This window comes from Pararhizobium sp. DWP3-4 (genome assembly GCF_049898205.1).
Lineage (GTDB): Bacteria > Pseudomonadota > Alphaproteobacteria > Rhizobiales > Rhizobiaceae > Pararhizobium.
On the sequence record NZ_JAFCXF010000003.1, the window covers coordinates 56,624 to 111,859 of the forward strand.

The following is a 55,236-nucleotide window of genomic DNA, read 5'->3' on the forward strand; positions in this document are numbered from 1 at the left end:
TGTCGGCCTTGCTCGGCTGGGCGCAGGGCACGTTCGCCTCGAAGATCGAGCTTGGCGATGGCAAGGCGCAAGTGACGCGCGAAGTCGATGGCGGTCTGCAGACCATCGAGATCAAGCTGCCGGCCGTTGTTACCACCGACCTGCGTTTGAACGAGCCGCGTTATGCTTCGCTGCCGAACATCATGAAGGCCAAGAAGAAGCCGCTCGACAAGAAGTCGCCAGCCGATTTCGGCGTCGATACGAGCCCGCGCCTCAAGGTTCTGAAGACCGAGGAGCCCTCGGGCCGCAAGGCCGGCATCAAGGTCAAGACCGTCGCCGAACTCGTCGACAAGCTGAAAAACGAAGCCGGCGTCCTCTAACACGTCCAGAAAAGAAAAGGAGACTAACACCATGGCCATTCTTCTTCTGGCTGACCACGACAACGCAACGCTTTCCGACCAGACCGCCAAGACGCTGACGGCAGCATCGAAAATCGGCGGCGACGTGCATGTGCTGGTGGCAGGCAACGGCGCCAAGGCTGCAGCCGATGCTGCCGCGAAACTCACCGGCGTGTCCAAGGTCTTGCTCGCCGAAAGCGACGACCTTGCCAACAACCTGGCTGAGCCCTTGGCAGCCCTGATCGTATCGCTCGCCGGATCCTACGACACCATCATCTCGGCCGCCACCTCGACCGGCAAGAACGTGATGCCGCGCGTCGCGGCCTTGCTCGACATCGCCCAGATCTCCGAAATCACCGAAGTCGTCTCGGCCGATACGTTCAAGCGGCCGATCTATGCCGGCAACGCCATCCAGACGGTGCAGTCGGGCGAGGCCAAAAAAGTCATCACCGTGCGGACGGCCTCCTTCGCCTCGGCTGCCGACGGCGGCTCGGCTTCGGTCGAGACCATTTCGGCAGCGGCCAATCCGGGCCTTTCGACCTTCGTCAAGGACGCGCTATCCTCGTCGGACCGTCCGGAGCTGACATCGGCGAAGATCATCATTTCCGGCGGCCGTGCACTCGGGTCTGCGGAAAAGTTCCAGGAAGTCATCCTGCCGGTGGCCGACAAGCTCGGTGCTGCCGTCGGTGCAAGCCGTGCTGCGGTCGATGCGGGCTATGCCCCGAACGACTGGCAGGTCGGCCAGACCGGCAAGGTGGTTGCGCCGCAGCTCTATATCGCCGTCGGCATTTCCGGTGCCATCCAGCATCTGGCCGGCATGAAGGATTCGAAAGTCATCGTCGCCATCAACAAGGACGAGGAAGCCCCGATCTTCCAGGTCGCCGACTACGGCCTCGTCGGCGATCTCTTCACGATCCTGCCGGAGCTTGAAAAAGCACTCTGAGCCTTAAAGAAAGACATATGCGGCCGCGCACCTCTGCGCGGCCGTTTTCGTTTTAGAAGCAATGTGTTTCCTTAACCGACAATGGCTTGCGCCGTGAATAAAGGCTGGAAAAGTGGGCGCGATGCCTTTATCACTGACATGACAATACCCAGCCTTTCTGGGCGCTTTGCTTTTTGCACGAACGGAAGCGCGATCGCCCTTTCGTATGGATGATGGAAAATCGGTTCGATGATCAAGAATGTCGGAATTGTTGGCGCTGGACAAATGGGCTGCGGCATCGCCCAGGTATCGGCTTCGGCCGGCTACAAGGTGCATATCTACGACATTTCGGCCGACCGCGTTGAAGCCGGCCTTGCAACCATCAACGGCAACATGGCACGTCAGGTTTCCTCCGGCAAATTGACCGACGAGGAGCGCAAGAAGGCGCTGTCGCTGATCAAGGGCTCCGCCGACGTCAATGATCTGTCGCCGATGGACCTGGTGATCGAGGCCGCCACGGAAGACGAAAGCGTCAAGCGCAAGATCTACGGCCAGATCTGTCCAGTTCTGAAGACCGACGCCATTCTCGCCACCAACACCTCTTCCTTGTCGATCACGCGGCTGGCATCGGCGACCGACCGGCCGGAACGCTTCATGGGCATCCATTTCATGAACCCCGTGCCGGTGATGAAGCTGGTCGAGCTGGTGCGTGGCATTGCCACCGAGGAAGGCACGTTCGCCACTGCCAAGCAATTCGTCGCCACGCTCGACAAGACGATCACCGTTGCCGAAGATTTTCCGGCCTTCATCGTCAACCGCATCCTGTTGCCGATGATCAACGAGGCGATCTATACGCTGTACGAAGGCGTCGGCAGCGTCGATGCCATCGATACGGCGATGAAGCTCGGCGCCAACCACCCGATGGGTCCGCTGCAGCTCGCCGATTTCATCGGGCTCGACACGTGCCTGTCGATCATGCAGGTGCTGCATGATGGCCTGGCGGATTCGAAATACCGCCCCTGCCCGCTGCTGGTGAAATACGTCGAAGCCGGCTGGCTCGGCCGCAAATCCGGCCGTGGTTTCTATGACTATCGTGGCGAAGTACCTGTTCCGACACGGTAAGATACCCGTTCCACTTTTGATAGCTGAGGAGAATGCTCTTGAGCGATCGCGCCAGTTTGGAAGAAATTCGCAGCTTTTATCCCAAACTGATGGCAGCAGCGAGCAAAAACCGGCGCGGAGGCGCGGTCCGTGCAATCGATCTGGCTCGCCACTGACAAGGCGCCCGACGAAACCGCAGTTGCCATCTACCCCGAAGTCTGGCTGTCGTCGAAGCCCTTGTCATAGACCACTCCCGACCGCTCTGCGCTCCATCAGCCCGAGGTAGCGGCCTTCACCAATGCCTTGGCATCGTCGCTGTCCCAGGCGGCAGGCCCGTTCATCGACGAGATCAGGCAGCCCTTGTCATCCATCAGCAGCGTTACGGGAAGGCCGAACGCAAGGCCTTCCTTTTTCAAAGCGTTGAAAACGCCCATCGACGCATCGCGGTAGTAGCCAAGCTCGTGCACACCGGCCTCGTTCAGGAATGCCGTCGGCTTTTCATCATCGCCGATGTCGATGTTGACGGCGACGACTTCGAATTTGTCGCTGCCCGCCGCTTTCTGCAGCGCGTTCAATGCCGGCATCTCTTCGCGGCAGGGTACGCACCATGTCGCCCAGAGATTGAGGAGGACGGTCTTGCCGCCGAAATCGGCGAGCGTCAGATCCTGGCCGTCCTTGCCCTTGAAGTTGAGGCCCGACAGTTGCCGGGGTTCGCTGACCGGGGCCATGGCGGCGACCTGGCCTTTGAGGAACGGCGTGATGGCCGCGACCTTGTCTTTTGCCGCTTCGCAGGTCTTGGCACCGGCGGTTTCCACCGCCACACCATTGCCAGACCCGCTTTCCCTGACGTATACCGCAGCCGCACCGGCGATCAGCCCTCCGAGGGCAGCGATCATCACCAGTCTGGCAGGCGGAAAGCGTTTTTGTCTGTCGTTTACTTCATTTTCCAAAACGGGTCATTCTCCAGGGCGGGCGTTCTTCATGGCTGACGGCACTTCTGAAACCAAAAGCTCCAACCAGATGTGGGGCGGTCGCTTTGCTCAGGGACCGGCGGCGATCATGGAGGAGATAAATGCCTCGATCGGCTTCGACAAGAAGCTTTTCGCCCAGGACATCCGCGGCTCAATGGCGCATGCCACCATGCTGGCCCATCAAGGCATCATTTCGGCGGACGATAAAAACAAGATCGTTCACGGCCTTGACACGATCCTGTCAGAGATCGAAAGCGGACAGTTCGAATTTTCCCGCCAGCTCGAAGACATCCACATGAACGTCGAGGCACGGCTTGCGGCCCTGATCGGCCCGGCGGCCGGACGCCTGCACACCGCCCGCTCGCGCAACGACCAAGTGGCGCTCGATTTCCGCCTGTGGGTGAAGGAAGAGCTACAGAAGTGCGAAAGCATGCTGACGGGCCTGATCGCCGCCTTCCTCGACCGCGCCGAAGAGCATGCAGAAACCGTCATGCCCGGCTTTACCCATCTCCAGACGGCCCAGCCCGTCACCTTCGGCCATCATTGCATGGCCTATGTCGAAATGTTCGGCCGCGACCGGCAGCGGGTGCGTCACGCCATTGAGCATATGGACGAGAGCCCGATCGGGGCTGCCGCCCTTGCCGGTACCGGCTTTCCGATCGATCGTCATATGACCGCCAAGGCGCTCGGTTTCCGCGAACCGACCCGCAATTCGATCGATACCGTGTCGGATCGTGACTTCGCGCTGGAATTCCTGTCGATCGCCTCGATCTGCGCCGTGCACCTGTCGCGGCTGGCCGAAGAGATCGTCATCTGGTCGACGCCGCAATTCGGCTTCGTGCGCCTGTCGGATGCCTTTTCCACCGGCTCCTCGATCATGCCGCAGAAGAAGAACCCGGACGCTGCCGAACTGGTGCGCGCCAAGACCGGCCGTATCAACGGCTCGCTGATCGCGCTTCTAACCGTCATGAAGGGCCTGCCGCTCGCCTATTCCAAGGACATGCAGGAAGACAAGGAACAGGTGTTCGATTCGGCCGAAAGCCTGGAACTGGCGATTGCCGCAATGACCGGCATGGTTCGCGACATGACGATCCGGGTGGACCGGATGAAGGCCGCAGCCGGTTCCGGTTACTCTACCGCGACCGACCTTGCCGACTGGCTGGTGCGCGAGGCAGGCCTGCCCTTCCGCGACGCCCACCACGTCACCGGACGCGCCGTGGCACTGGCCGAGCAAAAGGCTTGCGAACTGGCGGAGCTTTCATTGGAAGACCTGCAGGCGATACACCCTGATATTACCGACAAGGTCTTTGGCGTGCTGACCGTGGAAGCGTCGGTTGCCAGCCGCACATCCTTCGGCGGCACCGCGCCGAGCGAAGTGCGCAAGCAGATCGCCTGGTGGCGGACCCGCAACTGAGCATAAGATTCAGGGTGCACAATGCCCTGAAAAGCCGATATGAGTTTTGACGAATTTGCGCAGAAGGGCTGATTGCCCGGACCGGGAACCATCGATGCTGTCACGAAACACCACCATTTTGCTTGCAGCCCTTGCCATTACAGGCCTGACGCTGACCGGTTGCGGCCGCAAGGGCGACCTCGATCGTCCGGGCTCAAGCGCGCCGATCAATACAAAAGCGGCACCCGGCAGCCCCGAAAAACAGGACGAAGCGCAGGGCAAGCCCTTCCTCCTTGATCCCCTCCTGTAACAGAGCACACTCGTGAACCATTTCGAATATCGTGACGGCATTCTGTTTGCGGAAGACGTCTCCGTCATCGACATCGCCAAGGCGGTAGGCACACCATTCTACTGCTATTCCACTGCAACGCTGGAACGGCACTATTCGGTCTTTTCCAAAGCGTTTTCCGACATCGACGCGATGGTCTGCTATGCGATGAAGGCCAATTCCAACCAGGCCGTGCTGAAGACGCTCGGACGTCTGGGCGCCGGTGTCGACGTAGTGTCGGGCGGCGAACTGCGCCGGGCCCTGGCGGCCGGCATTCCCGCCAACCGCATCATGTTTTCCGGCGTCGGCAAGACCGCCGCCGAAATGGACCTGGCGCTGGACGCCGGCATCTACTGCTTCAACGTCGAATCCGAGCCGGAACTGGAAGTGCTCAATGCGCGGGCCGTGCGCGAAGGCAAGAAGGCGCATGTCTCCTTCCGCATCAACCCGGATGTCGACGCCAAGACCCATGCGAAGATTTCGACCGGCAAAAAAGAAAACAAGTTCGGCATCGCCTATGAACGCGCCCGCGCTGTTTATGCCCATGCCGCGACCTTGCCCGGCATTCAGGTCACTGGCATCGACATGCATATCGGCAGCCAGATCACCGAGCTGCAGCCCTTCGCCGATGCCTTCAAGCTGCTGCGCGAACTGGTCGACACGCTGCGTGCCGACGGCCACAACATCGCTCATGTCGATGTCGGCGGCGGCCTTGGCGTTCCCTACAAGACGGACAATAACCCGCCACCACTGCCCGATGCCTATGCCACGATCGTCAAGGACCAGCTGCGCGAACTCGGCTGCAAGATCATCATGGAGCCAGGCCGGCTGATCGTCGGCAATGCCGGCATCATGGTGACGGAAGTCATCTATGTGAAGGACGGCGGCTCGAAAACCTTCGTCATCGTCGATGGCGCCATGAACGACCTGCTCCGCCCGACGCTCTATGAGGCCTATCACGAGATCCAGCCGGTACGCATATCGGCCGCCAACGCGCCGCGCATCAAGGCCGATATCGTCGGCCCGGTCTGCGAGACCGGCGACTACCTGGCGCTCGACCGCGAAATGGCCATGCCAAAACCCGGAGACCTGATTTCGATCGGCACCGCCGGCGCCTATGGTGCGGTGCAGGCAGGCACCTATAATAGCCGCCTGCTGGTGCCTGAAGTGCTGGTCAAGGGCGATCGCTTCCATGTGATTCGGCCGCGCACGACCTATGAAGACCTGATCGGCCTCGACTCGGTTCCCGACTGGCTCGATTGATTGGAGGCCAGCGGCCGATCTGCCGCTGTTGATAGAACCTCTGCAGGCGGCGAAATCGATCACGATTGCGTTGCCGCCCTCGTCTTCGCCACAAAGAGTGTTATCCTTCACGGCACGTTTCAAACGTTGAAAGGGAACGGATGACGGAAATCCGGCGGGATAGCTCGACGGCGACGGCAGGCTTTATGAGAAGTCTCGCCGTCAAGCGGACGCTTGCGCGCATCGTTCTTATCGCCGAACAGGCAGCACACCGCGCCCTGCCGCTCATTGCCATCGTACTGCTGTTTCTCTCCGCCGCATGGTTCGGCTTCTTCCGTGTGGTGCCCGGCTGGCTGCATGTGGCCACCCTTGTTGCCTTTGCCGCTGCCTTCATCGTCTTTCTGATCCCGCCGCTGCGCATCCGCATTCCTGGCAATACCGAAGCAGACCGGATGCTGGAGGAACGCAACAACCTGCCGCATCAGGCCATCCGCGTTCAGGACGACCAACCCGCCACCAGCGGCGCGTTCGGCCAGGCGCTGTGGCAGGAACACCAGACGCGCATGGCGCGGATGATCGGCGCGCTGGAAGCCGGCCTGCCGAAGCCCGACATTGCCCGCACCGACAGCTACGGCCTGCGCGCCGTTCCGGTGCTGCTGGCCTGCGTTGCCTTTGCCTATTCCTATTCCAACCGCGCCGGCCTGATTTCCGATGCCTTCCACCCGCCGCAGCAGATCGCCGCCACTCCGGATGTCCGCATCGACGCCTGGGTGACCCCACCGGCCTATACCGGCCGCGCGCCGGTTTTCCTGACCGGCCGGCAGGGCACGGAACAGCCCACCGATAGCAGCGAACCGTTGCGCATCCCGCAGTTCAGCGAACTGACCGTGCGCATCACCAGCGGCGGTGAGGACACGGCGGTCACCTATCTGGAAAACGGCGTGGCCCAGCCGCTGGTTATCGCGGCACAAGCTGCAAAGCCCGGCAAGGACGGGAAAGCGCCGGCGGAAGCAGCTTCTGCCGATCCGGCAACGCCCGGCAGTGACACGCATGTGCTGAAAATCACCAAGGACGGTTCGCTCTCCGTTGGTGGTGAACAATGGGCCTTCACGGTGATCCCGGACAGCGTTCCGGATATCGCCTTCGACGGAATACCGCGTACCACGGTCAACGCTGCGCTCGAAATCGGTTTTGCAGCCAAGGACGACTACGGCATTCAAGATGCCTGGGCCGAGATCGTCCCTCTGGACAAGCAGGCCACCGACGCGCGGCCGCTTTATCCGCTCCCCGAATACCGCCTCGACCTGCCCAAGCGCAATGCACGCGAGGCCAAGGGGCTGACCAGCCGCAATCTCAGCGAACATCCGCTGTCGGGAAAGCGCGTGCGCGTGACGCTGGTTGCAAAGGATGCGGCCGGTCAGGAAGGCCGCAGCGTGCCGCAGGACATGATCATGCCTGCCCGCCCCTTCTTCGAGCCGCTGGCCGGTGCCGTCGCCGAACAGCGCCAGGTTTTTGCGCTCAATGCCAACGATCTGCCGCGCGCGATTGAACTCAACGACGCACTGTCGGTGCGGCCGGATGAGACGATCCCGAACCTGACACATTTCCTCTTGCTGCAATCGGCCCGCACCCGCATGGCGCTTTCGCGCAACGACGACATGCTGCGCGATGCGGCGGGCTATCTCTGGGACATCGCGCTCGGCATCGAAGGTGGCGACATGGCGCTGGCCGACAAGCGGCTGCGCGATGCGCAGCAGAAGCTGTCCGAGGCATTGGAAAAAGGTGCTTCCGACGAGGAAATCACCAAGCTGATGCAGGAATTGCGCGATGCCATGAAGGATTACATGGAGGCGCTGGCCAAGCAGGCGGCAAAGAACCCGCAGGTGGCGGCCAATCCGAACCAGAACAACGTTCTGCGTCAGCAGGATCTGAAGAAGATGATGAACCAGATCGAGAACCTCGCCAAATCCGGCGCCAAGGATCAGGCGCGCCAGATGCTGTCGGAAATGCAGCGCATGATGAACAATCTCCAGGCCGGCCGGCCGCAACAGCAGCAGCAGGGCCAGGAGAACAGCGAGATGCGCAAGCAGATGGATAAGCTCGGCCAGCTGATGCAAGAGCAGCAGCAGCTGATGGATGAAACGTTCAAGTTCGACCAGGCCATGCGCGACCGCATGCAGCGTGGCGATCCGCTGCAGGGCGAGGATCAGGAACTGTTTGGTCAGGACATGCCGCCTCAGCCCGGCCAGCCGCAAAATGAAGAGGCCCAGCAGCCCGGCCCGCTCGACAACATGACGGCGGAGGAGCTGAAGCAGGCGCTGAAGGACATGCAGGCCCAGCAGGACCAGCTCGGCAAGCAGCTCGGCGAATTGCAGAAGGGCCTTGAAGGCATGGGCATCAAGCCTGGCAAGGGTTTTGGCGAGGCCGGGCGCGAGATGAAAGGCGCTTCAGGCGCCCTTGGCAACGGTCAGGGCGAACAGGCCGTCGGCAACCAGGGCCGGGCGCTACAGGCGCTGCGTGATGGCGCACAGGACATGATGCAGCAGATGCAAAGCCAGGGTCAGGGCCCAGGGCATGGTCAGGGGGTGCCGCAATACGGCCAGAACGGCCGCGACCCGCTTGGCCGCCGCCAACAGAATGCCGGCCCGGACTTCGGCGATCAGGTGAAGGTTCCGGACGAGATCGACACCCAGCGCGCCCGAGAAATCCTCGACGAAATCCGCCGGCGTCTTGGTACGAACGCATCGCCGGAGACCGAGCGGCAGTATCTGGAACGGTTGTTGGATATAAGGTGAGGCATTATCAGGATCGACGGCTTGTAGCGTAAAGGCATTGACGGCATATGCCGTTGCCTGCCCCCCGCTTTCACTCCGTGACAGAGGGGGTGAATTTTACCGCAGGCACATAGCCTGCGAAAATTGCTCAAGCATCACGCAGCCAAGGCCACCGCGACTGCCTTGCGGATATCCGGCAGTGTGAACGGCTTCGACACGACATCGATGACCTTGCCGGTCAGGTTGTCGGCGCGTTCGCGCTGTTCGGCATAGCCGGTCATCAACAGGATTTTCAGGGCCGGAAAAGCGGCCGATGCCTGATGGGCAAGCTCGATGCCGTCCATCACCGGCATGCGGATATCGGACAGCAGCAGATCGAAACTTTCGCCCTGAAGGCAGGCCAGTCCCTCGGCGCCATCGGCTGCCTCGACGGTCTCATGACCATCCAGCTGCAGGGCACGGGCAACGAAACGGCGCAGGCCGTCCTCATCTTCGGTAATCAGGATTTTCGCCATCATGGCCTCCGTTTCGGCAACAGCTCTGCCGGGACGTTTGCTTGAAGGCATCCAGTCCCTGACCCGCAGCACAGGCTGCGGGCTCAACACCACCAGAGTTTTGTTTGTTTTCCGTAAACGCGGATGGCCAGATCAAAGGCTTTCCACAGCCGGATGACTATTCGGCGTCACCGGTGACGATGCCGACGAAGGGCAGTTCGCGGAAGGCATAGGCGACATCCATGCCGTAGCCGACGACGAAATAATCGGGACATTCGAAGCCGACATAATCCGCTTCGAGATCGGTCTGGCGCTTGACCTTCTTGTCGAGCAGAACGGCGATCGTCACCGACTTTGCGCCCCGCTCCAGCATCAGTTCCTTGGCAAAGCGCAGGGTCCGGCCGGATTCCAGGATGTCGTCGATCAAGAGAACGTCGCGGCCGTGCACGTCGCTGTCAATGTCCTTGATGATCTTGACGCCCTGCGACACGGTGCCGGTGCCGTAGCTCGACAGCGTGATGAACTCGACTTCCGGCGCAAGACCGACCGTGTGCATCGCACGGATCAGGTCGGCAGCGAAGATGAAGGAGCCTTTGAGCACGGCAATGACCAAAAGGTCGTTGATCGGTCCCTTGACGATTTGCTCGGCCATTTCGACGTTGCGCGCCGCAATCACCTCGGCGGTATAGAGCGGATCGATATTTTTTCCACGGACGACGGGCATGGGATAGTCTCCAGAACGATAATGGAGACTGCGTTTCATGCCTCCGGAAGCTAGCCGCTTAGCACAGTCAGGGCGCCGAATCACCCGGCTGACCGAAGGAAACGCCGACACTGGGCAGTTTTCCACCTGTGTGTAAGAGACGCGTGGAGAATGGACGGCTCTCTCCGGGGCCAAGAGCCGGCTGGCCCTGCTCGATCCGGGTGGCTGTGCGCCGGTGACCGTTGGCAATCACATCAACCAGGATCACCGGAACGACCTTGGGCACCTCGGAGTGATTTTGCACCGCGCCGTAGACCGAAAGGATCTTCATGCCATTGGCATCATTCAGCGACGTGGTGACGTCGCTGATCGACAAGGCCGGTACAGTGGCAACGGCAGGCTGATACTGGGGCATGCTGGCAAACAACACGAAGACCGGAGCGCATAGGCACGTCACCAGGACCGCAAACGCCTTGGGGGACGCGGTCTGGAGCAGGCACTCGAAATGGTTTACCGCCCATCCGAACACCGATGCAACACGGCCTGGGCTCAGCACAGGCGGAACAGCCGTGCGCGCCCGATTGTCGTTGAAGACCGGATAGACGGTGCGCCGGACGTTCGCTGCGATAGTCTCGAATTCGGCATCGACGATATCGGCCCGATGCGGCATGCCCCCTGCGGCCCTGGCTCGCCCCCGCCGTTCAGGCGGCAGGAAATCCATGCGGCTGGACGTACCGTTGGAACGGAAAGCGGTCATCGTCTCTCCTTCGCAGCCACACTGGCCGCACCAGGATGCAAAGGCATCGGCAGGCCAGATTCTGGCATTGAAACAAACCTTTCCGAGACGTAAACCTAAATGGTTAACGCTTTGAAAACGGCAGCACTGAGCCGCCTGTTTTCACGCAAATTTAACCACTGTTTAACCATGTTGGCGCTGTAACAGCGAACGCTGCGCTATATGCTGCAACAAAGGCCATCAACCCGCCGCGAAGACGTGGCATGCTGGATTGAAGAGAAGCTGGACACTGACCCGTTGATTCATTTTGAAAATGTCGGATTGCGCTATGGAATGGGCCCGGAAATTCTCCGTGACCTGACCTTCGACATTCCCAAAAAATCGTTCCAGTTCCTGACCGGCCCTTCGGGTGCCGGCAAGACCACGCTGTTGCGGCTGCTGTTCTTGTCGCTGCAGCCGACGCGTGGCCTGATCCGCATGTTCGACCGCAACATCTCGACCATTCCGCGCGACGAGTTTCCGATGCTGCGCCGCCGTGTCGGCATCGTCTTCCAGGACTTCCGGCTGCTCGATCACCTGACAACCTACGAGAATGTCGCGCTGCCCCTGCGGGTGCGCGGCAAGGACGAGTCCTCCTATCGTTCCGATGTTCTTGAACTGCTTGGCTGGGTCGGGCTCGGCGAGCGCATCAACGTTTTGCCACCGGTTCTTTCAGGGGGCGAAAAGCAGCGTGCGGCAATCGCCCGCGCCCTGATCGACCGGCCGGAAATCCTACTGGCCGACGAGCCGACCGGCAATGTCGATCCGCCGATGGCGCGGCGCCTGCTCAACCTGTTCCTCGAACTCAACCGGCTCGGCACCGCCGTCGTTATCGCAACGCACGATCTCTCGCTGATGGACCAGGTGGAAGCGCGCCGCATGATCCTGTCCCAGGGACGGCTCGACATCTATGAGTGACGCCTCCGCCACCGGTCGTTCCCAACCTGCTGCGCCCAAGGAGCGCAAGGCGGCCCTGCGCGTGCGCCCGACAGCACCGATCGTGCCGCCGGGAAACGTCTCCGGCAATGCGCTGGTGCTGGTCATCGCCATCATGGCCTTCCTCGCCTGCCTGACGCTCGGCGCCGTCAGCATGGTGCGCTCGACGGCGCAAAGCTGGGAAAGTCAGATTTCCCGCGAGATCACCATCCAAATCAAGCCCGAAGAAAACCTCGACATGGAAAAGGCGCTGGCCGATGCGCGCGATCTGGCGCTCACCTTTGAGGGCACCACCAACGGCACCATCGTCGATAAGGCCGCGACCGCCCGGCTGCTGGAGCCATGGCTGGGAGCGGGCCTTGATCTCGATGACCTGCCGGTGCCGCGCCTCGTGATCATCACCATCGACGAGCAGAACCCGCCCGACTTCGCCGCCATGCGAACGATGTTGACCGAAACCATCCCCCAGGCCTATCTCGACGATCACCGCACCTGGGTCGACCGGCTGGTGGCGATGGCGCATACCACAGCGCTGATCGGCACCGGCGTGCTGGTGCTGGTGTTTTCCGCCATGGTGCTGACCGTGGTTTTTGCCACCCGCGGAACGCTTTCCGGCAACCGTCACATCGTCGAGGTGCTGCATTTCGTCGGCGCCGAAGCTGGCTTCGTCGCTTCGGAATTCCAGAAACATTTTTTGAAGATCAGCCTGAAAGGTGCAGGTGCCGGCGGGCTTCTGGCTGCCGCGTGTTTTGCGGTCGCGAGCTTCTGGCAATCGCGCTCGCTGGCCACGCCGCAAAGCGACCAGACGACCGCCATGTTCGGCAGTTTCTCCATCGGATATTCCGGCTATCTCGGCATTGCCGCCATCATGATCGTCATCGCGCTCCTGACGACGCTGACGGCCCGCTTCACGGTGATGCGGACGATCTACGAGATCGATCTGATCCGGTCGGATCCGGCCCGCATCGACGGAAACCAGACCTGATTGTCATGATTGCGTTGCCTTGCATCCATCCGTTGCCGCAATCTGCCTCTATTGAGGAGTTCGAATCACTCCTGCGCCTGATGGAGCAGCCGGAACGGCAATGAGCGAAAGCGGCGAAACACGGCAGAGGGGAACGCTGGTGCGGCGGCACGTAAGCCTGCGCCGCCGGATCGTGCGGCTGACATTTTACGTGCTTCTGCTGATTGCCGCCGCCGCCGCTGCCGGCTTTCTTTATTTTGCCGATTCCGTTGCCTCTCTTCAGCCGCCTGCCAATCCCAAGGCGGACGCCATCGTTGTGTTGACCGGCGGTTTCCAGCGGATCGACCAGGCTGTCGATCTGTTGAAAAACGGCGCGGGAAAACGGCTGCTGATCTCCGGCGTCCACCCTTCAACCACCGGCGGCCAGATTCGCCGCAACACCCAGAGTTCGGCTGATCTGTTCAAATGCTGCGTCGACATCGGTCATGATGCGATCGACACGATCGGCAATGCCAACGAAACCGCGAACTGGATCCGCGACAACGGTTACCGCAGCATTCTGGTCGTCACCAACAATTACCACATGCCGCGCAGCCTGCTCGAATTGCGCCGGGCCAATCCGGAAATCGAATTCATCGCCTATCCCGTCGTCAATTCCGATCTGAAGAGCACCAACTGGCTGGCCAATCCGATCGTGCTGAAGACGATCCTGCTGGAATATCTCAAGCTGACGATCGCTTCTGCGCGCGACGCGCTCGGCGCGCATCCGGCGAGCGGATTGCGCACCGAAACGAAGGTTGGCGGCAGCAGCGGGTAGACATCCGGCTTGATCAGGCCATCCAGCTGTTTTCCTTGCGGGAATATTGGTGTAGGCAGCGGGCTAACCTTTTCGCTGCGAAAGCCTGCCCGATGATCATCCTGCGTTCAGTCCTGTTCAACATCGTGTTCTACATCAACCTGATCCTTCAGATGGTCGTGATGACGCCGTTCTACTTCCTGGCGCCGCGCAAGACCTCGTGGTTCGTTCCGAAGAACTGGGCGCGCAGCAATCATTGGCTGCTCCGGGTGATGGTCGGCACGACGTTCGAGATCGAGGGCCTGGAGAACATCCCCAAGGGCGGCTACATCTTCGCGCCCAAGCACCAGTCGTTCTGGGATGTCTACGCCTTGCTGCCGTGGCTGGCGGACCCCTTCTTCATCCTCAAGCGCGAACTCGTCTGGATCCCGCTGTTTGGCTGGTACGTACAGAAACAGCGCATGGTTCCGGTCGATCGTGGTGCACGTGGCAAGGTGATGGCGGCAGTGATGCAGCGTGCCAAGGATGAACTGGCAACCGGCCGGCAGTTGATCATCTACCCGGAAGGCACGCGCCGTCCGCCCGGTGCGCCCCCCGAATACAAATACGGTATTGCAAGGCTCTACCGCGATCTCAATATGCCGGTGATCCCCGTCGTCATGCATCCGGGCCTGTTCTGGCCGCGCCGGAAGTTCCTGCGCTATCCCGGCCATTTCAAGGTACAGATCCTGCCGCCGATCGAGGCCGGGCTCGACCCGGACGTCTTCCTGAAAAAGCTGGTCGATGTCATGGAAAGCGCCAGCGATGCGCTGCTGGTCGAGACGGTGAGGAACAATCCGCATGTGCCGCTGCCGCCGACGGCCGTCCAGCGTTTGAAAGAGCTCAAGGAGCTCGGGGCTCAAGCCTAAAATTTCGTTCTTTCGACGATGGCAGCCACGTCTTCCAGCCAATCATCGCGAATGCCCATCTCTTTCAGGTGGGCGAGCGTATTCATGACATACTCGGTATTCGGCCCTGATTTTCCATGGGACACGGCGACGGTGGCAGCGGCCTCCTCGGCGCTCAGCGCTCCGGCATATTGCGCGTGGGCTCGATCGATCGTGTAGGTGAGCGCAGCGACGCGGCGGCCGTCGGCAAGCAGGATGGGCATCGTACGCTCGATATAGACATGGGTGACCAGTTCGCGTTCACGCAGGTAGCCGACAACGTCGTCCTTGTCCCTCAAGGCCACCTTGAACGCCATGCCGCGACAGGAGCCGCCATGGTCGAGACCAAGCACGAGGCCGGGACGTTCCGGCGTTCCCCGATGGACGAAGGATCGGACGCAGAGCGAGCGCCGGTAGCCGAAAGCCCGCGCCGTCATCTTGTCTTCGAAGGCAAAGCCTGGGTTCCACATCAGCGAACCGTAGCCAAACACCCAAAAATCGTCCATATCCACTGCCATTCACATCCATGCCATCCCGGCGCCACAAAACGGGGCCAGGAGCGGCGGACAGACCACTCTGGTGCTTTCCTAGCGCATCTGCCCGGCAATCGGAATCGATTTCCTGCACGATTTTTGGAGCGCATGCGACCGTGGACTGCCCGATCGACTGACCCCGGAGTAGACCATGACCGCAACAGATATCGCCGCTCCCTCCGCCGGCAACCGGAAAATCAGACGCCTGGCGATCGGTGTCGTGCTGTTCCTCATTGTCTATTCCGGTGCATGGTTCATCGCAGCCCACCAGATCGAGACGCGGCTGGGGGCCTTCCTGACCGAGAGGAAGACGGGCGGTTCTTCAGCGGAGTGCGACGCCCTGAACGTGCGCGGCTTTCCCTTCCGCATCGGCCTGTTCTGCAATAGCGTACGTCTTGACGACATGACGCGCGGAGCATCGGCATCCTTCGGCGCGCTGCGCTCGGCAGCACAAGTCTATAGACCCGGTCATGCCATCATCGAGCTCGACGGTCCGGCAGAAATCCGCTTCTCGCCCGGCATGACCGTCTCTGCAGACTGGGAACTGATGCATGCCAGCGTGCAGGCAACGCTGTCAGGCCTCGATCGCACCTCGCTGACCTATGACAAGCTGGCCGGCACGGCGATGCTGCCCGCCTTCGAGGACGATGCCACACCGGGTGACACGCATAAATTCATCTTCAATGCCGGACATGGCGAGGCGCATTTCCGCCAGAACGGCCCCGATCTCGATGCGGCCCTCAGCATCGACAAGTTCGATTTAAAGCTCGATGCCGGATTGAGCCTGCTGCCGCCCGTCAACGCCAGCGCCGACATGACCTTCGTCGATCGCGCCAATTTGATGCAGCGGGGCGGATGGAAGCCGGATGCCCTGCGGGGCAGCAAGGGCGAGATGCGCAACCTGACGCTCGATCTCGGCAATGGCATGGTGACATCAGCGACCGGCCCGTTCAGCGTCAACGACCAAGGCCTGATCTCGGGAGAGTTCAGCGTCACCATGCAGAATATCGAAGGCTGGCGCCAGAACCTCGTCAAGGTTTTTCCCGACGAGGATGGCACCGTCATGATCAACAATATCGCCAATATGCTGACGGCACTGGCCGACGGCAAGAACGAGGCGACCGTGAAGCTCAACGTCCGCGACGGGATCGCGTTTCTGGCGTTCTTTCCGATTGGGGAACTGCCGCAGCTTTGAGGGTGTTTTGGAGGAACACGCAGTCAGTGTCATGCGTTCTGCACCTCCTCTCACTACTTATTTCCATCTGATCATATCGGGTTGGTGAGATCAGATGGCCTCAGGCAACTGGTACTCATTGACGCCATCAATAGCGAGCAGTGCCGCATTCCGCCGCGCCAGCGTTTCCCGGTAGTCTTGCGCCTCAACATCTTTGAAGAATGGAGCATCCGGCGCGAGCCTGGCAACAGCCGCCTCTACATCCTCCAGCCGTGCACGGAAGAACTCCTTACGGTAGTTCTGCGCATTTATTCGGACCGGGTCGAATTCTTTATGTAATGCTCGCTCAAGTGCCGGCGCGTCGTCACTGTAGATGATGGCATGAGTATCAAAGATGAATGGCACGCTGGCGTCGCCCAATTCCCGAACGCGATCTGCGGGATCCAGACGGCGGGTAAGGCCAATCTTCACCACGTCGTCGCCGAATGAGCCAATATTCGAGATAATATAGACATAGCCTGACTTAGTTCTTTCTGCCATTGCCTGGGCCCGTTCGAACTTGGCATGAGCTTCTGCCAAGTCGCGCTCCAACATTTCTATCTGTGTGTTGAACGCCTCTAGTTTTGGGCCAACGGCGCTCTCCGCTTCCGCCTTCGCCTTGTCAAGGAGCCTATGATAACGGGCTTCTTCTTCCTCGGCACGCTCCATGTCACGCATTAGCTTTTGCTCTTCTTTTTGAGCTCGCGCCATCTCTGCACGCTCTTCTCGCTCCGCTTTCAACTTTTCCCGATATTCGTGCGCAAGAAACAATTCTTGGTATTTGAGCTTCACGTAGTCGAGGACGATTGAGACATGCGTCGACTCGTTCAGATTATTAATCTGCGTGTAGGCGTTGGCTATCCGCTTTTCCATGGCATTCACATTGTTCCAGCGAGTATTGGCAATCGCCGCTTCGCATTCATTGTTGAACGCCCTGAGGGTCAGTTTGATGTTGCGATTTGTCATCACCTTGCCCTTTGCAAGACTGCCCTCGACATGCCACTGGGTCGGGCAAACCACAGCAGTCTTGTCGGCTACCATCGTTTTCTGGACGGTGCGAATGACCTCGATATTACGCTTATATTCTTCGCTGTCGCTGTAATCGAAGTGAGGTTCGTAAACACCCATCTCCGCAAAGGCGAGTTTCTCATCAAAGACGGCCACTTCTTTAATCAGCCGGTCATAGATACTTTTCTTTTCGGCATAAGATGATCTGAGTGCCGCTAGATCTCCGTTTAAAGTTGAGATCGTGGCGTTGACATTTTCAACTTCCTTATCCAGGTCAATGACGGGTCTGAAGCGCTCCTCAAGCTTACCTACATAAGTCGCCAGCGAGTTTCTTTCCTGTTCGAACTGACGACCACGCGCAACGGCTTGATGACCAGCTGAGCGGCTTTCGCTCAGTAATGTGACCGTTTCCGCTAGGGATTTAACGGTCAGTTTGAGGCGCGCTCTTGCCCGCACATACATGTAGATGAACATTATCAGTAGGATGGGACACGCCAGCGCTGTTACCCCAATCGCAATGGCGACGATCTGTTCGTTAGTCATATTTCTCCCCACTCCCTATGAGCGCAGAGTGGCCAATCCTACACGCAAGAGTCAAGGAGGTGGAAGAGAGCGATATCACCCTTATCGATATGTTGCCTGAGCATCGCTTGTGGCTGCGCAACTCAGCACAACCCTAGGGTGAAGCGTCACGACTGACGAAACAGGAACCAAGTCATCGAACATTGTTCGATGCTTCAGCCAAACGCCTACTTCTGATCCATCGCATGCCGCCCGAAGTCGGCCATTTCCGTATCCTGGCCGGCCTGGACGATCGAGCGGCGGATGGCGCGGGTGCGGGTGAAGAGGTCGAACAGCTTGTCACCGTCGCCCCAGCGGATCGCCCGTTGCAGATAGGCGAGGTCCTCGGAAAAGCGCGCCAGCATTTCCAGGATCGCATCCTTGTTGTGCAGGCAGACATCGCGCCACATGGTTGGGTCAGACGCCGCAAGACGGGTGAAGTCGCGGAAACCGGAAGCTGAATATTTGATCACTTCCGATTCGGTCACGGCTTCCAGATCGTCCGCCGTGCCGACAATGTTATAGGCGATGATGTGCGGCAGGTGGGAGACGATCGCCAGAACCTTGTCGTGGTGTTCCGGGTCCATGTCATCGACCATCGAGCCCAGCGTTTCCCAGAAGGTGCGCAGCTTGGCCTTGGCCGTTTCATCGGTATCCGGCAGTGGCGTCAGGATGCACCAGCGGCCCTTGAACAGGCCGATGAAGCCCGCATCCGGGCCGGAATATTCGGTACCGGCAATTGGATGGCCGGGAATGAAATGCACGCCCGGCGGCATATGCGGCGCCATCTGGGCAATCACCGAGCCCTTGGTCGAGCCGACGTCGGTGACGATCGTACCCGGCTTCAGATGAGGCGCGATCTCGGCCGCGACAGCGCCGGATGCACCGACCGGCACCGAAACGATGACCAGATCGGCATCCTTGACCGCATCGGCGGCCGATATCGTATAGCGGTCGCCGAGATTCAGTGCCTCTGCCCGCTTCAACGTTGCTTCACTGCGCGTCGAGATCGTGACCGACCCGGCAAGGCCCTTGTCCTTGATCTCGCGGGCGATCGACGAGCCGATCAGGCCGATGCCGATCAGCGCGATGGTTTCGAACTGCTTTGCCATCACGCCACCTGACATCAAGGTTGCCCCATGAACTCGGTCAGCGCCGCGATCACGCCCTCATTGGCTTCCGCCGAGCCGATCGTCATGCGCAGCGCATTGGGCAGGCCATAGCCGCGCACCGCCCGCAGGATGAACCCGCGGCTGGTCAGGAATTCGTCCGCCTCCGGCGCGCGTTTGCCGTCGATATCGGGGAAGTGGATCAGCACGAAATTGGTGACCGACGGCGTCAGCCGCAGACCGAGCGCGGAGAACGCGTCGGTTAGCTTGCCGAGCCACAGCGAATTGTGCTCAAGCGCAGTCGCCATAAACGCCTGATCGCGGATTGCGGCGGCACCGGCGGCAATCGCCGGCGCATTCATGTTGAACGGCCCGCGCACCCGGTTCAGCGCATCGATGATGGCAAGCGGCGCATACATCCAGCCGACCCGAAGCGCTGCAAGCCCGTGGATCTTCGAGAAGGTGCGGGTCATCACCACGTTCTGGTTGGACGATACCAGCTCGAGGCCGGCTTCGTAGTCGTTGCGGCGGACATATTCCGCATAGGCAGCATCGAGAACCAGAATGACGTTCTTAGGCAGGCCGGCCTGCAGGCGGCGCACTTCATCGACCGGAACATAGGTGCCGGTCGGATTGCCGGGATTGGCAAGGAAGACCATCCTGGTCTTCGGCGTGACGGCTGCAAGGATGGCATCGACGGTGACGTGGCAATCGTTTTCCGGCACGGTGACCGGCGTAGCCCCCGCACCCATGATCTGGATTTTGTAGACGAGGAAACCGTGCTCGGTGATGATGGCCTCGTCGCCGGGGGCGAGATAGACGTGGCAGAGCAGGCCAAGCAGCTCGTCGGAACCGTTGCCGCACATCAGGTTGGCCGTGTTGAGGCCATAGACGGAGGCGATGGCTTCACGCAGCTCGATCGCCTGGCCGTCCGGGTAGATTTCAAGCTTGGCCGCCGCCTTCTGGAAGGCTTCGATCGCCTTCGGGCTCGGACCCAGCGGGGTCTCGTTCGAGGACAGCTTATAGACCTTGGCGACACCCGGCGCATGCTCCTTGCCCGGCACATAAGCGGCAATATCGAGGATACCGGGGCGTGGCGTTGGGCTCGTAAGGTCTGTGCTCATGGGATCAGCTTTCGGCGACAGGGAAATGACGCTCAGGCAATACCGGTGCAGCGGGTTTTTGTCGAGTGTGGCATTGTTTCTTCGCTCACACCTCTGACCTCCCCCCTCTGTCGGCGACGCCGACATCTCCCCCACAAGGGGGGAGATTGAACGAAAGCTCGGTGGCCATAAGGAAAAAGAACGATCTCCCCCCTTGTGGGGGAGATGTCACATAGTGACAGAGGGGGGCGACTGGGCTCGGTCGCCAGTGACGCTACCCAGCATCCCGCGTCGTCGGCACGCCCTGCGGCGCCAGCACCGGCACGAAGACGCGGCGCGAGGCGCGGGCGGCGACCGGCAGGCCCTGATAGAGCCGTTTCTGCGCCTCGACGATAATGACACCGGAAAACACCGGCCAGAGCGACCGGCCGATGCGCTCGAAGGCCTGGCGCATTTTCAGGACTACCTTCAGCTTCGAAGGCGGAAAGAACAGCGCATCGGCGGAAGCGCCGGGGGTGAAATTGGTTTCGCGCAACAGCGCGGTCAGCTGTCCCCGCGAATAGGGCCGGCCGGAACCGAATGGCGTGTGCTCCATGCGGGCCCAGACGCCGCGGCGATTCGGCACGACGATCACCAGGCGCCCGCCCGGCGCCAGAATGCGCCAAAGCTCCTTCATCGTCTCGCGCGGGTTTTCCGCAAATTCGAGAGAATGCACCATCAGCACCCGGTCGATCGACGAATCGGGCAGCGGCAGTTCCTCGTCGAAGATCAGCGCCGTTGAGGAAAGCTCGGCAACCGGCCAGTTCACCGCCCCCTGCCCCGCCGGCATGAAGGCGAAGGTGCGCTCGGTATCGGCACGAAAGCGATCGAGATAGGGAACGGCATATCCGAGCCCCACCAGACGCTCTTCCGGCAACCTAGCCCAGACCGAGGATAGCGCCATGCCGATCGATTGTTCGGCAAAGCGCCCAAGGCGGGAATGATAGAACTGGCGAAGGTCGACGATATCTGCGTGCATGCCCTCATGTTAGACTGGAACGGGTGGACTTCAAGGCGGCGCTCACTACATTCGCCTGAACGCCCCGCCCCCTCCGCAGGAATCCTCTTCATGGCCAATCTCGACATCGAACTGTTCCCATGCCGCACCGACAATTTCGGCGTGCTCATCCACGATCCGGACAGCGGCGCCACCGCCTCCATCGATGCGCCGGAAGAACAGCCCATCCTCGACGCCCTGAAACGCCGGGGTTGGACGCTGACCCACATCCTGACCACGCACCATCATCCAGACCATGTGGACGCCAACCTGGCGCTGAAAACGCGCTATGAGGCGACGATCATCGGCCCGGAAAACGAGGCCTCGAAAATTCCGGGTCTCGACATGACCATCGGCGATGGCGGCGACTTCGAATTTGCCGGTCACAAGGTACATGTTTTCGAAACGCCGGGGCACACGGCCGGGCATATCTGTTTTTATTTTCCCGACGACAAGCTCTTGTTTTCCGCCGACACGCTGTTTGCGCTCGGTTGCGGCCGCCTGTTTGAAGGAACGCCGGCGCAGATGTGGACTTCGCTGCAGAAGCTGATGGCGCTGCCGGATGATACCGTCGTCTATTTCGGCCACGAATACACGCTCTCCAATGCCCGTTTCGCGGTAACGGTGGATCCGGACAATGCGGCGCTGAAATCGCGTGCGGCCGAGATCGAGGCTCTGCGCGCCAAGGGCAGCTTTACCGCACCGACGACGCTGGGACTGGAAAAGGCCACCAACCCGTTCCTGCGGCCGCACGACGCGGGCATACGGACACATCTGGGGATGCAGAGCGCTTCGGATGCCGAAGTCTTTGCCGAGATCCGCAAGCGCAAGGATAATTTCTGATGGATGTTCAACTGCCGCTGTCGGCGCAAGCCATCATCGAGACCTTGAAAATGGAGCGCCATCCGGAAGGCGGCTGGTATATCCAGACGTTCAAGGACAAGGCGGGCGGGCCGCGCGGCCACTCGACGGCGATCTACTATCTGCTGGAGCGCGGCGAACACTCGCACTGGCACCGCGTGCGCGATGCGGTCGAGGTCTGGCATTTCTATGCCGGCGCGCCGCTGTCGCTCAGCATCGCCGAGGACGGCAAACCGGCCACGACCGTCAAGCTCGGTTCCAACATCCTGATCGGCGAACTGCCGCAGGCCATCGTCCCGGCCAACGGGTGGCAATCGGCGACCTCGCTTGGTGCCTGGACACTGGTCGGCTGTACAGTGTCGCCGGGCTTTGATTTCTCGGCGTTCGAAATGGCTCCGGCCGGCTGGCAGCCGCCGGCGGCTTAAGCCTATTCGGCGGGTTGCGCGGCACTTGAGCGGTCACGGAAAATAATGTCCTTGGCCGCCAGCACCGCGCCGCCCGTCACAAACAGGCAGGCAAGCGCGATACGCCACGACGGCTCGGCAAAGCCGAAAGCGATCAACACCAGCGTCGAGAGAACCGGTGCGGCATAGCTGGCTACGCCGAGGATCTGGATATTGCCGTTCTTGACGCCAAAATCCCAGGCATAGAAGGCAGCACCGACGGGCAACAGGCCGAGACCGGCAACGGCGATCCATTGCGTCGCCGTTTGCGGCCAGACAGTGGTTTCGAGGCCAAGATGGCAGAGGAACGACAATGCCGCCGTTGCCAGGCAGAACCCGGTGACGACATCCGTCGAAACGGCCTCGAATCGCCGCGTCAGCAGCGAATAGCCGGACCAGGTGAAGGCGCAGGCCAAAGCCGCGCTGTACCCCATGACATAGGCATCATCGAACTGAACGCCATTGCGCGCGACGATCAGGATCGTACCGGCAAGACCGCAGACGGCCCCGGCGACGTGATACCAGCGCAGCCGCTCGCCGGGCAAAAGGGCAGAGCCGACGACGATCAGCAGCGGCCAGAGATAGGCAATCAGGCCTGCTTCGACCGCAGGCGCATTTCGAAGCGCTGTGAAATAAAGGAAATGATAGCCGAACAGGCCGGCAATGCCGACGATCCAGACCTTTGCGGGCTGCTTGAGAAGCGCCAGCCGCTCAGGCTTGAGCGCCAGCACGACGAGGCCGGGAATGCTGCCGATGGAAAAGCAGATTGCCGAAAGCTGGAAGGGCGGCATGGTGCCGGAGGCGGCCGTGAACAGCGCCAGCAGCGACCACATCAGGATCGCCGAACACCCGATCAGCGTTGCCTTGACTTTCATACCCCACCCCCCGGCCTTGATTGATCGTCAGCTCCCGAAACGCGTTGCCCAGATGGTGACCGGGCCATAGCTGGTCGGGATGCGGACGTAGACCGGAGCATATACATTCACCGCCTCGGCCTTGGCAAACCAGATCTCCATGGTTTCCAGCTTGCGCAGGTAATCGACGTCGTCGCGGCCCTTGCGGAAGCCGGATTTCGGTACAAACTTGATGCCGCAGACGATAACATCGCCTTGGAAACCTTCCGTTTTGAACGGCCGGGTGCCCTTGGGCGAAAGCTTCAGGTCCATGCGCGATTCGCCGTCAAAGACCGGCACGCTTTTCGGGCAGACCTTCGTATCGGCGGGGAAGATCAGTCCGGAAAGCGGATCAACGACATTGCGCATATCCGCCTTAGTCACCGGCACCCAATTCTTCGGGATCTTGCGCGGTGGCTTCATCGAGGCGGACACGACATCGCCATCGCGGAATTGGACGTCGATCGCCCGGCCCTTCTTGCCGGTCTGATACTTGACCCGATATTCGGATGCGCTCAACTGGTCGCGGCCGACGATGCCGGAGACCGAGGTTTCGCCCGAGGTCTGGGCGAAGATATCGGCAAGCCCCGCAGAATTCATCGTGCCGGAAATAGTGTAGCGCTTGTCGTTCAACGCGGTATGGAACGAAGCCTTTGCAATCGGCAGGCCGGCAAGCGAGATGCTGTAATCCGTATTGTGCGTCACATCGACGGCATAAGCCGTACCTGTGGAAAACGTTGCCGTTGCAAACGCCAGAAGCGCCGAGACACCGATGCGCCAGTTCATTCCAGAGCCCTTCCATTTCGTCATGCGACATTAGCCGATACGGCGGGTTTGCGGCATTTATGCGCCGTGAAACCCGCTTTTGCCACAAGCCTTAACCCGTGGACCAATAAAGTGGAATTGGCTGCTGCAAAGATGTATAGGACGCAGAGAATCTGAACCGAACGGCATCTCCGGCTTGAAAGACCACGGCGTTTCTCAAGAGTTTTTCCCGGAAAACGAAGGTTTGGCTTGACGCCGCGGCTCTCGCTGACTATAGAACCGCAACTTTCCAATCATGGCCAACGGAATGCGGCCTGGGCATATGGCCCGCCAACGCATGGACCGAAGGCGAAAAGAAAATAGGTGCATCATGTCCCGTAGTTGCGAATTGACCGGCAAGGGCGTCCAGTCGGGCAACAATGTGAGCCACGCAAACAACAAGACCAAGCGCAAGTTCCTTCCGAACCTGTGCCAGGTCACGTTGATTTCCGACGTGCTCGGCCAGCGTTACCGTCTGCGCGTTTCGGCCGCAGCCCTGCGTTCGGTTGAACATCGCGGTGGTCTCGACGCATTCCTGATCAAGGCTGACGAAGTCGAGCTGTCGATGCGCGCGCGTCTGCTGCGCCGCCAGATCGTCAAGAAGACGGCTGAAGCCGTCGCTATCGCCGCTTAATCGGCGAGCTTGGCTCTACAGTTTAAAAGGCTTGCCAGGGCAACCGGCGAGCCTTTTTCTCGTGTAATATTCCAGTGCACCGTTCGCGCTTGCCGGGCTTAAGGCCCGGTGAATTGCGGGCTCAGATGACTCCAACTGGTGGCATACCCCAGGATAAAAAAATGCTTACAAACCGCACGTTCCTAACCTATGTCGCGCTGATGACCCTCGTGGTCGTGGCCTCGAATTTCCTGGTCCAGTACCCCCTGCCCGGCTCGATCGCCGGCATACAGCTGGGTGATCTCCTGACCTGGGGCGCCTTCAGCTATCCGATCGCCTTTCTCGTCACCGACCTTACCAATCGCCAGTTCGGCCCCCGCACTGCCCGCAAGGTGGTGATCGCCGGCTTTGCCGTCGCCATCGTCCTGTCGGTACTGGTCGCCACGCCGCGCATCGCGATCGCCTCGGGCTCCGCCTTCCTGCTCGGCCAGCTTCTGGATATCTCGGTGTTCAACAAGCTGCGGATGCAGAGCTGGTGGCGCGCGCCGCTGGTCGGCTCGCTATTCGGCTCGTTCCTTGACACGGCGATCTTCTTCTCGTTCGCCTTTGCCGCGGTCTTCGTTTTCTTTGGCCCCAACGATCCTTTCGCGCTCGAAGCCGCTCCGATCCTCGGCGTGATGACAGCGGAAGCGCCGCGCTGGATCTCCTGGGCGCTCGGCGACCTCAGCGTCAAGATCATCGTCGGTCTGGTGATGCTGTTGCCCTATGGCGCACTGATGAACGTGATCAAGCCGATGCCGGGAGCGAAGGCAAACGCCTGAGCTGCGTGATGCAACAAGGCGACGGCAGAGCAAGTTCACCCCCCTCTGTCAGCTGCGCTGACATCTCCCCCACAGGTGGGGAGATCGTTCTTTTACCTTACATGCCTCGCCTCAACTTTCCCCCGCTGTCAGGAAGCAGCAAAGTTTCGGCCAATCTCCCCCCTTGTGGGGGAGATGTCACGGAGTGACAGAGGGGGCGAGCTTGCTCGGAGTTCCCGACTCACAACACCACAGGCCGTCACTCGACCAGCCGGAATTCCAGCATCAGGTTACGCTCGAGGATGGAGTGATTATCGTCGGAAACGAGGATGAGGCGGATGTCCCCGCCAGGTTCCACCACGACGTCCAGACCTTCCATGTTGTCGATCTGGTAGCCCATATCGGCGCTCAGCAGGATTTCGCCATCGACCACCGCGCCGGGCTTGATATCGTCGCCCTTGATGCGGCGAATCTGCATGCCGATGCCTTCGGCAAAACTGAAGCGGCGCTCCAGAATCAAAAGGTCGCCATTGGGCAGGAACGCGCCGTCAGTCACCGCAAACGGACCTTTGCGGACGACCCCGAAGACACCCTTGCGCGGACCATCGAGGACGGCGGCCAAGAGATGTCCGTTCTTGTCGAAGCTTAGCTCGGACACGACGGTGACGCCGCCCGCAAGCGGGCTGTCCTTCGGCGAAACGGCGATGGTTTCAAGCCCACGATTGCCGCGCAGCGACGTGACCGGAATGAGAAGCGGCAGGGTCGCCACGGGCCCGGACCGGGCAAAGCCCGGGTCCGGATAGATATCGACGCGGTGAAGGCCCTCATAGCTGGCGAGAACCGCGCCATCATGCAGCGCCACACCTTCGCAGTCCATGCGCTCCTTGACCTGCTCCGAGCGGCCATTGGCATCGATCATCGAGGTGACCGTCAGATCGCTAGTGCCTGACAGCCGGCCCTTCGGGTCGCGCTCGATTGCGCCTTCGACCCAATGGCCGGTGTCCATAATCGCGACAAACGATGTCCGGTCCGGACGAAAGCGGATCGACGAGATCGCCCCGAGCAGGGCATTCGACGACGACATCTCGATGCCGCCGATGAATTCCAGCTTGCCGAACAGGTGCTGATCCGAGCCGATCTTGAAGTTCTCGATCTGCCGGCTTTTCACCGGAACGGTTTCCGAAGGTGCAAGTTGCGGCGCAGCCGAGGCCGCGACGGCCAGCAATAGGGAAAAGGCGGCGGCCTGGATCAGTGTCGCTTTCAAAAGACGTCCTTCCGGCAGGCCGGCATGGAGCGCAAAGCGGCTCCGTAAAAATCAGCAAGCAATAGGCGGGCAAGGCGGGACACAGGATGTCCCGGCCAGACGCTATTGTCAGCTCCCACGCCGGCGCCCGGGGCCAGCGCGGCGGCGGGAGCTTTCATCGTCGAATAGCGACGCCAGCTGCTCGGTCATCGCCCCGGCCAACTCGTCGGCATCGACGATGGTCACGGCCTTGCGATAGTAGCGCGTCACGTCGTGACCGATACCGATCGCCAGCAGTTCGACCGGCGAGCGCGTCTCGATCTGATCGATGACGGCGCGCAGATGCCGTTCGAGATAGTTGCCCGGATTGACCGACAGGGTCGAATCATCGACCGGCGCACCATCCGAGATCATCATCAGGATGCGGCGCTGCTCGGAACGGCCAAGCAACCGGTTATGCGCCCAGATCAGCGCTTCGCCGTCGATGTTTTCCTTGAGCAGGCCTTCGCGCATCATCAGGCCGAGATTACGGCGTGCCCGCCGCCATGGGGCGTCAGCGGACTTGTAGACGATGTGGCGCAGATCGTTGAGGCGGCCCGGCGTCTGCGGCTTGCCGCTGGCCAGCCATTTTTCGCGCGATTGTCCGCCCTTCCAGGCTTTGGTGGTGAAGCCGAGGATCTCGACCTTGACGCCGCAGCGCTCCAGCGTGCGGGCAAGGATGTCCGCGCAGGTGGCGGCAACCGTGATCGGCCGTCCGCGCATCGAGCCGGAATTGTCGATCAGAAGCGTCACCACCGTATCGCGGAAATTGGTGTCCTTCTCACGCTTGAAGGAAAGCGGCTGCATCGGGTCGATAATCATGCGCGTCAGCCGCGCCGAATCGAGATAGCCCTCTTCCAGGTCGAATTCCCAGGACCGGTTCTGCTGCGCCATCAGGCGGCGCTGCAACCGGTTGGCCAGACGGCCGACCGCACCCTGCAGATGGGCCAGCTGCTTGTCGAGGAAGGCCCGCAAGCGGTCGAGTTCGGCTTCGTCGCAAAGCTCTTCGGCCGTGGTGGTTTCGTCGAACTCCTCGGTGAAGACGCCGTAATCGACCTTCTCGTTGAAATCGTCGAAGGGATGGCTTGGGCGCTTGACCTCGCCGGGCGTTTCGCTGTCGTCCTCGCCGTCGTCCGACATCTCCTCCTCGGAGATTTCGGCACCGTCCATTTCGCCTTCGTCCATCTGCTCGTCGGCAGATTCGTTCTCGTCGGCGGGGGCAGCGTCGGAACCGGCATCCTCGTCGGAGCTGTTTTCATCCTGCTCCTGGCTGCGCGGCTGGTCTTCGTCGGTCTGGCTTTCCTGATCGTCCGGCTCGACATCCTCGTCGCCGTACTTTTCGGCCATCTCCATCGATGTCAGCATATTGCGTACGACACGCGCGAACGCCTGCTGGTCATTGACCGCGGCAGACAGTTCCTTCATGTCGCCGGCAGCTTTTTCCTCGATGAAGTCGCGCCAGAGATCGAGCACCTTGCCGGCGGAGGCCGGCGGCTTCTGGCCAGTCAGTTTTTCCCGCACGATCAGGGCAACGGCCTCTTCGAGCGGGGCATCCGCCTGGCGGTCGATATTGCCGAAATTGGCCCGGGCGTATTTTTCATCCAGCATCGAGGTGATGTTGCTGGCAACGCCGCTCATGCGCAGCGAACCGATCGCCTCGACGCGCGCCTGTTCGACAGCGTCGAAGATACCGCGTGCATCAGCGCCCTGCGGCGCCATGGTCGCGTGGATACGGGCATTGTGGCAGGCCTTGCGCAACGCCATCGAATCGCCGAGCCCACGGGTGACCGCGAGCTCCTGGCGCGTCGGCCGCTTGGAGATTTCCGGCAGCCGCACGCGCTCGCCGGCAAGACCCGGACGCTCGTTGGCAAACACGACTTCGATTTCGGAACCCCCGGCAATCGAGCGGATGCAACCGGTCAGTGCGCGGCGGAATGGCTCCACATCCACGACGCCGGCCGGCCTTGCTTTCGAATTATCGCCCCGGCCTGCCATCGATCAGGCCGTGGCTTCGAGCACGATATTGGCAGCACTTTCCTTCAGCTCGACACCGAAGGCGCGCTGATAGTGTTCCGCCACCAGCGCCCGTTCCAGTTCGTCGCACTTGTTGAGGAAGGTGACGCGGAAGGCAAAGGCGATATCGCCGAAGATATGCGCGTTTTCAGCCCAGGTGATGACGGTGCGTGGGCTCATGACGGTCGACAGGTCGCCGTTGATGAAGGCTGCACGGGTGAGGTCGGCAACGCGGACCATCTTGGAGACGGTGTCGCGGCCGCGATCCTTGGTGAAGCCCTTGACCTTGGCGGCGACGATATCGACTTCGTTGTCATGCGGCAGGTAGTTCAGCGTGGTGACGATCGACCAGCGGTCCATCTGCGCCTGGTTGATCTGCTGCGTGCCGTGATAGAGCCCGGTCGTATCGCCGAGGCCGACCGTGTTGGCCGTCGAAAACAGGCGGAAAGCCGGGTGCGGGCGAATGACGCGGCTCTGGTCGAGCAGCGTCAGGCGGCCGGACGATTCCAGCACGCGCTGGATGACGAACATGACGTCCGGGCGGCCGGCGTCATATTCGTCGAAGACCAGCGCGACATTGTGCTGGTAGGCCCAGGGCAGGATGCCATCCTTGAATTCGGTGACCTGCATGCCGTCCTTGACGACGATGGCGTCCTTGCCGACGAGATCGATACGGCTGACATGGCTGTCGAGGTTGACGCGTACGCAGGGCCAGTTGAGGCGAGCGGCGACCTGTTCGATATGGGTCGACTTGCCGGTGCCGTGATAGCCGGACACCATGACGCGGCGGTTATGGGCAAAGCCGGCCAGAATGGCGAGCGTCGTCTCGCGGTCGAAGAGATAGTCGGGATCGAAATCCGGCACATAGGCATCGGCCTTCGAATAGGCCGGCACGCGCAGATCGGTGTCGATACGGAAAACGTCACGGACGGAAACTGTCGTATCGGGGAGGTTGGAAATATCGAGGTCTACCTTGCTCATCATGTCTCCAGCACGGTAAAGCCCCTTGACTCGAATGGCGGGGGCGTTCCCGTCTATGCCTTTATAAAAGTGTGACCGTAATAAAACGGGTTCCTAGCAGAAGCCAGCCTGTTTTAACAATTGATATGCCTGGATCACGGCGCGAAAACGATCTTCCGATCCCCTGTCTCCGCCATTTGCATCGGGGTGATGCTTTTTTACAAGCTCTTTATACGCCGTCTTCACATCTGCCGCGGTCGCATTGGCATGCAGACCGAGCGTCTCGAAGGCCTTAGCCTCCAATGTCTTCAGTTTGCGCAGCCGCGGTTCCTGCCGGTTGGCGCGGGCACGCGCCTGATCGACGAAACCGAAGGGATCGCGCATACGGGCCTGGGCACCGGCCGACCCGGAGCGTTGTTGCGACTGCTGCGGCGCATTCTTGGCATTCTTGTTCACCCCCACCGTCCACGTCGGGCGGTGGCCGGTGATGGCTTCCTTCTGGTAGCGGGCGATCTCGCTGTCGGAAAGGCCGGAGAAATAGTTGTAGCCCTTGTTGTATTCCTTGACGTGCTCGAAGCAGAACATGAAAAACTCGTTTTCGGCATTGCGGCCCACCGGCGCGCGATGAACCGCATTCTCCTCGCAGCCGTCCCACTGGCACTTGGGTGCCATCGGCTCGGGTTTCTGGGTCACCCTGCGGCGCGTCCGGATCCCGTCAAAGTATTTTGAATCAAGTTTCATGGCGCTAATTATGGGGCGTGGCGGACGCCACAACAAGAATTGACAAACCGGAATGTTGCAGGCTTTGTGAAGCAATTTTGCACCGCGCAAAACGCAATCCCGCACGGGTCGTTCGTTTGAGGTCGATGCTGACGGAAAAGCCAGAAAAACGGGGCCAAAACATGTCGCTTCAAAGCCGCATCGAAACAAAACTCAACGCGGCATTTTCGCCCGAACGGCTGATCGTTGTCAACGAAAGCCATCTGCATGCCGGCCATCATCCCGACATCGACGGCACCGGCGAAACTCATATGCGGGTACGGATTGTTTCCAGCGCCTTTATCGGCATGAGCCGCATCGCCCGGCACCGCGCCATCAATGATGTTCTGAAGACCGAAATCGACGCCGGATTGCATGCGCTTGCCCTTGAACCAGCTGTTCCCGGGGAAACAACCCGCTGGTAAGGATAAGGGTAGCGTTTGTTGAAGCAACGAAGGTAGACCGAAGGGTTTAATTTCTGCCGAATTGACGAGATTGTGGCCGACATCTACAATTGCCGGTGGGGCCATAGATTTATCGGATCGGGCGATCCGTTTATTATTACGACATACAGAAAATTTTCATCATAGGCGGAGCCGGTTCAAGGTTGTCCGGGGAGCCTCTTTTTTGGGGTCAAGACGATGCTCAGGAGGTTTGGGCTTGTCGCGGCGTTCGTCGCCGCGTTTCTATCATTCAGTGAAGGTTCGGCAGCAACGCCATCGGGTAAAAAAGTAGCCCTTGTGATGGGCAACAGTGCCTACAAGCACGCGGTCGAATTGCCGAACCCGAAAAACGACGCCAAACTGATGGCGGAAACGTTCCGCACGGCCGGCTTCACCGTCATCGAGGGCGAAGATCTCGACAAGACGGCAATGAGCACATTGGTCGATCAGTTCACCGAAATCGCCTATGACGCCGATGTTGCCGTCGTCTACTACGCCGGCCACGGCCTGCAGGTCGATGGGCGCAATTATCTCGTGCCGATCGATGCGCAGCTGGAAAAGGCGGCGCAATTACAGACCCGCACGGTGCCCGCCGAAAAATTCCTGGCCGCCCTGCCGCCGGACCCTGCCGTCAGCATCATCATCCTGGATGCCTGCCGCGACAATCCGCTGGCACGCTCTTTGGCAAAGGCCATGCCCGCCAGCCGCTCCGCCTCGATGGGCGTGGGGCTGGCACCGGTGCAAGCCAACAGCCAGACACCCGGATCCGGCGGACTGCTGATCGCCTATGCGACCGATCCAGGCGCCGTGGCCTATGACGGCAAAGGCATCAACAGTCCCTATACAACTGCACTGGCGCGGCATCTGACGACACCCGGGCTTGAAATCCAGAGCGCCCTGACGCGGGTCCGCGCCGACGTCTCGGAAGCAACCGGTGGCGCCCAGCATCCCTGGCACAATGCCTCGCTATCGCGCGAAGTGTTCATTGGTGGAGAGCCTGCGGCCGAGGCTGCAATTGCTACACCCGCCGACGTGAAACCTGCGGGTCAAGCGACTGCGGCCGGCGCCAACGATGTCAACTGGACCGTAGAGCAGAAACTGTGGGAAGAGGCCTCCAAGCGCAACACCGTCGCGCATTACGAGCTTTACCTTCAGCAATATCCAAGCGGCAATTTTGCCACGCTTGCCAAGCTCAACCTCGACCAGCTGAAAGCCACGGCGACCACGCAAGTCGCTTCCGTTGCTCCGGCCGGTGAGGCGACGGCATCGGCCTCGCAAGTCCGCACCGCCGTCGCAATGCCGGATGATGTCAAGCTCAGTGTCGGGACGCCGGAAACGGAAACGGCGCTTAATCTCGACAAGGAGGGCAGGATCGATCTGCAACTCAGGCTCGGCGCGCTTGGCCATGTCACCGGCGGCGCAGATGGTGCGCTCGGTGCCCGCTCACGCACGGCGATCGGTGCGTGGCAACAGCAGAACGGCATGGTCGAGACAACCTACCTGACGCGACAGCAGCACATGTTCCTGATGATTCAGACCGATCCGATGATGCCGCAGATCCGCGCCCAGTATGAAACGCAGAAAGCTGCGATTGCGGTTCGCAAGGCGCCAAACCCGGCCCGCCAAAAGGTGGCTGGACAGCGCGTCAAGCGGCAACACAATGGCGCAACCCTGGAAGGCCCTGTGGAAAGAAACGGCGGCGGAGTCGATCCCGCAGGGGCAGCCTTCGCCGGTGGCCTGCTCGGCGGCGCTCTTGGGGGTATTATCGGCAGCCGTTAAGACAAAACCGGCCTATCCTTCAATGCCTTCGCTCTTCATCGAGAGCGGAGGCATTGTTGCATCATCGGCCGATCTGATTCTGAGCCGCGTTATCCGGTTCTTCACCCGCTTCATCACGGTGAAGCGCTTGCCGTAGAAGGTGAACGCCTGCCGCTCTTCCGGGATCGTCTTGGATTCGTGAATCACCAGGCCGGCCACCGTCGTCGCCTCCTCGTCCGGCAGGTTCCAGTCGAGCGCACGGTTGAGATCGCGGATCGGCACGCTGCCATCGACGACGATCGAGCCGTCGGCCTCCTGGCGCACGCCCTGGATTTCGATATCGTGCTCGTCGGAAATATCGCCGACGATTTCTTCCAGAATATCCTCCAGCGTCACCAGCCCCTGTACCTCGCCATATTCATCGACGACGATGGCGAAATGGCCCTTGCGGCGCAGGAAGGCGTTGAGCTGTTCTTTCAGATTGGTGGTTTCCGGTACGAACCATGGTTTTTGCGCGATCCGGACAATATCGAGATCTTCCGGCTCGACATCCGGTTCGGCCAGCGCCCGCAACAGGTCCTTGGCATGCACGACGCCGATGATGTTGTCGGTCGATCCGCGCCAGACCGGCATGCGGGTATAGGGGCTTTCGAGCACGGTGCGAACCGCTACTTCCGGCGCGTCGTCGGCATTGATGCCGCGCATCGAGGTGCGGTGGATCATGATGTCGGAGATTTCGAGTTCGCCCAGATCGAGAACGCCGCCGAGCCGGTCGCGATCGGCCTTGATGACGGAGCCTTCGCGGTGGAGGAAATCGACGGCACCGCGCAGTTCTTCGTGCGCCGTCAGCATCGGCATTTCCGAGGACAGATTGATGCCGAACAGGCCGAGAATGCGCCGGACGATCCAGTTCACCAGGCTTGAAACCGGGCCGACCACCAGCACAACGATATTGACCACCCGCGCCACCGTCAGCGCGAACCGGTCCGGCGATGCAATCGCCCAACTCTTTGGCAGCACTTCGGCAAAAATGACCAGAATGACGGTCATCGCAAGCGTCGCATAGGCAACGCCGGACGCACCGAAGAAATGCAGGAACAGGCTGGTGGCGATCGACGACGACAGGATGTTGGCGAGGTTATTGCCGATCAGCAGCACGCCGATCAGCCTGTCACGGCGCTCGATCAGGCGGTTGACCAGCCCGGCACGCTCATCACCATTGTTTTCCAGCGTATGCATGCGGGATCGTGACGCCGCAGTCAGTGCGGTTTCCGAGCCCGAGAAAAACGCCGACAGCAGGATCATCAAGAGGATGATCAGGATGCCCGGACCATAGTCCGCCAGGAAAACCATGAATGTCTCGTTGCTCATCCCGGGTGTTTTTCCTTGAGAAAGGCTGTCACTTCCGATCCCGGAACGTCATCGGCAACGAAGGACTGGCCGATACCGCGCGTCAAGATGAAGGTGAGCTTGCCGCCGCTGACCTTCTTGTCCTGCGCAATCGCGTCCATCAGCTTTTCCACCGGCGGCAGCGTACCGGGAATGTCGTCCATGCGGGTCGGCAGACCGACTGTCTTCAGATGGGCTTCGACACGCCTGGCGTCATCGGGGCTTGCGAGATTCATGCGCGCCGAAAACTGATGCGCCAGCACCATGCCGATCGCCACGCCTTCGCCATGGACCAGACGCGTACCATCATACTGTGTCGCCGCTTCCAGCGCATGGCCGAACGTGTGGCCAAGATTGAGCAGGGCACGACGGCCATTCTCGCGCTCGTCGGCTGCAACGACATCGGCCTTGGCCTGACAGCTGATGGCGATCGCCTCGATGCGGGCGTCACCACCGGCAAACACGGCCTGCCAGTTGTTTTCCAGCCAGGCGAAGAAGTCCGGCTTGTCGATCAGTCCGTATTTGGCGACCTCGGCATAACCGGCCCTGAACTCGCGCGGGCTGAGCGTATCCAGCACATCGGTATCGGCCAGCACCAGGTCGGGCTGGTGGAAAACGCCGATCAGGTTCTTACCGTGCGGAGAGTTGATACCGGTCTTGCCGCCAACGGACGAATCCACCTGCGCCAAGAGCGAGGTTGGGATCTGGATGAACCGCGATCCGCGCCGGGCAATACCGGCTGCAAAACCGGTGAGATCGCCGATGACACCGCCCCCGAGCGCGATGACGGCATCATTGCGCTCGATCCGGGCGCCGAGGATCGCCTCGCAGACAGGGATCAGGTGTTCGAAACTCTTGGTCTTTTCGCCAGCCGGCAGAATCAGCGATACGGCCGTGATGCCGTTTTCCTTCAAACTTTCCATCAACGGCTCGAGATAGAGCGGCGCGACGTGCTCGTCGGTGATGACAGCCATGCGGCGGCCCTTCAGCCGCCCGGCGATCTCGCCGGCGGCCGTGGCGATCAGGCCGGGGCCGATAAGGATATCGTAGGAACGATCGCCCAGATTGACGCGAACGGTTTTGCGGGCGGCGGATAGGCTGGCACTGGTCATGACTTCACTTCTTCGGGAGACTGGCGAGAGCGGCGAGAACCTCTTCCACCATTACCTCTTTCTTGACATCGCGGGACAGCACCGTCAGGTCCGCCTGCGCATAGATCGGATAACGGGCGTGCATGAGGTTTTCGAGCGTCTGCTTGGGGTTTTCGGTTTTCAGCAGAGGACGGCTATCGCGCTTGTTGACACGCTCCCACAGCACGTCGAGTTCGGCATTCAGCCAGACGGACAGGCCATGGCGCTTGATATGCTTGCGGGTGCGCTCATTGATATAGGCGCCGCCGCCGGTGGAGACGATGCGCGGGCCGGTATTGAGCAGCCGCTTGATGACGCGAGCCTCCAGCGCGCGAAACTCGTCTTCGCCGTAAGCTGCAAAAAGCTCGCTGATGGTCATGCGCGACACGCGCTCGATCTCATGATCGGAATCGACAAAGGGAATGCCGAGCGCCGATGCCGTCATCCGGCCGATCGCCGATTTTCCGGCCCCCATCAGACCGACGAAGACGAGGTTTCGTCGCCCGAGCGCGGCCTTCGCTCGCCCGATCAGCGCTTCGGAAACCGGTTCAATCACGTCGCTCATGCAGTTTCAATTTCCCCGTTCCGTTCCGGTATCGACAAAACAGCCGGAAGCGTCAAGACTTCACGGCATAAGGCAACGGGAATCCCGTGCGATACAGCGGTTCTTGCACTTGCAAACAGGCATGGTCATATAGACCCCTGACCCTAGGAGTTGAAAATGCCCACCCTGTTCCGGTTCCTGTTCATCTGCGCCCTGATCGCCGGCGTGATCTATGGAACGATGGTTGCGCTGGTGACTTTCGTCAATCCTGTGGAGCGCGACGTGACCATCCGCATTCCCTCCGAACGGATCAACAAGCCGCAATGATCGATCTCTCCGCCGCCCATATGGAATCCTTCCTGGAGATGATGAGCGCCGAACGGGGTGCTGCCAACAACACGTTGATCTCCTATGAGCACGATCTGGAAGACGCCTATTCCTTTTTGAAGCAGCGCGGCGTCAAACCGACCGCCGCGACCTCTGACGATCTGCGCGCCTATCTCTCGCATCTGGCGCAGCAGGGCTTCAAGGCCTCGTCGCAGGCCCGCCGGCTGTCGGCGCTGCGGCAGTTCTACAAGTTCCTTTATGCCGAAGGACTGCGCACCGACGACCCGACCGGCGTTCTCGACGCGCCGAAGAAGGGCCGCTCGCTGCCTAAGGTGCTGAGCATCGACGACGTTTCGAAGCTGATTGGACAGGCTGAACAGGAGGCGGCGAAAAGCGGAGAGGATACGGTGGCGCGGCTGCGCATGCATGCGCTGATCGAGCTGCTTTACGCCACCGGCATGCGGGTGAGCGAACTCGTCTCGCTACCGGCCTCCGTGCTCGCCCAAAACGGCCGATTTCTCGTCGTTCGCGGCAAGGGCAACAAGGAGCGCATGGTGCCGCTGTCGCATTCGGCAATCCGGGCAATGCAGGCCTATGGTACGGCGATGGCAAGCGACAATGCCGCGCAGAAAACCCCACCGCCGGAAAGCCCGTGGCTGTTCCCTTCCTCAAGCAAAGCCGGCTACCTGCCACGCCAGGTTTTTGCCCGCGACCTCAAGGATCTTGCTGCCCGCGCCGGTATCCGGGTTGCGGCGATCTCGCCGCATGTGCTGCGCCATGCCTTTGCCAGCCACCTTCTGGCCAACGGCGCCGACCTTCGTGCCGTGCAGGAACTTCTCGGACATTCGGACATTTCAACGACACAAATCTATACCCATGTGCTGGAAGAACGGCTGCATCAGCTGGTCCAGAACCATCACCCTCTTGCCAAACAGGCGAAAAAACAGGATTAGGAGCGCCAGAACACTTGGCCGGGGCGGCTGAAACGTCAGACCCGTGGCCACTGGCGCAATATGATCGGAAACGCATCACATGCACAATTATCTCGATTTCGAAAAACCAATCTCCGATCTCGAAGGCAAGATTCACGAGCTGAAGAAGATTGCCAGCGAGGACGAGAGCATCGACACCGCCGATGAGGTCGAGCGCCTTGAAGTGCGCGCCCGCGAGGCGATGGCCGAAATCTATTCCAAGCTGAATCCCTGGCAGAAGACGCAGGTCGCGCGCCACCCGCAGCGCCCGCACTTCCAGGAATATGCCGCCAACCTGTTCACCGAATTCACGCCGCTGGCCGGCGACCGCAAGTTCGCCAATGACGAGGCGATCCAGGCTGGTCTGGCGCGCTTTCGCGGCACCCCTGTCGCCGTCATCGGCCAGGAAAAGGGCAACGACACCAAGTCGCGCATCAAGCACAACTTTGGCAGCGCCCGTCCGGAAGGCTATCGCAAGGCGATCCGCGTCATGGAAATGGCCGATCGTTTCGGCCTGCCGCTGATTACCCTGATCGATACCGCCGGCGCTTATCCCGGCATCGGTGCCGAAGAGCGCGGCCAAGCGGAAGCCATCGCCCGCTCGACGGAAATGTGCCTCAACATGCGCGTTCCGATCGTCTCCGTCGTTATCGGCGAAGGTGGTTCCGGCGGCGCCATCGCGATTGCTACCGGCAGCCGCGTCTATATGCTCGAACACTCGATCTACAGCGTGATCTCGCCGGAAGGTGCAGCCTCCATCCTCTGGCGCGATAGTACCCGTGCCAAGGAAGCGGCGACCAACATGAAGATCACCGCCGAAGACCTGAAATCTCTGGGGATCATCGACGGCATCATCACCGAGCCGGTCGGCGGCGCCCATCGCGATCCAAATGCCGTGATCGACAAGACCGGCACCGTCATCGCCGACGCGCTTAAGGAGCTTTCGGGCCGCACCGGCGACGAGCTGCGCTCCGACCGCCGCCAAAAATACCTGGCGATCGGCCGCCAGCTCTAATCATATTTGCTGGCTTTGCCGGGGTTCGCGTGGCAAATGGAGTGCGCGGTCCAACCTTGGCCATATTCTGGGCGTCTGGAACGGTTGAGCAAGGCGGTTTTGTAAGGTTAATATTTTGTGAAGTAAAAGGGCATATTGATTCCCTGTGGACCGCCTGCACGGAACGCCACGTTCGACAGTTTTTCTTGATGGACCTTTGCCGATGCGTTTGACACATCTTGTTGCCACCGCTGCCATCGCCGCACTCCTTGCGAGCTGCACCGCCAATGAGGCGATGGACACAGTCGATGTCGACCTCAAGAAAGTCTCCAGCAAGGTCAATTACCAGCTCTCCGGAAAAATAGTCCAGAAGATGCAGGCGATGAGCATGGCGAAGGATTCGCCGATCATGCTGCGCATCTTCAAGGAGGAAGGCGTTCTCGAAGTCTGGAAGGCCAATTCTTCCAACCGTTTCGAGATGCTGCGCCAGTACAAGATCTGCGCCTGGTCGGGCAAGCTTGGCCCCAAGGTCAAGGAAGGCGACCGGCAGGCGCCGGAAGGTTTCTACCCGATTTCGCCTGGCCAGATGAACCCGAATTCCAGCTATTATCTCGCCATCAATACCGGCTTTCCCAACCGCTTCGACCAGGCCAATGGCCGTTTCGGTACCAATCTGATGATCCACGGCGCCTGTTCGTCGTCCGGCTGCTATTCGATGACCGACGAGCAGATGCAGGAAATCTTTGCGCTGTCGCGGGACGCCTACAAGGGCGGCCAACAGGCGATCCAGCTGCAGGCCCTGCCCTTCCGCATGACCGCCGAAAACATGGCGCGGCATCGCAACAGCCCGAATATCGATTTCTGGAACATGCTGAAACCCGGCTACGACCAGTTCGAGATCACCAAGCGGCCGCCGGAAGTGAACATCTGCGAGAAGAAATACGTCTTCAACCAGCAGACGGACGGCAAATTCAGCCCAACCGGTCAATGCCCGGCCATGTCGACCCCGGCGGCGATGCAGGGTGCACTCGCGGCCTTTAACAAAAAATACAATGACGACTACGCCAAGGCGACGAAGAAGCTCGACGGCCTGGTCTGGTACGAGCCGACCGAAGCGGAACGCAAGGCGATCGTCGCGAAGCTGCGTGTCGGCAAGGAACTGGCTTACGCGCCGACCGGCACCTCGCTCGACGCCGGCAAGCTGATGAAGGTCGCCGATCTCGAAAAGCAGGAAGCCCGCCGCGCCGAGCTGGAAGAAGCCAAGAAGGCGATCGAAATCCAGAAGGCCGAGCTGGACAAATCCACCCGCAACGGCAAGAGCGTGCCGGTGCCTGTGGAAAACCCCTTGCCCAAGCCGGTACAGCAGGCCGCTATCGAACAGCCAGGTGCTGCCCGCAAAGGCTTCTGGGGCAGCCTGTTCTCCAAGAACAGTGCCGATGCGCAGCAACTTGAGCCGGCAGCCGTAGCCCCGGTCGAGGCGGCTCAACAGCAGCCGCTCGACCAGAAGCAAGCCGTGCAGCACGCGGCAGCTATCGCAACGCCGGAGCCGGTGACCACTGCGACAGCGAAAAAACCGGCTGACGCAACCGCACAGACAGCGGCCACCACCGAGGCGGCGCCGATGGCCGAGCAGGCCGTTGCCGAACAGCAGCCGAAGAAGCGGCCGTTTTGGAAAATCTGGGGCAATTGATGCCCGACGGCCTGGTCTATGACCTCAAGGGGCTGAAATGCCCCTTGCCGGTTTTAAGAACCCGCAAGCGCATGCTGACCCTTGCGCCGGGCACGCTGATCACGGTGGAGACGACGGACCCCCTCGCCATCATCGACATTCCACATTTCTGCCAGGAAGACGGCCACAGTCTGGAGCAATCCGAGGTTCTGGCTGGCGGACACCGCTTCGTCATCCGCAAGAAGGCTTGAGGGCGGCCAAGTGGCCCCAATCCCGTCTAGCTGTTGGCCCCAGCGGTGAACTGCCGATCATGTTTTAAAAAATTCTTCAAAAAAATTTCGATTGGCGTCGATCGAGCCGGGCTTCGTTCGTCGTATGATCAGGAAGGCCCCACCGGCTTCCAATAACCAAGGGAGAAGACAATGCGTGTGATGGTGATCGTCAAGGCGACGAAAGATAGCGAAGACGGCATCATGCCGACGACCCAGCTTCTGGAAGCCATGGGCAAATACAACGAAGAGCTGGTCAATGCCGGCATCATGATGGCTGGCGAAGGACTGCACCCTTCGTCCAAAGGCAAGCGGATCGCCTTCGACGGGCCAAGCCGCACCGTTATCGACGGCCCTTTTGCCGAAACCCGCGAGCTGATCGCCGGCTTCTGGCTCTGGGAAGTCAAGGACATGGCCGAAGCCGTCGAATGGGCCAAGCGCTGCCCCAATCCGATGCTTGGACCAAGCGAGCTGGAAATCCGCCGGGTGTTCGAGGCAGCCGATTTCGGCGAGGCGTTGACGCCTGAACTGGCCGAGCAGGAAGAACGGCTGCGCGAAAAGGCAGCCAAGCGCTGATTTCGGCCGGACCGCGTCAAGCCACCACTGCGGCTTGACGCAGCCGCTGCTGCTCGCTTAATCCGGAAGCATGGCGGCTAACCAAACACACCAGGCGATTGAAACAGTTTTCCGGATCGAACAGGCCCGGCTCATCGGCGGCCTGGCCCGTATGGTCAGGGACGTGAGTCTTGCCGAAGAGCTGGCGCAGGACGCGCTGGTGACCGCCCTGTCCGAATGGCCGAAGACCGGCGTGCCGAAAAATCCGGGAGCTTGGCTGATGGCCGCCGCCAAGCGCCGCGCCATCGATGGTTTTCGCCGCAAGAAGATGCTGGTGCGCAAACATGCCGAAATCGGCCGCGATCTCGACAGTGAACGCGATACCAGCGTTGAGGATGTCGAGGCGGCACTGGACGACGATCTCGGCGACGAGCTGCTGGGTCTCATCTTCGCCGCCTGCCATCCCGTCCTGTCGGCAGAGGCGCGCGCAGCACTCACCCTGCGCCTGATCGGTGGATTGACGACCGACGAGATCGCCCGTGCCTTTCTCTCCAATGAAGCGGCCATCGCCCAGCGGATTGTCCGGGCCAAGAAGACGATCGGCAATGCCGGCCTGACCTTTGCCGTGCCGCGCGGGCCGGAGCGCGGAGAACGGCTCTCCTCGGTGCTGGAGGTGATCTACCTGATCTTCAACGAGGGTTATGCGGCGACCACTGGCGAGGACCTGATCCGTCCGGCCCTATGCTCTGAAGCGCAACGGTTGGGCCGTATTCTCGCAGGCCTGCTCCCAGAAGAGCCGGAAGTGCTCGGCCTGCTGTCGCTGATGGAAATCCAGGCCTCCCGCCTCGCCGCCCGCGTTGCCCCGGATGGTTCGCCGATCCTTTTGACTGAGCAGAACCGCGCCCATTGGGACCAGTTGCTGATCCGCCGCGGGCTTGCAGCCCTGCAGCGCGTGGAAACGCTTGGCGGCGCCAATGGGCCTTATGCCCTGCAGGCGGCCCTGGCAGCCTGTCATGCACGCGCCCGCAAGGCGGAGGACACGGACTGGCAGAAGATTGCTGGCCTCTACGACACGCTGCGCCAAGTGATGCCGTCGCCGGTGGTCGATCTCAATCGGGCGGTGGCCCACAGCATGGCCTTCGGACCGGAAACAGGCCTCGCACGCCTCGACGAAATCGGTCTGGCAGCTGGATTGCAAAACTACGTTCCCCTGCCAGCAGCAAGAGGAGATTTCCTGTTCCGTGCCGGGCGATTGGCGGAAGCCAAAGTTGAATTCGATCGCGCGGCAGACCTCACCCGCAACGCCCGCGAAAAGGCGTTCTTTCTGGCCCGGGCCGCTGCCTGCAGCCGTTGAACCGCTGGCCTTTTCTAGTCCGCAGGACCGTCATCGGCTGACAGATTGTGATCGGCCCAGTCGCTTTTCGGAATCTCGCTACCTACCGCGAAGGCAAACGATACGACTTGCTTCAGGTCCGGCGTGACCTCGCAGGTGAAACCAATGTTGTACCAGTGGCTTTTGCTGCGAAACGCCGCGCCATCGGCCTGGAGTTTCTGCCCGGAAAGTTCGGTATCGGCCATCGCATAGGCGACCAGAAAGTCCGGCTTCAGCGCGGCTTTCCAAAGATGGACCTGCTCCATAGCCTCGATATTGCAAAGCTGGACGATGCGCTCGAAGGGCGCCAGCTGGCCCAGCGTCTTGCGCGCCTTGGCGCTGCGCGGATCCGCCAGGACCTTCGCCGACCGGAGATGTGTCGCCTGAACCATGACGCTTGCTTGAGGACGTGGCCGGTCTGTTGGCAGTTTGGCAAAATCCGGAACCGGACTTTCTGTTTGTGGCTCAGGTGCCGCATCGCTCATGGCCCCGGGCTGGGGTTGGGGCTGGAACTGGGGCGGTTGAACCTGGGTTTGCACCTCAGCGGCCGGTGGGCTGTTGGCAGCTTCAAACTGTTGCGGTGTCAGAACATCAACGGTAACGCTGTCTTCCGATGACGGGACCTGCCGGCGTGGCGTCACGGCCAGAAGCAGGGCAAGCCCGATGAGCAGATGGACGCCGAGCGAGGCGCTGATACTCCAGCCGCCGGGACGGCTGGAAGGATAGGCTGGCGCCCGCATGTTGCCGATGACTTCGCCCGCCTCGAGAAACATGCCGGCCCCTTGCCGATTGGTTACATCCGCAGCCCCGGAACCGCCAACGGGTTGTCCTCTAGCGCCTGCCGGTCCGGCCGGTCGATGCGCGGCTTGCCGGTAAAGGCGTCGAAAAGATCGCGCACGAACGCTTCCGGTAGATCCTTGGTGATCAGCACCATGCGGGTGCGCCGGTAGGACGGGTCGGGCCATGCAGCCATGCGCTGCGGCGTATGGAACACGGTCTGCACGCCATGCAGGATCAGCGGCCGGTCCGGATTGTCGGACATCGAGACGATGGCCTTCATCCGCAGCAGCTTTTCGCCATGGGCGGAGCGCAGCAGATCGACGAACATTTCCAGCGCCATCGGATCGATTGGCCGGTCGTGGACGAGGCTGAACGAGCGGATATCGGCACCATGCCGGTTTTCGTCATGATGATGGTGGTGATGGTCATGGCCACAATTTTCGTGACCGCAATGCTCATGATCGTGGTGGTCGTCGTGACCATGGGCATGATCGTGGGCATGGTCATGGTCCGCCGCCGCTTCATCCTGCAGCCAGCGGCCGACATCGGCGATCTTGGTTGCCGGATCGTAGAGCCCGCAATGGAAAAGTTCCGCTTTGCCAGCCTCGGGCAGATCGCCATCGATCATCGGTGCGCGCGGATTGAGCGCCCTAAGCCGCGCTTTCAGCGAGATCACCGCATCCGGCGTCGCCAGTGACATCTTGCTGATCACCAGCCGGTCGGCCATCGCCACCTGCTTGACCGCTTCTTCGTGATTGTCGAGCGTCGATAAACCGTTGGCCGCATCGACGACGGTGACGACGCCGTCGAGCCGGTAGCTCTGGGCGATGACGGGATTTCCCATCACCGACTGCAGCACCGGCGCCAGATCGGCAAGGCCGGTGGTCTCGATGACCACGCGCTTCAACGGCTTGATCTTGCCGGTCTGCATCCGGTCCATCAGATCAGCCAGCGTATCGACCAGTTCGCCGCGCACCGTGCAGCAGAGGCAGCCGTCGGACAGCTCGATGATCCCGTCGCTCGATGCCTCGACCAGCAGATGGTCCAGCGATACATCGCCGAACTCGTTGATGATCACGGCCGTATCCGTGAGATCAGGATCCTTTAGAAGCCTGTTCAGAAGGGACGTCTTTCCCGCGCCGAGGAAACCGGTGAGGATCGACACCGGCACGGCGTTCAGCAGAAGGCTCATTAGTTTATCCGATCAGTATGCGGAGGCTTTAAAAAACGGGGCGAGGAACCGGGATCGGCACATTGGCGACATCGCCCTGCGCGGTCTCCGTCTGGTCCTTGCCCTTGGCATCGGCCACCTTTTCGGTGCCCGGGATAAGCCCGGCGGCGACAAGGTTCAGCGGGCGGTTGATCTCGTGAATATAGGGCGACAGCAATTTCTGCCGGCCACCTTCATCACGGTTTTCCGAGCGCACCTTGGCGGCCTTCGGATTGCAGATTTCCTTGCTGACATCGGCGACCATGTCGCGCGTCTCACCATAGGGTGCAATCTGGCCAAGCCCGGGCTTGCCGGCGCCGCTCGACGTCAGACCGAGCTGCAGCAAGCGCGCAGACTCGTCCGCCCGGCCGCCAAGGCTGTCGGCGCCAAGCACGACGGAAACGACGGCACGCCCATTGCGTGTCGCAGATGAAACCTGATTGAAGCCCGAAGCGCAGATAAAGCCGGTCTTCATGCCATCGGCACCATCGAAACGGCCGATCAGCATATTGAAATTGGGATAGTTTTTCTTGCCCGTGGTGAAGCCTTCATAGGCAAAATAGGCTGCATATTGCGGAAACTCGCGCTTGATCGTGATCGCCAGAACGGCGAGATCGCGGGCGGTCGTATATTGACCCGGCGCAGGCAGCCCGTTCGGATTGACGAAATGCGAGGATGTCATGCCGATGCGCCGCGCCTCGGAATTCATCTGGTTGATGAAGGCGGGCTCGGAGCCAGCCACGGTTTCGCCGATCGCAACGGCAATGTCGTTGGCCGATTTGATCAGCATCATCTTCAATGCACTGTCGAGCGTGACGGCCTGCCCGGGCTTGTAGAACATCTTGCTCGGCGGCTCGCCGGCGGCGTTCTTGCTCATCACCACCGGTGTTTCCAGCGTCAGCTGGCCGGATTTCAGTGCCCGGAACGTCGTGTAGGCCGTCATCAGCTTGGTCAGCGAGGCCGGATACCATTTCTGATAGATTTCTCGCTGCTCGTAGACCTTCAGCGAACTGACATCGACAACCAGCTGCGGATTGGCCGCACTCGGCAAGGTCGCCGAAAGCAGCGACGCGCAGGCGCCAGTCAGGACTGCGAATAGCTTCAACGCGCCACTCTTGCGAATTCCAGTTGTCACCACGTCAAACCTCGAAATTTCGGGAATTGCCTCGTATCGTCCGGCTATTTAACCTATATGGCGAGGAGATGGCAAAGACCATTCTTTTGCGCCGATGCCAAATTTCTCGTATCCCATGCCCGCAATGGATCCACAGGAAGACAAAATGCCTATTCTGAACCGCGCAGCAGAGCTCCAGACCGAAGTCACGGAATGGCGTCGCCACCTCCATACGAAACCGGAACTGCTGTTTGCCGTTGAAAATACGGCAGCTTTCGTCGAAAATAAGCTGAAGGAATTCGGCGTTGACGAAATCGTCACGGGTCTTGGCCGCACCGGTGTTGTCGGCCTGATCAAGGGCAATCTCGGCGAAGGCCGCACCATCGGCATGCGCGCCGATATGGATGCCCTACCGATGACCGAAACCAGCGGCAAGCCCTGGGCCTCGACGACATCGGGCAAGATGCACGCCTGCGGCCATGACGGCCACACCGCCATGCTTCTGGGCGCTGCAAAATACCTTGCCGAAACACGCAATTTCAAAGGCGCCGTTGCGGTGATCTTCCAGCCGGCAGAAGAAGGCGGCGCCGGTGGCCACGAAATGGTCAAGGACGGCATGATGGAGCGTTTCGCCATCGAGGAAGTCTACGGCATGCACAATATGCCGGGCATGCCGGTTGGCCAGTTCGGCAGCCGCGTCGGCCCGATCATGGCCTCGACCGATGAATTCACCATCACCATCGATGGCCGCGGCGGCCACGCCGCCCAGCCGCACAAGACGATCGACCCGATCGTCATCGGCTCGCAGATCGTCAACGCGCTGCAGACCATCGCCTCCCGCTCGGTCGATCCGTTGTTTTCGGTGGTCGTTTCGGTGACCAAATTCAATGCCGGCTTTGCCCATAACATCATTCCGGAACAGGCCCTGCTGGGCGGCACGGTGCGCACGCTGATGCCGGAAGTGCGCGATCTCGCCGAACAGCGTATCAAGCAGATTTGCGAAGGCCTGGGTGCCGCCTATGGTGCCAAGATCAAGGTTTCCTATGCCCGCAACTATCCGGTCACGGTCAATCATCGCGAGGAAACCGGCCATGCCCTTTCGGCTGCGGCAATCATCGCCGGCGAAAACCAGGTATCGGGCGATCTTGATCCGATGATGGGCGGCGAGGATTTTTCCTACATGCTGCTGGCCCGTCCCGGCGCCTTCATCTTCATCGGCAATGGCGACACGGCCGGCCTGCACAATCCGGCCTACGACTTCAATGACGAGGCTATCCCGCACGGCATCTCGTACTGGGTGAAGCTGGCCGAAACGCGGCTGGCGGCTTAAGCTGCCGCAAGCGCTGAAAGGGTAGAGAATCCGATGCATGAGATAGACAAAATCGACCGGCGGATCCTCAACATCCTGCAGGCGGACGGCCGGATCACCAATCTGGAACTGGCCGACCGCATCGGGCTTTCTCCGACTGCCACCAGCGAGCGGCTGCGCCGCTTGCTGAAGGAAGGCTATGTCTCGGGCTTTGGCGCGCGGCTTGATCCGCACAAGCTGGGTTTCGGGCTTCTCGTCTTCATCGAGGTGATGCTCGACAAAACGACGCCCGAAGTGTTCGACAAGTTCGCCATCGCCGTCAAACAGGCGCCGTCGGTACTCGAATGCCATATGGTCGCCGGTGGCTTCGACTATCTCGTCAAGACCCGCTTCGAGGACATGAACGCCTATCGCAACTTCCTCGGCCAGGTGCTGTGGACCTTGCCCGGCGTCAAGGAAACCCGGACCTATGCGGTGATGGAAGAAATCAAGAACGACGGACCACTGCCGCTCGGCTGAGGTGCGTCTGTTTCCACACTCAGCAACCGGTGACAACCGGAGCCACAAGCGTAACAGCGCTGAGTTGCAGCCCTGACCAAATTCCATATTGTGCGCACTTGCGACGATCAGAGGTCTGATTCTCGCTCCAACCTGGATGGTAGCGGGCGCACAGTTGCGTCTTGCAAGGGAAAGTCGACAATGGCCGTAGCGCACCTGAAACACTGGAACATGTCGTTTGGCGGGGGCCAGCCGCTAGCCGTTATCGCAGGCTTGAATGTCCTGGAAAATCTTAAGCTGGCACTGGACGTGGGCCGGCACCTGAAGGCCGTCACAGCCGATCTCGGCTTGCCTTTCGTGTTCAAGGCCAGCTTCGACAAGGCCAACCGGTCCTCGAACGCCAGCTATCGCGGTCCGGGATTGAAAGATGGGCTGGCCATGCTTGCGGAAATCAAGCGAACCTTAGATGTGCCGATCGCCACGGATATTCACGAGATCGATCAGGCTGAAGCGGTTGCCGCCGTTGCCGATCTGGTTCAGATTCCGGCATTCCTGTGCCGCCAAACCGATCTGATTGTCGCCGCCGCCGTTGCCACAGGCCGCGCGGGTGGTCTGCTGCACGTCAAGAAGGCCCAGTTCCTTGCTCCTTGGGACTGTAAAAACATCATTGCCAAAGCGCGGGCGGTGGCGCCCGATCTTCAGATCGCCTTGTGCGAACGCGGCAGTTCCTTTGGCTATAACAATCTGGTCGTCGACATGCTTGGTATCGCCGAAATGCAGCGCCTCGGCGTCCCTGTCACGATTGATGCGACGCATTCCGTGCAATTGCCGGGCGCCGATCCCCGCACCAACGGCAGCTCGACGGGCGGACGCCGCGAGGGTGTCCCCATCATCGCCAAGGCAGCCGTGGCCGCCGGTGCCGATGGCGTGTTCCTCGAGTTTCATCCCGATCCCGACCGGGCGCTTTGTGACGGGCCAAGCTGCCTTCCCCTCGACATGGCTGGGAGCCTGCTTTCCACATTGCGTGCGGTCCATCAGGCGGTACGGTCTTAGCCCAAGCGAAGACGCGGGCGATCTTACGCGGGCAGCCCTTCCCGCTACGGCTCAGAATCCGATCTCGTCAGCAAATCCAGCCGTCTAAGCCGGCGATGAGGTTCGCCTCGATCACCACAATTTTGGTTCTTTTCAAACGGCATTGATTACGCATAGGCTGGGAGCGCAGCTCGACCAACGAGCCAATTTTTGAGGGGTGCCATGAAGAAGATCATTATCGCTGCAGCGCTCGCGCTCGCAGCTGCTTCCGGCGCGAATGCGCAAACCGTCAATGCCGGCAAGTACACCGTTCAAGGTACCAATCTCGACGGGTCGAGCTATGCCGGTACGGCGGAAATCACGCTCGCCAGCGAAACCACCTGCGTGATCGAGTGGGAAACCGCCGGCGTCAAATCGACCGGCGTCTGCATGCTCAACGGCGATGCTTTTGCAGCTGCCTACGTGCTCGAAGACGCCATGGGGCTGATCGTCTACCAGGTCAAGGGCAATGGCACGCTTGACGGCGCCTGGACGATTACCGGCAAGGACGGCTCCGGCACCGAAGTTTTGACCGAAGTCAAATGATTGGGCGGACGCGACAAAAGGCCGGCAAGGGGAATGTGCCGGCCTTTTCGTTTTAATGGATTACAGTGTCGCCATATCGATGACGAAGCGGTAGCGCACGTCGCTCTTGATGACGCGCTCATAGGCTTCGTTGACCTGGTCCATACGGATCAGTTCGATTTCCGAGACGATGTTATGCTCGCCGCAAAAATCGAGCATTTCCTGGGTTTCCTTGATCGAACCGATCATCGAACCGGCAATCGAGCGGCGCGACGGGACCAGCGAGAACGCATGCACCGGCACCGGCTTTTCCGGAATACCGAGCAGCACCAGCGTGCCATCGACCTTCAACAGGCCGAGATAGGCGTTCCAGTCGATCTCAGCCGAGACCGTGCACAGGATGAGGTCGAACGTTCCTGCCAGTTTCGTGAAGGTTTCGGCATCGGCGGTCGCATAATAGTGATCGGCACCGAGCTTCAGGCCATCTTCCTTCTTCGACAGGGACTGGCTGAGGACCGTGACATCGGCACCCATCGCATGAGCAAGCTTGACGCCCATATGGCCAAGACCGCCCATACCGACGACTGCGATCTTCTTGCCGGGACCAGCGCCCCAGTTGCGCAGCGGCGAATAGAGCGTGATACCGGCGCAAAGCAGCGGCGCGGTTGCCTCGAAGGGCAGGTTTTCCGGAATGGAAAGGACGTAGCCTTCCTTGACGACGATGAAATCGGAATAGCCGCCCTGGGTCGGGGTCTTGCCGTCGGCTTCAACGCCGTTATAGGTGACCACGAGGCCCGGCATGTACTGTTCCAGATCGACATCGCGGCTGGCGCAGGTGGTGCAGCTGTCGACGAAGCAGCCGACGCCGACCCGGTCGCCGACCTTGAACTTGGAAACCTTCGAGCCGACCGCTGTAACGATGCCGGCGATCTCGTGGCCGGGAACCATTGGAAACGCCGAATTGCCCCACTCATTGCGGGCCTGATGGATATCCGAATGGCAGATGCCGGAATATTTGATGCTGATGACGACGTCGTCCTCGCGGGGTTCGCGCCGTTCGAATGTGAAGGGCTGCAGCGGCTTCGACGCATCCGTCGCAGCATATCCTCTTGCCAGGGCCATGGGTCACTCCTTTATCTGATGAAGCGGGGATTGTGATGGAAGCACAGATCGCCTCTCCCCGGAAGCATACTTGCAGATCATGTTGGCAGAACGTTAGAGCAATCCTGCAAGATTATTGTACGATCCTGCAAAACGTGCCTTCAAGGTTTTGCAGATAACCGCAGAGCGACTAACTTGCGATTTGCGAGACAAAATCTAAATAGCTGGAAAGACTTTCGATTATGACAGCTTCACGAACCCCACGCAGTCAGGAACTGATTGATCTTATTGCCCGTTTCGCCAAGGAAGATGGCGATCATAAAACGGCTATACCGGGCGTCAGCGTTCACCGGCGCTCAGGAACCGGGACGAAATCCTGTGGTTCCTACAAGCCCAGCCTGGCACTGATTGCCCAAGGCGCAAAGCAGGTGGTGCTTGGCGACGACATCTACCGGTATGGCGGCGCCGATTATCTGTTGACCTCGATCGACCTGCCGGTGACCACGCAGATCGTCGAAGCGTCAGAGGAAAAACCCTATCTGAGCGTGACCTTCGGCATCGACACCACGCGCATTGCCGGCTTGCTGGACCGGGCCGGCGTACAAACCGGGGCGCCCGCGCCGGGCGCGCGTGGCATGGCTGTGAGTTCGGTAACACCTGACCTGGAAGATGCCGCCATCCGGCTGCTCCGGCTTCTGGACCGGCCGGATGACATTCCGGCTCTGCTACCGCTGATCGAACAGGAGATCATCTACAGGCTCCTGACCGGTCCGCAGAGTGGGCGCCTTCGCCAGATGGCGGTTACCGAAAGCCAATCGCACCAGATCAGCCGTGCCTGCGTCTGGCTGAAGGAACATTACGCCTTGCCCCTGAAGATCGAGGATCTGGCCAGCCGCGTCAGCATGAGCGTCTCCTCGCTGCACCACCATTTCAAGGCGATCACCGCCATGAGCCCCATGCAGTACCAGAAGCAGCTGCGGCTGCAGGAAGCCCGCCGGCTGATGCTGGAGGACATGCTGGATGCCGGTTCCGCCGGCCATCAGGTAGGCTATGAGAGCCAGTCGCAGTTCAGCCGCGAATATGCCCGGCAGTTTGGTGAGCCGCCGCTGAGGGATGTCGGCCGTGTCCGCCGGAGCCTGATGGACCGTCTGACCGGCGGCATGGAAGCACTCAGCGAAGGCTGACCGAAAAACCGCTCGCTCATATTCTGATCGGCTTCGTGGTAGACTGGCACGGAGGAGAATCACCATGATGCCAGTCACCGTACGCCTCAGTTCATGGCGGGAGGGGCGGCTCCTGCGGGAACCGGTGCTGCTGACGGCGATGGGGTTGCGCGAGACCCTGCTTGCGGCGCTCGATCACGACGAAGCCAGGGTCAATTTCGTCTGCCGCCAGGTGGAGGAAACAGGTGCCTACGAACTCTGCGGCCTCAACGAGGCCACCACCACGATCGAGAAAATCCTGCAGTCCTGAGCATCGGTCATGGATAGGGAGCGCAGCCAAAAAGGTGGCCAGCGGCTCTTGGGCTCCTAAACGAGGACCGGCACCGCAATATGATCCGGTTCCTGGCCGTTGCGAGCGCGCGCGATCATCAGCTCGAACGCCTTTTCCAGATGGCGGATGAAGCGCGTCGTATCAAACAACGGCGCGACCGTTCGTTGCGCGGCAATTTTCTCTTTCACGGCACGCAGTTCATCCCGGCTTTTCGCCAGCGAGACGCAAAGTTCGACATAGCCCTCCGCATTATCCGCGACCAGTTCGCCAACCCCAAGCGCCCGCAGCAGGCTCTCCGTCACCCGCGAGGCAAAGTGTGTGCCCTTGAAGGTCGGCACCGGCAGACCGGCCCATAACTTGTCGGATGTCGTCGTGTGGCCGTTGCAGGGAAACGTATCCAGCCCGATATCCGCCGCCTGAAGGCGGGCGATGTGATCAGGATATGCAACCGGATCGGCAAAGATAATCCGGTCACCGGCGATGCCTGCGTTTTCCATCCAGCGCAGAAGATTGCCACGCGCGAAACGATTGGAGCACATGACCCATAACAGGCTGTCATCCGTTCGCCGCAGAATATCCGCCCAGAGCTCCGCCGTCTGCGGCTTGATCTTGCGGTGCGTGTTGAAGGAGGCAAAGACGACGCGGTCTTCCGGCAGGCCAAGCGCACTGCGCGGGGCAGCGGACGGAAGCGGGCGTGTGACATTGTCATTGGCCTGGTAGGTGCCGGGAAGCAGGCAGAATTTCTCGTGATAGAACGGCCGGCTGGTTTCCGGCGTCACCACGGCGTCGGTGAGAATATAGTCGCAGTCGATGCCGGTCCCGGACCCCGGAAACCCGAGATAGGCCACCTGGACCGGGGCAGCCCCGTGATTGAGCAACCCGGCGCGGGAGCCCTTGGTATGCCCCTTCAGATCGACGAGAATGTCGATACCCGAGCGGCGGATCAGTGCCGCCGCATCCGGGTCCGACAGGTGGCCGATGCGCTGCAGATTGGGATATGTGTCGCGCGATCCCTGGTCGAGCCGGATCAGGTCGTCGCCGGTACTACAGAAAAGCGCGATGTCGAACCGGTCCGGATCGTGCTGCAGCAGCGCGCTTTGGAAAAGGCGCATCGTGGCATGCTGATCGCTGAAATCGGCCGAGAGATAGCCGACCCTGATCCTGTCAGAAAACCTGTGGGGCGCCGCCCGCCTTGCCGCTCTGGATGCCGGCGTGAAGGCTGCGGCACCGTGGATTTTCGTCTGCCGCGCATTGATGCTCTCGTCGCCGCACCAGCCGATATGGCGATGTGGAAACTCTGCGGCTAGATATCGCTCATCGCCGGCTTTCAACCGGTCCAGAAATCGCTGGTCATCCATCTGCGCTTCGTCGAGGCAGAGAAACTCGTGCAGATACCGGCGATAGGTTTCCTCGGCGTTGGTATCGAATACGCCGGATTTGGCGGCGAGCCGGGCTAAGTTCAAGGATGCGAAGGAATCGTCTGCCTCCTGCAGCATGTTGGCCGCAAGGGCCCGCAGCATCGCCTGCTTGGGGCCGCCCATTTCCGCACCCTTGATGTAGAATGCAGCGGCCTCAGTGAACTTCTGCGTCTTGGCATAACATTGGGCAATCAACAGCAGCTCGTTGAGCACGAACGGTTGCCGGCGGGCCGGCGACAGAATGCCCAATGCCTTGTCATAGTGACCTGCATTGTAAAAACCGAGCGCTTTTGAAAGAGATGCCGACATCAAGTTTCCAGACGTATCCACAGATAGGCCATCGCTAGCAAAACCGGCTGGTGCAAGGCTGGATCGACCGAAAACGCCCACGCAAGCCTCGCGCACCCGACACGGCCTACAGCGGGAAACCTCAATTCCGCGTGGATACGCCTGATGACACAGCTGACCCTCTGCATGCCAAGCAACCGCAATCTCCAGCACTCCGCCAGCGCGATCGAAACGGCACTGATCTACGCGGACAAAAGGGACTGCCGGCTGGTCGTATCCGACAATTCCGGAGATCCGCAGAAACGCGCCCGCTACGAAAACTGCCATCCACGGCTGACCTATGTCGTTCCAGACGGCGATGGCGGGCTGCAAAACATGGCCTCTGCTTTGTCAAAGGTCGAAACGCCGTTCCTGATGCCGATGGGCGATGACGACGAGATCTATGGCCTGGATGACAAACAACCGCTTGACCTTTCGGCCCTGCCCGGCGACGTGATCGGGATTCGTCCGCAAACATTCGTCTGGACAAACGAAAAAGGCGTACAGCAAGTCGATCGGTTTTCGATCACCGCCGATGATGCCGGCGGCCGGCTGCTCGAATATAACGGCAAGGCCAATGGCAATAACGGGCTTTACTACAGCATGTATCGCTCGGACCTGTTCAAAGGCCTGTTTTCGCTGTTTTCGGACGCCCATCCGACGCATGGCGGCTACTGTGACTGGGCCTTGAGCTTTGCATTCTGCGCCGCCGGAAAATTTCTGACCGATACATCGACGGTCTACCGCTATGACCTTGGCCGCTGGGCGAGCAGCAGCAAGCTGGAGGCCGCAAAAACCAGCCTCTATCTGCAGGCAGGATTGCCCGACACGGCAGAGCACTTCTCGGCCCTGTTGCGGTTCATAGACGTGCACGTCTTCCTGGTCAGCCTGCCCCTTCCGGATGCCCAGCGCCGGACTGCGCAGATGGCCAATGCCCGGCTGGCCCTCCGCACTTTTTTGCACGAAGTCACCAAGACCCCTGATCAATACGACCCCGAAGTGGTCTATCTGGCCGAACTGACCGGCCAGACCCCTGATCTCGACACGGCCTTCCAGATCTCCCTGCTGATCATCGACCGGCTGCAGGAGGGGCTGGCTGAGAAATATGTGCGGTTTATGAAGGCCGCGGGCGGAGCGGTGTGAGCTTTGCCGCCGCTGAAAGAGGTGCGCCAAAATGAGGAGAAATGCTCTTTGCCATGAGCAGCAAAGGCGCGTCTCCTGAGGCCCCGACGACGGGCTACGCCAGTCGGGTCACTTTTTCCACAACGCTGGAGAGGATGACAATGCCTTACCGGCAGCGCGCCTCGAACCGCCGGCCGTTACGGTCTCGATAGATGCAATAGCCTTGGCGCTCATGCGAACGGCCAATGAGATTGCCGACGATGCCGCCCGCTACTGCGCCAATAGCCGCGCCGCCCCAGCTGTTGCTGACAACGCCGCCGATGATTGCGCCGGAGCCTGCTCCGATTGCAGTCCCTCGCTCTGTCACCGCGCAAGACGACAGGGCTACAATTAGTGTGGGAGCACGCCGGGACTCCGCTCATTTCCAGTCCGGCCGAATGACCAAAGAAGCTGATAAAACGCTAGCGGTAGAGAATAGCTGCCAATGTTGGCAGCATCTGACCAGTTGTTCAAAAGATTTTGGGATTTTGGGATTTTGGTAGCGGGAGAGGGACTCGAACCCCCGACACGCGGATTATGATTCCGCTGCTCTAACCACCTGAGCTACCCCGCCATCAGACTGCGACTTGGGCGCTTGGCCGCTGTCGTCGCGTCAGTGGGCGGCTTATAAGGTGCGGTTCATGCTGGTGTCAAGCCGAGCCGTTTCAAAAAACCGGAAGTTTTTCAAGGGACGCTGGACAATGGCCGGACACAGCGCGTGATGCGCAGTCCCCGGCCCTGGATCAGGCTGCAACCACGCTCTGCAGCAGGTCCTTCAGAGCAGCTTCGGCTGCGGCCTCGCGTTCGGAGCGCAGGATGAAACCGCCGCCATAGACGCGGGCGTCTTCTCCGATACCGGAATAGAGCGCGCAGGCCTGGCCGGGGGCAACGCCCGCCTCGCCTTCCAGCAGCTCGACCGAGACGCCGTCTGCGCTGGCGCGCAGGATCGCAGGCGCCGGCTGACGCGTCGATCGGACCTTGGCGAAACAGGCAAACCCATCAGCCGCTACATCGAAAATATCGCCGTCACCCAGCCAGTTGATGTCGCGCAGATAGACGCGGCGGGTTTCCAGTGCTTCCTTCGGACCGACGATGACGCGGCGCGAACGGGCAT

At 60.6% G+C, this 55,236-nt stretch carries 57 protein-coding genes and 1 tRNA gene (2 of these 58 only partly in view); 32 read left to right on the forward strand and 26 right to left on the reverse strand.

The annotated features are described in order from the left end of the window. The 3 genes from ACP7E6_RS09585 to ACP7E6_RS09595 form a co-directional block, all read left to right on the forward strand. Positions 1-359 carry the 3' portion of an electron transfer flavoprotein subunit beta/FixA family protein gene (locus ACP7E6_RS09585; RefSeq protein ID WP_426229526.1) on the forward strand. The gene continues 391 nt to the left of window position 1, outside the view, so 359 of the gene's 750 nt are visible here — the last part of the coding sequence; the start codon falls outside the window, past its left edge; it ends in the stop codon at positions 357-359. 31 nt (positions 360-390) lie between these two features. Further along, positions 391-1,320, forward strand: a complete 930-nt coding sequence (locus tag ACP7E6_RS09590; protein ID WP_426229527.1) for an electron transfer flavoprotein subunit alpha/FixB family protein — start codon at positions 391-393, stop codon at positions 1,318-1,320. Positions 1,321-1,548: 228 nt separating this feature from the next. Then, positions 1,549-2,421, forward strand: coding sequence for a 3-hydroxybutyryl-CoA dehydrogenase (locus ACP7E6_RS09595; RefSeq protein ID WP_426229529.1), 873 nt, complete (start codon positions 1,549-1,551; stop codon positions 2,419-2,421). Positions 2,422-2,672: 251 nt separating this feature from the next. On the opposite strand, the gene tlpA is transcribed toward ACP7E6_RS09595, so the two are convergent. Further along, on the reverse strand, positions 2,673-3,350 hold the full coding sequence (gene tlpA / locus ACP7E6_RS09600) for a thiol:disulfide interchange protein TlpA (protein ID WP_426229530.1): 678 nt from the start codon (positions 3,348-3,350) through the stop codon (positions 2,673-2,675). A gap of 31 nt (positions 3,351-3,381) precedes the next feature. Here tlpA and argH point away from each other — a divergent pair, with 31 nt between their 5' ends. From argH to ACP7E6_RS09620, 4 genes are all read left to right on the forward strand, one after another. Continuing rightward, positions 3,382-4,785, forward strand: a complete 1,404-nt coding sequence (argH, locus tag ACP7E6_RS09605) for an argininosuccinate lyase (protein WP_426229531.1) — start codon at positions 3,382-3,384, stop codon at positions 4,783-4,785. Positions 4,786-4,879: 94 nt separating this feature from the next. Next, positions 4,880-5,074 (forward strand): LPS translocon maturation chaperone LptM, encoded by a 195-nt coding sequence (lptM, locus tag ACP7E6_RS09610; RefSeq protein WP_426229532.1) that lies wholly within the window; start codon positions 4,880-4,882, stop codon positions 5,072-5,074. A 12-nt stretch (positions 5,075-5,086) separates the two neighbouring features. Then, positions 5,087-6,355, forward strand: coding sequence for a diaminopimelate decarboxylase (lysA, locus tag ACP7E6_RS09615; protein ID WP_426229533.1), 1,269 nt, complete (start codon positions 5,087-5,089; stop codon positions 6,353-6,355). A gap of 140 nt (positions 6,356-6,495) precedes the next feature. After that, positions 6,496-9,129, forward strand: coding sequence for a TIGR02302 family protein (locus tag ACP7E6_RS09620; protein ID WP_426229535.1), 2,634 nt, complete (start codon positions 6,496-6,498; stop codon positions 9,127-9,129). A gap of 134 nt (positions 9,130-9,263) precedes the next feature. Here ACP7E6_RS09620 and ACP7E6_RS09625 read toward each other — a convergent pair whose 3' ends face one another. The 3 genes from ACP7E6_RS09625 to ACP7E6_RS09635 all read right to left on the reverse strand — a co-directional run bounded on the left by ACP7E6_RS09625 (position 9,264) and on the right by ACP7E6_RS09635 (position 11,062). Continuing rightward, a complete protein-coding gene (locus ACP7E6_RS09625; protein ID WP_113315346.1) occupies positions 9,264-9,623 on the reverse strand; it encodes a response regulator in 360 nt (119 codons plus the stop codon). A gap of 157 nt (positions 9,624-9,780) precedes the next feature. After that, positions 9,781-10,326, reverse strand: a complete 546-nt coding sequence (gene hpt / locus ACP7E6_RS09630; protein ID WP_113315266.1) for a hypoxanthine phosphoribosyltransferase — start codon at positions 10,324-10,326, stop codon at positions 9,781-9,783. Between the two features lie 67 nt (positions 10,327-10,393). Then, positions 10,394-11,062, reverse strand: a complete 669-nt coding sequence (locus ACP7E6_RS09635; protein WP_426229537.1) for a hypothetical protein — start codon at positions 11,060-11,062, stop codon at positions 10,394-10,396. A 276-nt stretch (positions 11,063-11,338) separates the two neighbouring features. On the opposite strand from ACP7E6_RS09635, the gene ftsE reads away from it, so the two are divergent. From ftsE to ACP7E6_RS09655, 4 genes are all read left to right on the forward strand, one after another. Continuing rightward, positions 11,339-11,998: a cell division ATP-binding protein FtsE gene (ftsE, locus tag ACP7E6_RS09640; protein ID WP_037100430.1), complete on the forward strand. Its 660-nt coding sequence runs from the start codon at positions 11,339-11,341 to the stop codon at positions 11,996-11,998. Continuing rightward, positions 11,991-13,001: a cell division protein FtsX gene (locus ACP7E6_RS09645; RefSeq protein ID WP_426229539.1), complete on the forward strand. Its 1,011-nt coding sequence runs from the start codon at positions 11,991-11,993 to the stop codon at positions 12,999-13,001. Before ftsE ends, ACP7E6_RS09645 begins: the two co-directional genes overlap by 8 nt. 100 nt (positions 13,002-13,101) lie before the next feature. Continuing rightward, positions 13,102-13,797 (forward strand): YdcF family protein, encoded by a 696-nt coding sequence (locus ACP7E6_RS09650; RefSeq protein ID WP_426229541.1) that lies wholly within the window; start codon positions 13,102-13,104, stop codon positions 13,795-13,797. Positions 13,798-13,889: 92 nt separating this feature from the next. Further along, the gene (locus ACP7E6_RS09655; protein ID WP_426229543.1) at positions 13,890-14,684 is read left to right on the forward strand and encodes a lysophospholipid acyltransferase family protein; all 795 of its coding nucleotides are present in this window, start codon (positions 13,890-13,892) and stop codon (positions 14,682-14,684) included. On the opposite strand, the gene ACP7E6_RS09660 is transcribed toward ACP7E6_RS09655, so the two are convergent. Next, positions 14,681-15,220 carry a gamma-glutamylcyclotransferase gene (locus ACP7E6_RS09660; RefSeq protein ID WP_426229544.1) on the reverse strand — a complete coding sequence of 180 codons (540 nt, stop codon included), beginning with the start codon at positions 15,218-15,220 and terminating at the stop codon, positions 14,681-14,683. The genes ACP7E6_RS09655 and ACP7E6_RS09660 overlap by 4 nt on opposite strands. A 166-nt stretch (positions 15,221-15,386) precedes the next feature. Between ACP7E6_RS09660 and ACP7E6_RS09665 the strand changes: the two genes are divergently transcribed. Next, positions 15,387-16,430, forward strand: a complete 1,044-nt coding sequence (locus tag ACP7E6_RS09665) for a DUF2125 domain-containing protein (protein WP_426229546.1) — start codon at positions 15,387-15,389, stop codon at positions 16,428-16,430. 90 nt (positions 16,431-16,520) lie between these two features. On the opposite strand, the gene ACP7E6_RS09670 is transcribed toward ACP7E6_RS09665, so the two are convergent. The 4 genes from ACP7E6_RS09670 to ACP7E6_RS09685 form a co-directional block, all read right to left on the reverse strand. After that, a complete protein-coding gene (locus ACP7E6_RS09670) occupies positions 16,521-17,999 on the reverse strand; it encodes a DUF4041 domain-containing protein (RefSeq protein ID WP_426229547.1) in 1,479 nt (492 codons plus the stop codon). Positions 18,000-18,205: 206 nt separating this feature from the next. Further along, entirely contained in the window at positions 18,206-19,132 is a 927-nt protein-coding gene (locus ACP7E6_RS09675; RefSeq protein WP_426229927.1) for a prephenate/arogenate dehydrogenase family protein, read from the reverse strand. Positions 19,133-19,143: 11 nt separating this feature from the next. Beyond that, complete coding sequence (hisC, locus tag ACP7E6_RS09680) at positions 19,144-20,250, reverse strand: histidinol-phosphate transaminase (RefSeq protein WP_426229549.1); 1,107 nt, start codon at positions 20,248-20,250, stop codon at positions 19,144-19,146. Positions 20,251-20,503: 253 nt separating this feature from the next. Beyond that, positions 20,504-21,247, reverse strand: a complete 744-nt coding sequence (locus tag ACP7E6_RS09685) for a class I SAM-dependent methyltransferase (protein WP_426229551.1) — start codon at positions 21,245-21,247, stop codon at positions 20,504-20,506. Between the two features lie 90 nt (positions 21,248-21,337). Between ACP7E6_RS09685 and gloB the strand changes: the two genes are divergently transcribed. Next, a complete protein-coding gene (gene gloB / locus ACP7E6_RS09690) occupies positions 21,338-22,108 on the forward strand; it encodes a hydroxyacylglutathione hydrolase (protein WP_426229553.1) in 771 nt (256 codons plus the stop codon). Then, positions 22,108-22,551, forward strand: coding sequence for a cupin domain-containing protein (locus ACP7E6_RS09695; protein ID WP_426229555.1), 444 nt, complete (start codon positions 22,108-22,110; stop codon positions 22,549-22,551). Before gloB ends, ACP7E6_RS09695 begins: the two co-directional genes overlap by 1 nt. A 2-nt stretch (positions 22,552-22,553) precedes the next feature. Here the strand turns inward: ACP7E6_RS09695 and ACP7E6_RS09700 are convergent, their stop codons facing one another. Together ACP7E6_RS09700 and ACP7E6_RS09705 are read right to left on the reverse strand one after the other, a co-directional pair. Further along, the gene (locus tag ACP7E6_RS09700) at positions 22,554-23,444 is read right to left on the reverse strand and encodes a DMT family transporter (RefSeq protein ID WP_426229557.1); all 891 of its coding nucleotides are present in this window, start codon (positions 23,442-23,444) and stop codon (positions 22,554-22,556) included. 27 nt (positions 23,445-23,471) lie between these two features. Then, positions 23,472-24,272 carry a DUF3108 domain-containing protein gene (locus ACP7E6_RS09705; protein ID WP_426229559.1) on the reverse strand — a complete coding sequence of 267 codons (801 nt, stop codon included), beginning with the start codon at positions 24,270-24,272 and terminating at the stop codon, positions 23,472-23,474. A gap of 325 nt (positions 24,273-24,597) precedes the next feature. On the opposite strand from ACP7E6_RS09705, the gene rpmB reads away from it, so the two are divergent. Together rpmB and ACP7E6_RS09715 are read left to right on the forward strand one after the other, a co-directional pair. Next, complete coding sequence (gene rpmB, locus ACP7E6_RS09710) at positions 24,598-24,900, forward strand: 50S ribosomal protein L28 (protein ID WP_113241922.1); 303 nt, start codon at positions 24,598-24,600, stop codon at positions 24,898-24,900. A 161-nt stretch (positions 24,901-25,061) separates the two neighbouring features. Then, entirely contained in the window at positions 25,062-25,700 is a 639-nt protein-coding gene (locus ACP7E6_RS09715; protein ID WP_426229561.1) for a queuosine precursor transporter, read from the forward strand. A 238-nt stretch (positions 25,701-25,938) separates the two neighbouring features. Here the strand turns inward: ACP7E6_RS09715 and ACP7E6_RS09720 are convergent, their stop codons facing one another. The 4 genes from ACP7E6_RS09720 to ACP7E6_RS09735 form a co-directional block, all read right to left on the reverse strand. Next, entirely contained in the window at positions 25,939-26,931 is a 993-nt protein-coding gene (locus tag ACP7E6_RS09720) for an esterase-like activity of phytase family protein (RefSeq protein WP_426229928.1), read from the reverse strand. A 120-nt stretch (positions 26,932-27,051) separates the two neighbouring features. Next, positions 27,052-28,956, reverse strand: a complete 1,905-nt coding sequence (gene cobT / locus ACP7E6_RS09725) for a cobaltochelatase subunit CobT (protein ID WP_426229563.1) — start codon at positions 28,954-28,956, stop codon at positions 27,052-27,054. Positions 28,957-28,959: 3 nt separating this feature from the next. Next, positions 28,960-29,955: a cobaltochelatase subunit CobS gene (cobS, locus tag ACP7E6_RS09730; protein WP_113241926.1), complete on the reverse strand. Its 996-nt coding sequence runs from the start codon at positions 29,953-29,955 to the stop codon at positions 28,960-28,962. 93 nt (positions 29,956-30,048) lie between these two features. Continuing rightward, positions 30,049-30,684 (reverse strand): J domain-containing protein, encoded by a 636-nt coding sequence (locus ACP7E6_RS09735; protein ID WP_426229929.1) that lies wholly within the window; start codon positions 30,682-30,684, stop codon positions 30,049-30,051. 152 nt (positions 30,685-30,836) lie between these two features. Between ACP7E6_RS09735 and ACP7E6_RS09740 the strand changes: the two genes are divergently transcribed. Both ACP7E6_RS09740 and ACP7E6_RS09745 read left to right on the forward strand, forming a co-directional pair. Next, the gene (locus tag ACP7E6_RS09740; protein WP_426229565.1) at positions 30,837-31,118 is read left to right on the forward strand and encodes a BolA family protein; all 282 of its coding nucleotides are present in this window, start codon (positions 30,837-30,839) and stop codon (positions 31,116-31,118) included. A gap of 216 nt (positions 31,119-31,334) precedes the next feature. Beyond that, the gene (locus ACP7E6_RS09745; protein ID WP_426229567.1) at positions 31,335-32,915 is read left to right on the forward strand and encodes a caspase family protein; all 1,581 of its coding nucleotides are present in this window, start codon (positions 31,335-31,337) and stop codon (positions 32,913-32,915) included. Between the two features lie 12 nt (positions 32,916-32,927). On the opposite strand, the gene ACP7E6_RS09750 is transcribed toward ACP7E6_RS09745, so the two are convergent. From ACP7E6_RS09750 to ACP7E6_RS09760, 3 genes are read right to left on the reverse strand one after another with little or no spacing between them, the layout of a single operon-like run. Further along, positions 32,928-34,265, reverse strand: coding sequence for an HlyC/CorC family transporter (locus tag ACP7E6_RS09750; protein WP_426229569.1), 1,338 nt, complete (start codon positions 34,263-34,265; stop codon positions 32,928-32,930). Next, complete coding sequence (gene aroB, locus ACP7E6_RS09755) at positions 34,262-35,395, reverse strand: 3-dehydroquinate synthase (RefSeq protein WP_426229571.1); 1,134 nt, start codon at positions 35,393-35,395, stop codon at positions 34,262-34,264. Before aroB ends, ACP7E6_RS09750 begins: the two co-directional genes overlap by 4 nt. A gap of 4 nt (positions 35,396-35,399) precedes the next feature. Beyond that, positions 35,400-35,978 (reverse strand): shikimate kinase, encoded by a 579-nt coding sequence (locus tag ACP7E6_RS09760; protein ID WP_426126976.1) that lies wholly within the window; start codon positions 35,976-35,978, stop codon positions 35,400-35,402. A 156-nt stretch (positions 35,979-36,134) separates the two neighbouring features. On the opposite strand from ACP7E6_RS09760, the gene ACP7E6_RS09765 reads away from it, so the two are divergent. From ACP7E6_RS09765 to ACP7E6_RS09795, 7 genes are all read left to right on the forward strand, one after another. Continuing rightward, positions 36,135-36,284: a hypothetical protein gene (locus tag ACP7E6_RS09765; RefSeq protein ID WP_037163889.1), complete on the forward strand. Its 150-nt coding sequence runs from the start codon at positions 36,135-36,137 to the stop codon at positions 36,282-36,284. Further along, a complete protein-coding gene (gene xerD / locus ACP7E6_RS09770; protein ID WP_426229574.1) occupies positions 36,281-37,237 on the forward strand; it encodes a site-specific tyrosine recombinase XerD in 957 nt (318 codons plus the stop codon). The genes ACP7E6_RS09765 and xerD overlap by 4 nt, the downstream gene beginning before the upstream one ends. Before the next feature lie 79 nt (positions 37,238-37,316). Continuing rightward, positions 37,317-38,270, forward strand: a complete 954-nt coding sequence (locus tag ACP7E6_RS09775; protein WP_426229575.1) for an acetyl-CoA carboxylase carboxyltransferase subunit alpha — start codon at positions 37,317-37,319, stop codon at positions 38,268-38,270. Between the two features lie 202 nt (positions 38,271-38,472). Then, positions 38,473-39,939 (forward strand): L,D-transpeptidase family protein, encoded by a 1,467-nt coding sequence (locus ACP7E6_RS09780; protein ID WP_426229577.1) that lies wholly within the window; start codon positions 38,473-38,475, stop codon positions 39,937-39,939. Further along, entirely contained in the window at positions 39,939-40,169 is a 231-nt protein-coding gene (locus ACP7E6_RS09785) for a sulfurtransferase TusA family protein (protein WP_426229579.1), read from the forward strand. Before ACP7E6_RS09780 ends, ACP7E6_RS09785 begins: the two co-directional genes overlap by 1 nt. 171 nt (positions 40,170-40,340) lie before the next feature. Beyond that, on the forward strand, positions 40,341-40,763 hold the full coding sequence (locus tag ACP7E6_RS09790; protein ID WP_426229581.1) for a YciI family protein: 423 nt from the start codon (positions 40,341-40,343) through the stop codon (positions 40,761-40,763). A 70-nt stretch (positions 40,764-40,833) separates the two neighbouring features. Continuing rightward, positions 40,834-42,096 carry an RNA polymerase sigma factor gene (locus ACP7E6_RS09795; protein ID WP_426229583.1) on the forward strand — a complete coding sequence of 421 codons (1,263 nt, stop codon included), beginning with the start codon at positions 40,834-40,836 and terminating at the stop codon, positions 42,094-42,096. Positions 42,097-42,110: 14 nt separating this feature from the next. On the opposite strand, the gene ACP7E6_RS09800 is transcribed toward ACP7E6_RS09795, so the two are convergent. The 3 genes from ACP7E6_RS09800 to ACP7E6_RS09810 are packed head-to-tail and all read right to left on the reverse strand — an operon-like array spanning position 42,111 to position 45,242. Further along, complete coding sequence (locus ACP7E6_RS09800; RefSeq protein WP_426229585.1) at positions 42,111-42,887, reverse strand: DUF930 domain-containing protein; 777 nt, start codon at positions 42,885-42,887, stop codon at positions 42,111-42,113. Between the two features lie 20 nt (positions 42,888-42,907). Further along, positions 42,908-44,086 (reverse strand): CobW family GTP-binding protein, encoded by a 1,179-nt coding sequence (locus ACP7E6_RS09805; RefSeq protein WP_426229587.1) that lies wholly within the window; start codon positions 44,084-44,086, stop codon positions 42,908-42,910. A 28-nt stretch (positions 44,087-44,114) separates the two neighbouring features. Beyond that, on the reverse strand, positions 44,115-45,242 hold the full coding sequence (locus ACP7E6_RS09810; protein ID WP_426229589.1) for a D-alanyl-D-alanine carboxypeptidase family protein: 1,128 nt from the start codon (positions 45,240-45,242) through the stop codon (positions 44,115-44,117). Positions 45,243-45,384: 142 nt separating this feature from the next. Here ACP7E6_RS09810 and ACP7E6_RS09815 point away from each other — a divergent pair, with 142 nt between their 5' ends. The 4 genes from ACP7E6_RS09815 (at position 45,385) to ACP7E6_RS09830 (ending at position 48,642) form a co-directional block, all read left to right on the forward strand. Further along, positions 45,385-46,548, forward strand: coding sequence for a M20 aminoacylase family protein (locus tag ACP7E6_RS09815; RefSeq protein ID WP_426126951.1), 1,164 nt, complete (start codon positions 45,385-45,387; stop codon positions 46,546-46,548). A 33-nt stretch (positions 46,549-46,581) separates the two neighbouring features. Next, positions 46,582-47,046 (forward strand): Lrp/AsnC ligand binding domain-containing protein, encoded by a 465-nt coding sequence (locus ACP7E6_RS09820; protein ID WP_426126950.1) that lies wholly within the window; start codon positions 46,582-46,584, stop codon positions 47,044-47,046. Positions 47,047-47,226: 180 nt separating this feature from the next. Continuing rightward, positions 47,227-48,078: a 3-deoxy-8-phosphooctulonate synthase gene (kdsA, locus tag ACP7E6_RS09825; RefSeq protein ID WP_426229591.1), complete on the forward strand. Its 852-nt coding sequence runs from the start codon at positions 47,227-47,229 to the stop codon at positions 48,076-48,078. 201 nt (positions 48,079-48,279) lie between these two features. Beyond that, the gene (locus tag ACP7E6_RS09830) at positions 48,280-48,642 is read left to right on the forward strand and encodes a hypothetical protein (RefSeq protein ID WP_426229593.1); all 363 of its coding nucleotides are present in this window, start codon (positions 48,280-48,282) and stop codon (positions 48,640-48,642) included. Between the two features lie 60 nt (positions 48,643-48,702). Here ACP7E6_RS09830 and ACP7E6_RS09835 read toward each other — a convergent pair whose 3' ends face one another. Beyond that, positions 48,703-49,743 (reverse strand): NAD(P)-dependent alcohol dehydrogenase, encoded by a 1,041-nt coding sequence (locus ACP7E6_RS09835; RefSeq protein WP_426229595.1) that lies wholly within the window; start codon positions 49,741-49,743, stop codon positions 48,703-48,705. A gap of 221 nt (positions 49,744-49,964) precedes the next feature. On the opposite strand from ACP7E6_RS09835, the gene ACP7E6_RS09840 reads away from it, so the two are divergent. Both ACP7E6_RS09840 and ACP7E6_RS09845 read left to right on the forward strand, forming a co-directional pair. Next, complete coding sequence (locus ACP7E6_RS09840) at positions 49,965-50,906, forward strand: AraC family transcriptional regulator (RefSeq protein WP_426229597.1); 942 nt, start codon at positions 49,965-49,967, stop codon at positions 50,904-50,906. Between the two features lie 64 nt (positions 50,907-50,970). Next, the gene (locus ACP7E6_RS09845; protein ID WP_426229599.1) at positions 50,971-51,195 is read left to right on the forward strand and encodes a hypothetical protein; all 225 of its coding nucleotides are present in this window, start codon (positions 50,971-50,973) and stop codon (positions 51,193-51,195) included. A 56-nt stretch (positions 51,196-51,251) separates the two neighbouring features. Here ACP7E6_RS09845 and ACP7E6_RS09850 read toward each other — a convergent pair whose 3' ends face one another. Continuing rightward, on the reverse strand, positions 51,252-52,943 hold the full coding sequence (locus ACP7E6_RS09850) for a hypothetical protein (protein WP_426229601.1): 1,692 nt from the start codon (positions 52,941-52,943) through the stop codon (positions 51,252-51,254). A gap of 144 nt (positions 52,944-53,087) precedes the next feature. On the opposite strand from ACP7E6_RS09850, the gene ACP7E6_RS09855 reads away from it, so the two are divergent. Further along, positions 53,088-54,104 (forward strand): hypothetical protein, encoded by a 1,017-nt coding sequence (locus ACP7E6_RS09855; RefSeq protein WP_426229603.1) that lies wholly within the window; start codon positions 53,088-53,090, stop codon positions 54,102-54,104. A gap of 145 nt (positions 54,105-54,249) precedes the next feature. Here the strand turns inward: ACP7E6_RS09855 and ACP7E6_RS09860 are convergent, their stop codons facing one another. The 3 genes from ACP7E6_RS09860 to mnmA form a co-directional block, all read right to left on the reverse strand. Beyond that, complete coding sequence (locus ACP7E6_RS09860) at positions 54,250-54,474, reverse strand: YMGG-like glycine zipper-containing protein (RefSeq protein WP_426229930.1); 225 nt, start codon at positions 54,472-54,474, stop codon at positions 54,250-54,252. A gap of 145 nt (positions 54,475-54,619) precedes the next feature. Next, positions 54,620-54,696: transfer RNA gene (locus tag ACP7E6_RS09865), tRNA-Met, on the reverse strand. 169 nt (positions 54,697-54,865) lie between these two features. Continuing rightward, a protein-coding gene (mnmA, locus tag ACP7E6_RS09870) for a tRNA 2-thiouridine(34) synthase MnmA (protein WP_426229605.1) crosses the window boundary here: on the reverse strand, positions 54,866-55,236 show its 3' end. Its footprint extends 826 nt past the window's final position; 371 of the gene's 1,197 nt are visible here — the last part of the coding sequence; its start codon lies off the right edge, out of view; it ends in the stop codon at positions 54,866-54,868.

What these genes read in the sequence shown, in the direction of transcription:
- ACP7E6_RS09590 (WP_426229527.1), top strand. Translation starts at nt 391, where the DNA reads ATGGCCATTCTTCTTCTGGCTGACCACGACAACGCAACGCTTTCCGAC.
- ACP7E6_RS09595 (WP_426229529.1), top strand. Translation starts at nt 1,549, where the DNA reads ATGATCAAGAATGTCGGAATTGTTGGCGCTGGACAAATGGGCTGCGGC.
- argH (WP_426229531.1), top strand. Translation starts at nt 3,382, where the DNA reads ATGGCTGACGGCACTTCTGAAACCAAAAGCTCCAACCAGATGTGGGGC.
- lptM (WP_426229532.1), top strand. Translation starts at nt 4,880, where the DNA reads ATGCTGTCACGAAACACCACCATTTTGCTTGCAGCCCTTGCCATTACA.
- ACP7E6_RS09620 (WP_426229535.1), top strand. Translation starts at nt 6,496, where the DNA reads ATGACGGAAATCCGGCGGGATAGCTCGACGGCGACGGCAGGCTTTATG.
- ACP7E6_RS09625 (WP_113315346.1), bottom strand. Translation starts at nt 9,623, where the DNA reads ATGGCGAAAATCCTGATTACCGAAGATGAGGACGGCCTGCGCCGTTTC.
- hpt (WP_113315266.1), bottom strand. Translation starts at nt 10,326, where the DNA reads ATGCCCGTCGTCCGTGGAAAAAATATCGATCCGCTCTATACCGCCGAG.
- ACP7E6_RS09635 (WP_426229537.1), bottom strand. Translation starts at nt 11,062, where the DNA reads ATGACCGCTTTCCGTTCCAACGGTACGTCCAGCCGCATGGATTTCCTG.
- ACP7E6_RS09645 (WP_426229539.1), top strand. Translation starts at nt 11,991, where the DNA reads ATGAGTGACGCCTCCGCCACCGGTCGTTCCCAACCTGCTGCGCCCAAG.
- ACP7E6_RS09650 (WP_426229541.1), top strand. Translation starts at nt 13,102, where the DNA reads ATGAGCGAAAGCGGCGAAACACGGCAGAGGGGAACGCTGGTGCGGCGG.
- ACP7E6_RS09655 (WP_426229543.1), top strand. Translation starts at nt 13,890, where the DNA reads ATGATCATCCTGCGTTCAGTCCTGTTCAACATCGTGTTCTACATCAAC.
- ACP7E6_RS09660 (WP_426229544.1), bottom strand. Translation starts at nt 15,220, where the DNA reads ATGGCAGTGGATATGGACGATTTTTGGGTGTTTGGCTACGGTTCGCTG.
- ACP7E6_RS09665 (WP_426229546.1), top strand. Translation starts at nt 15,387, where the DNA reads ATGACCGCAACAGATATCGCCGCTCCCTCCGCCGGCAACCGGAAAATC.
- ACP7E6_RS09670 (WP_426229547.1), bottom strand. Translation starts at nt 17,999, where the DNA reads ATGACTAACGAACAGATCGTCGCCATTGCGATTGGGGTAACAGCGCTG.
- hisC (WP_426229549.1), bottom strand. Translation starts at nt 20,250, where the DNA reads ATGAGCACAGACCTTACGAGCCCAACGCCACGCCCCGGTATCCTCGAT.
- ACP7E6_RS09685 (WP_426229551.1), bottom strand. Translation starts at nt 21,247, where the DNA reads ATGCACGCAGATATCGTCGACCTTCGCCAGTTCTATCATTCCCGCCTT.
- gloB (WP_426229553.1), top strand. Translation starts at nt 21,338, where the DNA reads ATGGCCAATCTCGACATCGAACTGTTCCCATGCCGCACCGACAATTTC.
- ACP7E6_RS09695 (WP_426229555.1), top strand. Translation starts at nt 22,108, where the DNA reads ATGGATGTTCAACTGCCGCTGTCGGCGCAAGCCATCATCGAGACCTTG.
- ACP7E6_RS09700 (WP_426229557.1), bottom strand. Translation starts at nt 23,444, where the DNA reads ATGAAAGTCAAGGCAACGCTGATCGGGTGTTCGGCGATCCTGATGTGG.
- ACP7E6_RS09705 (WP_426229559.1), bottom strand. Translation starts at nt 24,272, where the DNA reads ATGACGAAATGGAAGGGCTCTGGAATGAACTGGCGCATCGGTGTCTCG.
- rpmB (WP_113241922.1), top strand. Translation starts at nt 24,598, where the DNA reads ATGTCCCGTAGTTGCGAATTGACCGGCAAGGGCGTCCAGTCGGGCAAC.
- ACP7E6_RS09715 (WP_426229561.1), top strand. Translation starts at nt 25,062, where the DNA reads ATGCTTACAAACCGCACGTTCCTAACCTATGTCGCGCTGATGACCCTC.
- cobT (WP_426229563.1), bottom strand. Translation starts at nt 28,956, where the DNA reads ATGGCAGGCCGGGGCGATAATTCGAAAGCAAGGCCGGCCGGCGTCGTG.
- cobS (WP_113241926.1), bottom strand. Translation starts at nt 29,955, where the DNA reads ATGAGCAAGGTAGACCTCGATATTTCCAACCTCCCCGATACGACAGTT.
- ACP7E6_RS09740 (WP_426229565.1), top strand. Translation starts at nt 30,837, where the DNA reads ATGTCGCTTCAAAGCCGCATCGAAACAAAACTCAACGCGGCATTTTCG.
- ACP7E6_RS09745 (WP_426229567.1), top strand. Translation starts at nt 31,335, where the DNA reads ATGCTCAGGAGGTTTGGGCTTGTCGCGGCGTTCGTCGCCGCGTTTCTA.
- ACP7E6_RS09750 (WP_426229569.1), bottom strand. Translation starts at nt 34,265, where the DNA reads ATGAGCAACGAGACATTCATGGTTTTCCTGGCGGACTATGGTCCGGGC.
- aroB (WP_426229571.1), bottom strand. Translation starts at nt 35,395, where the DNA reads ATGACCAGTGCCAGCCTATCCGCCGCCCGCAAAACCGTTCGCGTCAAT.
- ACP7E6_RS09760 (WP_426126976.1), bottom strand. Translation starts at nt 35,978, where the DNA reads ATGAGCGACGTGATTGAACCGGTTTCCGAAGCGCTGATCGGGCGAGCG.
- ACP7E6_RS09765 (WP_037163889.1), top strand. Translation starts at nt 36,135, where the DNA reads ATGCCCACCCTGTTCCGGTTCCTGTTCATCTGCGCCCTGATCGCCGGC.
- xerD (WP_426229574.1), top strand. Translation starts at nt 36,281, where the DNA reads ATGATCGATCTCTCCGCCGCCCATATGGAATCCTTCCTGGAGATGATG.
- ACP7E6_RS09775 (WP_426229575.1), top strand. Translation starts at nt 37,317, where the DNA reads ATGCACAATTATCTCGATTTCGAAAAACCAATCTCCGATCTCGAAGGC.
- ACP7E6_RS09780 (WP_426229577.1), top strand. Translation starts at nt 38,473, where the DNA reads ATGCGTTTGACACATCTTGTTGCCACCGCTGCCATCGCCGCACTCCTT.
- ACP7E6_RS09785 (WP_426229579.1), top strand. Translation starts at nt 39,939, where the DNA reads ATGCCCGACGGCCTGGTCTATGACCTCAAGGGGCTGAAATGCCCCTTG.
- ACP7E6_RS09790 (WP_426229581.1), top strand. Translation starts at nt 40,341, where the DNA reads ATGCGTGTGATGGTGATCGTCAAGGCGACGAAAGATAGCGAAGACGGC.
- ACP7E6_RS09795 (WP_426229583.1), top strand. Translation starts at nt 40,834, where the DNA reads ATGGCGGCTAACCAAACACACCAGGCGATTGAAACAGTTTTCCGGATC.
- ACP7E6_RS09800 (WP_426229585.1), bottom strand. Translation starts at nt 42,887, where the DNA reads ATGTTTCTCGAGGCGGGCGAAGTCATCGGCAACATGCGGGCGCCAGCC.
- ACP7E6_RS09805 (WP_426229587.1), bottom strand. Translation starts at nt 44,086, where the DNA reads ATGAGCCTTCTGCTGAACGCCGTGCCGGTGTCGATCCTCACCGGTTTC.
- ACP7E6_RS09815 (WP_426126951.1), top strand. Translation starts at nt 45,385, where the DNA reads ATGCCTATTCTGAACCGCGCAGCAGAGCTCCAGACCGAAGTCACGGAA.
- ACP7E6_RS09820 (WP_426126950.1), top strand. Translation starts at nt 46,582, where the DNA reads ATGCATGAGATAGACAAAATCGACCGGCGGATCCTCAACATCCTGCAG.
- kdsA (WP_426229591.1), top strand. Translation starts at nt 47,227, where the DNA reads ATGGCCGTAGCGCACCTGAAACACTGGAACATGTCGTTTGGCGGGGGC.
- ACP7E6_RS09830 (WP_426229593.1), top strand. Translation starts at nt 48,280, where the DNA reads ATGAAGAAGATCATTATCGCTGCAGCGCTCGCGCTCGCAGCTGCTTCC.
- ACP7E6_RS09835 (WP_426229595.1), bottom strand. Translation starts at nt 49,743, where the DNA reads ATGGCCCTGGCAAGAGGATATGCTGCGACGGATGCGTCGAAGCCGCTG.
- ACP7E6_RS09840 (WP_426229597.1), top strand. Translation starts at nt 49,965, where the DNA reads ATGACAGCTTCACGAACCCCACGCAGTCAGGAACTGATTGATCTTATT.
- ACP7E6_RS09845 (WP_426229599.1), top strand. Translation starts at nt 50,971, where the DNA reads ATGATGCCAGTCACCGTACGCCTCAGTTCATGGCGGGAGGGGCGGCTC.
- ACP7E6_RS09850 (WP_426229601.1), bottom strand. Translation starts at nt 52,943, where the DNA reads ATGTCGGCATCTCTTTCAAAAGCGCTCGGTTTTTACAATGCAGGTCAC.
- ACP7E6_RS09855 (WP_426229603.1), top strand. Translation starts at nt 53,088, where the DNA reads ATGACACAGCTGACCCTCTGCATGCCAAGCAACCGCAATCTCCAGCAC.